The organism is Acinetobacter sp. C15, from assembly GCF_013420645.1.
In the GTDB taxonomy this organism is placed as follows: domain Bacteria; phylum Pseudomonadota; class Gammaproteobacteria; order Pseudomonadales; family Moraxellaceae; genus Acinetobacter; species Acinetobacter indicus.
The window spans coordinates 1-55,336 of sequence record NZ_VOXR01000016.1 but is presented as its reverse complement, the minus strand read 5'-3'; the positions used below and the strand labels follow the sequence as shown (position 1 = coordinate 55,336).

Below are 55,336 nucleotides of genomic sequence, written 5' to 3'. Positions count from 1 at the left end.
ACAGCTACCACAAATTTTCTTTACAGAAGCTTGTACTTTCATGATGAAACCTCTAAGTGCGCTTATCCCTTAGGATGAGCAGTCGTTTTTCTCATTAACGTTTGATTATCGTACTGGTGCGAGGTGAGATGTGCTTGAAGCTGAGCCATAAAGTCCATCACGACTACCACAACGATCAATAATGAGGTACCACCCAAATAGAATGGAATACCAAACGAGCTCTGCAATACCATCGGCATCAAGCAGACCACTGTGATATAAATCGAACCAATAAAGGTCAAACGATTGAGAATATGATCTAAGTAACGAGCAGTTTGCTCACCTGGGCGAATACCAGGCACATAAGCTCCGCTGCGTTTCAAGTTCTCTGACACTTCTTTCGGACTAAAAACTAGCGCGGTATAGAAATAACAGAAAAAGATAATTAACGCACCAAAGAGCACCAAATACAATGGCTGTCCAGGCGACAATACGAGTGCCAGATCTTGCAAGCTACGCTTGATAATCCCTGCATCAGGATCCGCACTTCCTACCCATTGACCCAGACTGGCCGGGAACAACAGCAGAGAGCTGGCAAAAATTGCCGGAATCACACCTGCCATATTAATTTTTAATGGCAAATGGGTTTGCTGTGCAGTAAATACACGACGACCTTGCTGTTTTTGAGCATAGTTTACCGGAATACGACGTTGCGCTTTCTCGATAAACACAATGGCTGCCAGTACCGCCAGTGACAACAGACCAAAAATCACCAGACCAATCAGGCTGGTTTGACCATTATCGACTGAAGATAGCGATTGCAAAATCAGATTTGGCAATCCGGCAACGATACCGGCGAAGATGATCATGGAAATACCATTGCCCACCCCACGTTCGGTAATCTGCTCACCCAACCACATCAGGAACATTGTACCCGCCACCAGCGAGGTGACTGCCGGAACGTAAAACGCAAGACCTGACGTTAAGGTAATCCCTTGACTGATCAGACCTGCACACATCCCGATTGCCTGTACTAAGGCAAGGAACAAGGTACCTTGGCGCGTATATTGATTAATCTTACGCTTGCCCTGCTCGCCTTCTTTCTTTAAAGCTTCCAGCGAAGGAACCACGGTTGACATCAGCTGCACGATAATCGACGCAGAGATGTAGGGCATGATCCCGAGAGCAAGAATCGACATTCGCTCTAATGCACCACCCGAAAACATGTTAAACAAACCCAGGATAGTACCTGAGTTTGCATTAAAAAGATTTTCAAGTGCGGCATTATTAATGCCTGGTACTGGAATATGCGCTCCTAGTCGAAATACCAATAACGCACCAATGAGAAACATCATTCGGCGAATAATTTCACGATATTTCACGTGAAATGGTTGGCCTTTCATCATATGTACATGACCTGAAGAACTAGGAGACATAGACACTGGAGATTACTCCTCGACTTTACCGCCAGCAGCTTCAACAGCAGCTTTAGCGCCTTTAGTCAATGCAACACCTTGAACAGTGAAAGCACGAGTAATTTCACCAGAAAGTACGATACGCGCACGGATCATGTCTTTACGCACAACGTTCGCCGCTTTTAAAGTTTCTAGGCTAACGATGTCGCCTTCAACTTTAGCAAGCTCAGATAAACGTACTTCAGCAGTTTTTAAAGCGATTTGGCTAGTGAAACCGAATTTAGGTAAACGACGATATAACGCAGTTTGACCACCTTCGAAACCTGGACGTACGCCACCGCTCTTACGTGATTTTTGACCTTTGACACCACGGCCACCAGTCTTACCTACGCCAGAACCGATACCACGGCCCAGACGACGGTTTTCACGTTTAGCACCTTCTGCAGGTGCAAGTTCATTTAAACGCAGAGTCATGGCTTATTCCTCTACACTAACCATATAGTAGACTTGGTTGATCATACCACGGTTAGAAGGCGTATCTTGCACTTCTACAGTATGACCAATACGACGCAGACCTAAACCTTTCAGGCAAAGCTTGTGATTTTTCAAGCGGTGCGATGCAGATTTAGTCTGGGTAACTTTAATCGTTTTCATGATTGATTACCCTTGAATTTGTTCTACAGTCAGACCACGTTTCGCAGCGACTTTCTCAGGAGAAGTCATATCACGCAGACCGTTGAAAGTCGCGTTTACTACGTTCGCAGCATTTGTAGAGCCATAACATTTTGTTAATACGTTACGCACGCCAACAGCCTCTAGAACTGCACGCATAGCGCCACCAGCAATTACACCAGTACCTTCAGAAGCAGGTTGCATGTAAACGCGGCTTGCACCGTGACGAGCATGAATAGGATGCTGAACAGTACCGTCAACAAGGTCAACAGTAATCATGTTGCGACGAGCAGCTTCAAGTGCTTTAGAAATAGCAGCTGGAACTTCACGCGCTTTACCACGACCAAAACCTACGCGACCATTACCGTCACCCACAACAGTTAATGCTGTGAAAGAGAAGATACGACCACCCTTAACAACTTTGGCAACACGATCAACGGCTACCAGCTTTTCAACAAGACCTTCGTTTTGTTCAACTTTAGCCATGATTAGAACTCCAAGCCGTTTTCACGAGCAGCATCAGCCAAGGCTTTGATACGACCATGATATTTAAAACCAGAACGGTCAAATGCAACTTTAGTTACACCAGCTGCTTTCGCACGTTCTGCGATTAAAGCACCAACTTTCTTGGCAGCTTCAACGTTACCAGTTGTACCAGCACGTAAAGTAGCATCTAAAGTAGAAGCTTGCGCTAAAACTTTGCCACCATCTGCTGAGATAACTTGAGCATAGATGTGACGCGGAGTGCGGTTTACACACAAACGAGTCGCACCCAATGCACGGATGTGCAAGCGTGTGCTTTTCGCACGACGCAAACGGGATTGTTTCTTTTCGTTCATAAGAACCTCGCGCCTTATTTCTTCTTAGCTTCTTTACGAAGTACAACTTCGTCAGAATAACGAACACCTTTACCTTTATATGGCTCTGGTGGACGGTAACCACGGATCTCAGCTGCTACCTGACCTAATAATTGCTTGTTAGCAGATTTCAGGATGATTTCAGTTGCAGTAGGAGTTTCTGCAGTTACACCTTCAGGAAGGCTGTAATCGATTGGATGAGAGAAACCAAGGTTAAGGTTAACAACAGTACCTTTAACCGCAGCTTTATAACCAACACCGATCAGTTGTAACTTACGTTCGAAACCTTCGTTCACACCTTTTACAAGGTTGTTTAATACAGCGCGAGCAGTACCAGCTTGCATCCAAGCGTCTTTCGACTCTTTTACTGGAGCAACTTGAAGAGTACCATCTTCCTGTTTTAGCTCGACCAGCGCATGCAGGTTGAAAGACAATGTACCTTTGCTGCCTTTCACTTCGACCTGCCGGCCGTTCTGAGTAACTGTTACACCGTTAGGTACAGTTACTGGGGCTTTAGCCACACGAGACATGAGGAATCACCTATTAAGAAACAAAAGCAATAACTTCACCACCAACGCCCGCAGCACGTGCAGCGCGATCAGTCATGATGCCTTTGCTTGTAGAAACAATTGCAATACCTAAACCTTGCTTAACGCTTGGAAGTGCATCTTTACCGCGATACTGACGTAGACCAGGACGGCTTACGCGTTTCACAGTTTCGATAACTGGTTTGCCTTCGAAATACTTTAATGTCAAAGTAAGAGTTGCTTTGCCTTCAACGTCAGCAACTTCTACATTGGCAATGTAACCTTCTTGTTGAAGTACGTTTGCAATCGCAACTTTCAACTTAGAGTTAGGCATAGAAACAGTTTGTTTCTTCGCCATTTGTGCGTTACGAACACGAGTTAACATGTCGGCAACGGTATCTTGCATACTCATTCTAGTCGCTCCTTACCAGCTTGCCTTAACAACGCCAGGTACATCACCTTGCATTACTGTGTCACGTAATTTGTTACGGCTTAAACCGAACTTACGGAAGTAACCATGAGGACGACCAGTTAAACCACAACGGTTACGAAGACGCACTGGAGACGCATTACGTGGTAATGCTTGTAACTTCATCATCGCTTCGAAACGCTCTTCGTCGCTTGCATTTACGTTTGCAATAACAGCTTTTAATTCAGCACGTTTTGCAGCGTATTTAGCAACAGTAGCTTCGCGTTTCAATTCGCGATTAATCATACTTTTCTTAGCCATATCGACCTCTTATTTGAACGGGAAGCCGAATGCACGCATAAGCGCACGGCCTTCGTCATCGGTGCGAGCAGTCGTAGTGATGGTAATATCCATACCACGAATACGATCAATCTTATCGAAATCGATTTCAGGGAAAACGATTTGTTCTTTAAGACCCATAGAGTAGTTACCACGACCATCAAATGATTTCGCAGAGAAACCACGGAAGTCACGGATACGAGGGATCGCGATAGAGATCAAACGGTCTAAGAATTCGTACATGCGTTCGCCGCGTAAAGTAACTTTACAACCAATCGGCCAACCATCACGGATTTTAAAACCTGCGATAGATTTACGAGCTAACGTAAGAACTGGTTTTTGACCAGCGATAGCTTGCATATCAGAAAGAGCACCATCAAGGAGTTTCTTGTCAGCAGCAGCTGCACCAACACCCATGTTGATAGTGATTTTAGTGATGCGAGGGATCTCCATCACATTCTTAATGCCCAATTGTTCTTGTAATTGAGCTTTAAGTTCGTCGTTGTAACGTGTTTTAAGTCTGGCCATTGCCTATTTCAACCTATTACTTCGCTACCGCCACTGATTCACCATTTGATTTGTAAACGCGAGTTTTCACGCCGTCAATCGTTTGGTAACCAACACGGTCAGCCTTTTGGGTTGTAGCATTAAAAATTGCCACGTTTGAAATATGAAGCGAAGCTTCCTGAGTTACGATGCCGCCTTCAGCGCCAGTAACACGGTTCGGCTTTTGATGCTTCTTAACCAGGTTAAGGCCTTCAACCTTAACGCGGTCATTAGAAACTGACAAAACAGTACCCTGTTTGCCTTTTTCTTTACCTGCGATCACGATTACTTGATCGCCTTTTTTAATCTTAGCCATGATTGCCTCTTATAGAACTTCAGGAGCCAATGAAATAATTTTCATGAACTGTTCAGTACGAAGTTCACGAGTCACTGGTCCGAAAATACGAGTAGCAATCGGCGCTTTGTTGTTGTTCAAAATAACGGCTGCGTTATCGTCGAAACGAATCACAGAACCATCTGGACGACGGATACCGAATTTTGTACGTACAACTACAGCATTCATCACGTCACCTTTTTTAACACGTGCGCGTGGAATTGCTTCTTTTACAGTAACTTTAATAATGTCGCCAACAGAAGCATAACGACGATGTGAACCACCAAGTACTTTAATACATTGTACGCGGCGAGCACCACTGTTGTCTGCTACGTCGAGCATCGTTTCGGTTTGAATCATTGCCCTACTCCAAAACCGAGCATCACCGGTCACAATTTCGAAAGGCTCAAAGAGTACTCGAAATTGACCGATGATGCAACAAGAACGTTAATTACTCAGCAGCTGCTTCAACAACTTCAACTAGAGTCCAAGACTTAGTTTTAGAAATTGGGCGGCTTTCTTTGATGGTTACAACATCACCGATTTTAGCGGTATTGTTCTCATCATGAGCATGTAATTTTGTTGAACGGCGGATTGATTTGCCATACAACGGGTGTTGAACACGACGTTCAATAAGCACAACAATAGACTTGTCCATTTTGTCGCTTACGACTTTGCCGGTTAACGTGCGGACTGTTTTATCACTCATTGTCCGTTCCCCTGTTTTTCGGTAAGGAGTGTCTTAATACGAGCAATAGTTTTACGAGCGACTTGCACTTCGTGCGATTTGCCCAATTGACCAGTTGCTTTCGCCATACGAAGACGGAATTGGTTAAGCTGTTGCTCATCAAGCAAAGCTTTCAACTCTTCTACCGACTTTTCACGTAGATCTTTAGTTTTCATTACATTACCGTCCGAGTCACGATAGTGGTTTTAAACGGAAGTTTAGCAGCAGCAAGCTTGAATGCTTCAGTTGCTAATTCATCGTTCACACCTTCCATTTCGTACAGGATCTTACCTGGTTTGATTTCGCAAACCCAGTATTCCACGTTACCTTTACCGTTACCCATACGAACTTCTAATGGTTTTTCAGTAATTGGTTTGTCCGGGAATACACGGATAAAGATCTTACCACCACGTTTAACACGACGGCTGATTGTACGACGCGCAGCTTCGATCTGACGCGCAGTCATACGACCACGTTCAGTCGCTTTAAGTGCGATAGAACCGAAAGATACAGTGCTACCACGGTGCGCTAGACCAGTGTTACGGCCTTTTTGAACCTTACGGAACTTAGTACGTTTAGGTTGCAACATGGATTATTCTCCTTTTTCAGCAGAACGATCATTGCGACGACCACGACGCTCTTGACCTTCACCACGACCGCGACCGCGTTTAGCTGGACGTTCTTCAGCTGGAGCTGGGTTCATGACTTGTTTCATGCCGCCCAAGATCTCACCACGGAAGATCCAAACTTTAACACCAATCGTACCGTAAGTCGTTTCAGCACGCATAGTCGCGTAGTCGATGTCCGCACGAAGTGTATGTAGAGGTACACGACCTTCACGATACCATTCTGTACGAGCGATCTCAGCACCGCCTAAACGGCCAGAAACTTCAACTTTGATACCTTTGGCACCAGCACGCATAGTGTTTTGAACCGCACGCTTCATAGCACGACGGAACATTACACGCTTTTCTAATTGAGAAGCGATTGCTTCAGCAACCAGACGTGCGTCTAAGTCTGGACGATCGATTTCGTTGATGCTTACTTGCGCTGGAACACCCATAATGTTGGTAAGTTCGCGCTGTAATTTCTCAATGTCTTCGCCTTTTTTACCGATAACGATACCAGGACGAGCAGTGCTAATAGTTACTTTAGCAGCGCCTGTCGGACGTTCGATAAGAATATTGCTTACCATTGCGTTCTTAAGTTTTTTAGTTAAAAACTCACGAACTTGAAGGTCTTTAAGCAAGTATTCAGCGTATTGTTTCGGATTCGCATACCAGTTAGCGTTATGACGTTTCACAACACCTAGGCGGATACCGATTGGATGAACCTTCTGACCCATATCAAACCCCTACCTTAACGGTGATGTGACAAGTACGCTTAGTAATACGATCTGCACGGCCTTTAGCACGTGGCATAATACGTTTCAGGCTCATGCCTTCATCAACGTAGATCGTAGAAACTTTAAGGTCGTCTACATCTAAACTGTTATTGTGTTCAGCATTTGCAATTGCAGATTCCAACGCTTTTTTAACCAGTACAGCAGCTTTTTTGTTGCTGAAGTTCAGGATGTTAAGCGCATGCGCAACAGATTTGCCGCGAATAAGGTCTGCAACCAAACGTGCCTTTTGTGCCGAGATAGCGGCACCGCGTAATTTAGCAGTTACTTCCATCATAGCACCTATTAACGTTTAGACTTCTTGTCAACACCGTGACCACGATAGGTACGAGTTGGCGCGAATTCACCTAGTTTATGGCCAACCATGTGTTCAGTAACGATTACTGGAACGTGGTTACGACCATTGTGTACAGAAATTGTTAGACCAACAAAATCCGGAAGAATCATCGAACGACGCGACCAAGTTTTGATCGGCTTACGAGAGTTGCTCGCAACAGCCGCTTCAACCTTAGCGAACAAGTGCGCATCGACGAATGGGCCTTTTTTCAATGAACGAGGCATTAGTCAGATTCCTTTACTTGTTACTTAACGCGACGGTCGCGAATAATCATCTTAGTCGTACGCTTGTTGGTACGTGTCTTGTACCCTTTAGCTTTTTGACCCCATGGGCTTACAGGTTGAATACCTTTGTTACGCCCTTCACCACCACCGTGTGGGTGGTCAACCGGGTTCATCGCCATACCACGTACGGTAGGACGAACGCCACGCCAACGTGAAGCACCTGCTTTACCAAGTGAACGCAAGTTGCTTTCTGAGTTAGAAACTTCACCCAATACAGCACGACATTCAACGTGTACTTTACGCATTTCACCAGAACGTAAACGAACGATAGCGTAAGAACCGTCACGACCCAACAACTGAACTGAAGTACCAGCTGAACGAGCTAACTGCGCGCCTTTACCGATTTTAAGTTCGATGTTATGAAGTGTAGAACCGATAGGCATGTTGCGAAGTGGCAAGCAGTTACCTGGACGAATTGGAGCATCGTTACCAGACTGTACTTTATCACCAGCACGTAAGCCTTTAGGCGCAATAATATAACGACGTTCACCGTCAGCATACTTCAGCAGTGCGATGTGTGCAGTACGGTTAGGATCGTATTCAATACGCTCAACTACAGCAGGAATGCCGTCTTTGTTACGTTTGAAGTCAACGATACGGTAGTGCTGTTTGTGGCCACCACCAACGTGACGAGTCGTAATGTGACCGTTGTTGTTACGACCACCAGTACGTTTTTTAGCTTCTACCAACGGAGCATATGGCGCGCCTTTGTGAAGGTGATCATGAACCACTTTCTCTACAAAGCGACGTCCTGGAGACGTTGGCTTACATTTTTGAATAGGCATAATTTTCGTCCTTATTCCGCTGCGGTTTCAGCGGTATCGCCCAAGTCAGCCATTTCAACATCTTGGCCAGCTTTCAGGGTGACGTATGCTTTTTTAACATCAGAACGACGTCCGATAGTTTTACCAAAGCGTTTAGTCTTACCTTTAGTGATAGTCGTGTTAACTTTAACAACTTCTACACCAAATAATTGTTCCACTGCTTTTTTGATTTCAAGCTTGTTTGCATTTAATGCAACCTTGAACACTTGAACACCAGCAGTTTCACCTAAAACTTGTGCTTTTTCTGAGAATACAGGTCCTTGTAGGACTTGATATAAACGTTCGTTGTTCATCCGAGTTCTACCTCAATTTTCTTAGCAGCAGCAACAGACATTACAACTTTATCGAACGCGATCAAGCTAACAGGATCGATTGCAGTAGCGTCAACCACATCAACGTGTGGAAGGTTGCGAGCTGCAAGGTATAGATTCTCATCTACAGCTTCAGTAACGATCAATGCGCGAGTTGCATTCAAGTCGTTCAGTTTTGCAAGCAATGCTTTAGTTTTAGGCGCTTCAACAGCAAACTCTTCAACTAATACAAGACGATCTTGGCGAACAAGTTCAGCTAAGATACATTGCATTGCACCGCGGTACATCTTACGGTTCACTTTTTGAGACCAGTCTTGTGGACGAGCAGCAAAAGTTTTACCACCGCCAACCCAGATTGGGCTACGAATAGAACCAGCACGAGCGCGGCCAGTACCTTTTTGACGGAATGGCTTTTTACCACCGCCAGAAACGTCTGCACGTGACTTCTGAGCTTTAGAACCTTGACGACCACCAGCTAAGTAAGCTGTAACAACTTGGTGTACAAGCGCTTCGTTAAATTCACGGCCGAAAGCTACTTCAGACAATTCAACAGCAGAGCCGGAAACAGTTTTTAAATTCACGTTATTTCCCCTCAGGCCTTGATAGTAGGACGAACAGTTACGTCGCCACCAGTAGCACCAGGAACCGCGCCTTTAACAACTAGAACTGAACGCTCTGTGTCGATTGCAACGATTTCAAGACCCTGTGTAGTTACGCGTTCAGCACCTAAATGGCCAGCCATTTTTTTGCCTTTGAATACGCGACCAGGAGTCTGGTTTTGACCTGTAGAACCTAGAACACGGTGAGAAACAGAGTTACCGTGAGTAGCGTCTTGAGTACGGAAGTTCCAACGCTTAACACCACCTTGGAAACCTTTACCTTTAGATGTGCCAGTTACGTCAACGATTTGACCAACTGTGAACAAATCTACAGTAAGCGTACCACCAACTTCACGACCTTCAAGCTCAGCTTCTGTAACGCGGAATTCTTGAACCAGACGACCAGCAGCAACACCCGCTTTCGCAAAGTGACCTTTCTGAGCGTTAGTTACGCGAGATTCGCGACGTTCACCAGTAGTGATTTGAATCGCTTGATAACCATCAGTTTCAAGCGTTTTGATTTGTGTGATGCGGTTAGGATCAACCTCAATCACTGTAACAGGTACAGAAACACCAGCATCTGTAAAGATACGGGTCATACCGCACTTGCGACCGACTAAACCAATAGCCATGTGCATAAACCTCTAAAAAAGCGGCTTAATTAACTTAGAGCGTTAATTAACCGAAAGCCTTAACCCAATGCGATCTGAACATCAACACCAGCTGCAAGATCTAATTTCATCAATGCATCTACAGTTTTGTCTGTAGGTTGAACGATATCGATCAAACGTTTGTAAGTGCGGATCTCATATTGGTCACGCGCATCTTTGTAAACGTGCGGTGATGTAAGAACGTTGAAGCGTTCGATGCGAGTAGGCATCGGGATTGGACCACACACTTGTGCGCCAGTACGCTTAGCGGTTTCTACGATCTCTTGAGCAGATTGATCAATTAAACGGTGATCAAAAGACTTAAGACGGATACGAATTCTCTGGTTAGACATACCAGTTAACTCCAAGCCAAAATATATAAAGAATCACTCTTGACGCATCTCACCCCACTAATAAAGGCAAGTGTCAAGAGCAGTGAAATATCACTAAGGTCGTGATCGATGCCACGACTGTAACGATAGTTAACCACTTTCTTCGCGGTTAACCCCCTTAATATCAAAGGGTCGCCCATTATAACGATTGTTTAATGCATAAGCAAATCCTTTTGTGGCTTTTTACATCATTTTTCAAATATTTCGACAAATCAATTGTTTAATAATTATACAGCCCGCCGCTGCGCTGCAGTTTGCTGTAACACATAATCTATCGCCTGATTTAATATCTGATTTCCTTGAATAAATTTATTTTTATTGGCGCGCTGCAGCTGCTCTACCGATTGCACATAAGGTCCCTGAAACAGGGCCAGCTCTTCTTCATCTTCCAGGAATAATTGCAGGCTTTCTGGCGTGGTTTCCGGGTGAAACTGAAAGCCCAGTACATTTTTGCCAATCTGATACATCTGATTGCGACAGGCATCATTTTCGGCCAGATGCACAGCCCCTTTGGGAATCTCGAAGCTTTCACTGTGCCACTGCATGACATTAAACTGCTCCGGCAACTGAAAATAGTCTGGTGGCACATGACTAACCTTGCGTACCTCGTGCCAGCCCAGCTCCTGTACAGGATTGCGACTGACGGCCGCGCCCAGCGCATTGGCGATCAGTTGCCCACCCAGACACAGACCAATGGCCGGTTTTCCCATGGCCAAATAACGCCTGAGCCAGCGTTTTTCCATTTTTAACCAGGGGAAATTGGCTTCATCATTAACGCTCATGGTGCCGCCCATGACAATTAACAAATCGACCTCCTCAATCTGCGGTAGCGCTTCAATATCCAGTGCTGAATCAACCGGCAAGGCAAAAAATTCTGTGGCACTGATCTCTGCATTTAACCGTTTTAAATGCGTATAACAACTTCCAAATCCTTCACCAGCAATATGCTGAAAATAATGTACTTTTAAATGCGACGCCATGCGCTGAAACCTGTTGTTGTAGCTCTGCTTTTAGGTTTTGCAAAAATGAAGCCAACTTTAGTGCTGCATGTTCAAAGTCAAATAAATACAGCCAGATATGGCACAACTGATCCTTTTCTCTTAAGCTAAATTCAATTAATTGTCCTGATTTGAGCGAAGTCGTGAAAAAAAATCCGCAAACCGAACTGATTCATGCACCACGAAAAGCCCCTCAACTGATTTCTACGGTTCAACCTCCCCTCTATCGTGCATCGACGATTATTTTTAACAACACCGATGCACTGTTTAATCGCCACTGGACCGATGTCTATGACTATAGTTATGGCACGCACGGCACGCCGACGACCTTTACTTTAGGTGATCACATCGCGCAGATCGAAGGCGGCCTCTATCACCTGCTGGCGCCGAGCGGCCTTTCTGCGATTAATCTGGTCAATTCCTGCTTGTTAAGCCAGGGTGATGAGGTCTGGGTTCCGGACAATATTTATGGCCCGAATATGGAGCATCTGCGTAATCTGCAGCAGCGTTATGGCATTGCCGTCAAGGTCTATAACCCGGTGGAGGTAGAAAGCTTTAACCCAAGTGATAAAGCCAAACTGTTATGGCTCGAAGCGGCTGGTTCGGTGACGCTGGAGTTTCCGGACTTAATTGGTCTGATAAAAAAAGCCCAAGCTCATAGCATTCTGACTGCGCTGGACAATACCTGGGGCGCAGGACTGGCCTTTAATGCCTTTGATTTTGGCGAGGACCACTTAAGCGTAGATCTGACCGTACATGCGCTGACCAAATATCCAAGCGGGGGTGGCGATATTTTAATGGGCTCGGTGGTGACGCGTGACCAGAAGCTCCATCATCAATTATTCCGGATGCATGCCATTCAGGGGATTTGTGTCAGCGGAGATGATACGGCGCAAATCCAGCGCAGTCTGGCCTCCATGCAGCTGCGTTACCAGCAACAGTCACAATCAGCACTGACCTTGCTGAACTGGCTAAAACAGCAAAAAGAGCTGGTTCAGGTCCTGCATCCGGCTGATCCGGACAGTGCCGGTCATGCATACTGGAAAGACATCTGCAAGGAGGGTCACAGCGCCGGACTGGTTAGTGTGATTTTTGATGCGCAATACAATTTAAACGATATTCGAGCATTCTGTGATGCATTAACCCTGTTCAAGCTGGGCTTTAGCTGGGGGGGACCGGTCAGCCTGGTAATGCTGTATAACCTTAAAGAGATGCGTGTGCTTGAGCATCAACACCTAAAACAAGGTTTGCTGGTGCGTTTCTGTATAGGACTGGAACATCCGGATGATTTAATTCAAGATATAGCGCAAGCACTACAACATTTAAAGCAGCATAAAAACGAATAACAACGAGGATCAGTACAGTATGGGTACACCAATTACCATTGCCAAAAAAAACCGTGATACCACACAAGCGATAGTCTTACATTCCCAGTTTGCCAACCGGCATGGCCTGATTGCCGGTGCAACCGGTACCGGTAAAACCGTGACCTTAAAAGTCCTGGCAGAAAGTTTTTCCCGCATTGGTGTCCCAGTCTTTCTGGCCGATGCCAAAGGCGATGTTTCCAGTCTGGCGCAGGCTGGTTCCAGCAATCCCAAATTTGATGAACGGATTAAAAGCCTGGGTATTGACAGTATTCCCTTTGCTGCCTCGCCGGTGGTGTTCTGGGATTTATTTGGTGAACAGGGCCATCCAATTCGCACCACCATCTCCGAAATCGGACCGCTACTGCTAGCCCGGATGCTGAATTTAAATGACACCCAGGAAGGTGTACTGTCGGCAGTGTTTCGGATTGCCGATGATCAGGGCCTCCTGCTGATTGACTTTAAAGACCTGAAAGCCATGCTCAGCTATGTCAGCGAACATGCGGCAGAGTTAAAGGCCGACTATGGCAATTTATCTCCAGCCAGTCTGGGCGCGATTCAGCGCAATTTACTGGCACTGGCCGATCAGGGCGGTGATCTGTTTTTTGGCGAGCCCAGCCTGAATATTCTGGATTTCATGCAGACCGATGCCCAGGGACACGGCAACATCAACCTGCTGGCTGCAGACAAGTTGATGCACACCCCGAAACTGTATGCGACCTTTTTATTGTGGATGCTATCAGAGCTGTTTGAACAGTTGCCGGAAGTTGGTGATATGGACAAACCCAAGCTGGTGTTCTTCTTTGATGAAGCGCATTTACTGTTTGACAATGCCAGCCCGGCCCTGCAGGAGAAAATTGAGCAGGTAGTCCGCCTGATTCGCTCCAAAGGCGTCGGAATTTATTTTGTCACCCAGAATCCGCTGGATTTGCCTGAAAGTGTACTGGGACAGCTCGGCAACCGGGTGCAACACGCCTTGCGCGCCTTTACCCCGAAAGATCAGAAAGCGGTCAAAACCGCTGCCGAGACCTTCCGTGCCAATCCGGAGTTTCAGGTAGAACAGGCCATTACCGAACTGGCCGTCGGTGAAGCCCTAATTAGCTGTCTGGATGAACAAGGCACGCCGCAGATTGTAGAGCGCGGCTGGGTGATGCCGCCCTACTCCTCGTTTAGCCCGATTAGCCCTGAACAGCGCAAGGCACTGATGAGCCAGAGTATTGTCGCCGATGTATATGAGCAGAGTCTGGACCGGGACAGTGCCTATGAAATGCTGCAACAGAAAGTAGCGGAACGCCAGCAACAGGCTGAACAGGCCGCGCTCGAACAGCAACGCGCCAAAGAACAGGAAGCTTTAGCCAAGCAGCAAGCCAAAGAACAGGCTGCTTTGGCCAAACAGCAGGCGCGGGAACAGGAACGTCTGGCCCGCGAACAGCAAAAAGAAGCTGAACGCACTGCACGACAGCGTGAAAAGCTGACTCAGGATATTGTCGGCACCTTTGCCAAGAGTGCAGCCCGAACCTTAGGCGGCAGCACCGGACAGAAAATTGTCCGCGGATTATTAGGCTCCCTGTTTGGCCGAAAATAATCAAAAAACCGATAGGAACCGCTTTCATTATGGGATATTTTTATATCCCATAATTTTTTTATGGTTTTTTAAAAACAGTGCTTGCACTGGCGTTTTTTAAAATGTATTTTAAATACATCTTATAAATAACCAGCCATGAGAGATCAGCCATGACTCCACAGCAAATTGACCTTGTAAAAGCAACTGTTCCTGTTCTACGTGAAAATGGTGTGGCCCTGACCAGCTATTTCTATAACCGCATGTTGGGGAATAATCCGGACCTTAAAGAAACCTTTAACCTGGGTCATCAACGCAGTGGTGCGCAGGCGCAGGCACTGGCAGGTGCGGTACTGGCCTATGCAGAAAATATTGAAGATCCATCAGTACTGGCGCCAGTAATTGAACTGGTCGCACACAAGCATGTCAGTCTGAATATTCAAGCTCCGGACTATAATATTGTCGGTGAAAACCTGCTGCACTCCATCAGCGAAGTGCTGAATATTTCCATGGATGATCCACTGATTGATGCCTGGGCCGCCGCGTATGGCCAGCTTGCAGAAGTGTTTATTAATACCGAACGTGCCATTTACGAGCAGCATCAGCAAACTCAAGGCAGCTGGTTAGGCTGGCGTAATTTCAAAATCGCCAAGAAAGTGGTAGAAAGCGACGAAATTACCTCGTTCTACTTTGAACCGGTCGATGGTGGTGCCTTACCAAAATATGAAGCCGGCCAATACATTTCAGTACGTGTTTTTGTCCCTGAACTGGACCTGAAACAACCACGTCAATACACGCTGTCAACCAGCCCGCAGCAAGACTACTTACGTATTTCAGTGAAACGCGAACCGGGTAATGGCGCCGACAAGATTGCAGGCTGGGTATCTAATGCGCTGCATCAGCTGCCAGAAGGTGCAGAACTTGAAATTTCAGCGCCAACCGGAAACTTCTACCTGATCGACAGCAACAAACGTAATGTGTTCATCAGTGGTGGTGTTGGCTTAACCCCAATGATTGCGATGCTGAACCAGCTGGTCACTTTAGATGTGCCACAACCGGTGACCTTCATTCATGCCTGCCGCAGCAAACAGGTACATGCCATGAAACAGCATATTCAGGACATCAAGGCGAAGTATCCACGTATTCATACCTTTACAGCCTATGAATTCCCGAATACCGAAGATGTGTTAGGTCAGGATTATGATGTGGCCGGTCGTCTGGACCTGAGCACCATGGATGCTGCCTTATTACCGGAAAATGCTGATTACTACCTGTGTGGCCCAATGCCATTCATGGCCGAGCAGCAAAAAGCCTTACTGGCACGTGGTATTAAAGCCGAACAGATTCACAGTGAAGCGTTTGGTACGGGTGGTGTACGTCACTAAAACCCCACACGTGTAAAACATAGGAGGGCTAGTCTGCTTATGGTAGACTAGCCTTCTTGTATTTCAACTTTGAAAAATATTTGTGCGATCATGCAATTAAATAAATTCACCGACTATGCATTACGTATTCTGCTGTATATCTCCCCACCGCGAGATCTGCCGTATACGATTGCGGAAATTGCGCAGGATTTGCATGTTTCCCACAACCATCTGGTTAAAATTGTGCATTTCATGGGTAAACAGGAATGGCTGATTACCACCCGCGGTAAAGGGGGCGGCCTGCGTTTAAATCCGGATGCACGGGCACTGAAGCTGGGCCAGATCGTGCGTATTTTGCAACGTGAAACCCAGATTGTGGAATGTAATACCCCGCCGTGCATGCTGCGCAGCCGCTGTGGCTTAAAAGGCATTTTAGATCAGGCGCTGGAACAGTTTTATCAGAGTCTGGACCAGTACACCCTGTCCGACGTGTTAGATACTCCTGCACCGGCACAGTGGAGCACACAATCGCCAATTCAGCTGATCAATCTCTGAGTTAGATAACTTTTGCACACAGCTACAGCAAAGTTCGCGTGTCTGCGCGAGTTGATCTATAATACCGCTTTGTAAAAGCAGTGATGAAGTTAAGTTATGCACCATAGCAGAGGAAAATCGAAAAACACTAAGGCCGCTAATGCGCCGAAGCAAAAGATTAGCTATGAGAAAAAAGCTGATCCTGCGATTACCGAATATGCCGTTCGTGCCCTGAACTGGCTACGTAAAGCCGAATTCCTGATGAGTGCACCAAAGCTGAATCTCTGTGTAGAAGATAGCGGCTATGAGGTGGCCTTTGCCGGACGTTCCAATGCTGGCAAATCCAGTGCGATTAATGCCCTCACCAACCAGAAACAGCTGGCACGTGCCTCGAAAAAACCGGGCCGTACCCAGATGATCAACTTCTTTAGTCTGGGCAATCCAGAGCAGCGTCTGGTCGATTTACCGGGTTATGGCTATGCCGCAGTACCTGAATCAATGAAAATTGTCTGGCAAAAAGAGCTGGAAAACTACCTGATTCATCGCAAGAGCTTACAGGGTCTGGTGTTGCTGATGGATATTCGCCATCCGCTGCAGCATTTTGATGTGATGATGCTGGAATGGGCTTATTCCCGTCATCTGTTTGTGCATGTTTTGCTGACCAAATCCGACAAGCTGAATCGTGGCCCGGCCAATAAAGTCCTGCTGGAAGTGAAACAGCAACTGAAAAAGATGAAGCTGGATTTCTCGATTCAACTGTTCTCCTCGCTCAATCGTCAGGGTCTGGAAGAACTGGCCAGTGTAATGGCCGGTCGTCTGAACTTTACCCTGGAACAATCACAGCAGTTTGATCTGGCCAGCATTCCGGAAGCTACGGCAGATGAACTGGAAGCAGAAGAGCTACCAGATCCTGAAGCTGTTGAACAGCTGACTGAAACGGCCGCCAAAGAGCCATAAGCTTTACATCTGCTTAATCCTGTCCGACAATAATTTACATCTATTGATATTGGAATGTCCCCTATTGCTAGTTTCAATGGGGGATATTTTTTTCATACTCATGCTGAGCATAATTTGAACCGCATCACATTTTAGAGGTGCAATACAGCATGAAAGAACTCCTCTCACGTTTTCGCCGCGCCGCCCGTGGCTCACCCATTGGCTACTTTATTCAACCGCGTAAAGTCCGCTTTGAATGGCAGGACACCCCCATCGACTGGATTCCGCAGCAGCCTTTCGCCAGTTATTTTATTAATGAAATTAACATGATTCTGCCGGCCGGCGAGTTCTGGTTTTGCCGGCTGTACAATAAGGTCTTGCCGCAGATTCAGGATGAAAAACTGAAACAGGATGTGCAGGCCTTTATCCGCCAGGAAGCTATGCACGCCCAGGCGCATAACTCGGCCAACCAGGATTATTTAACTGAACGCCAGATTGATATTCAGCGCAACATCAGCCTGATGAACGGGCTGTTTAACCAGTTACTGGCCGATCGGCCTTTAGGTCTGCAATTGCCACAATGGAGCGAACGGCACTGGGATCTGTTCCGTTTGGGTATTGTCGCTACGGTAGAACACATGACCTGCGTGCTGGGTAAATATGCGCTGTATAACCGCGAATGGCAGCGTCAGGGCGCCGACCCGGCCATGCTGGATCTGGTGAAATGGCACGGCGCAGAAGAAATCGAGCATCGCACCGTGGCCTTTGACCTGTACCGGCATTTGGGTGGCAGTTATCTGGCCCGTTATTATCTGAGCCTACTGGTGATTGCCGGGGTAATTGGCCTCTGGATTGATGGCGCGGCGCATATTATGCGGCAGGACCCGCGTTATGCATCAATCCGGCCGGCTCTGTATAAACCGTGGATCTGGCGGGAATGGTACCGCACTGCACAGGCCAATAACGGCTTATTGCCCTCACCGTTCTGGCTGGTATCGCAGCAGTTGGGCTATTTAATGCCGTGGTATGACCCGCTGCATGAAGCCAAAACCGAAGATGCGCTGGCCTATCTGCAAGCCTCCCCGGCAGCACAGCGCGCCCAGCTTAAAGTCGCGTAAAGCATCCACCTGGTGCAGAATTGCAGAGATACAATTGCCCGACACAGGCAGCACTGTGTCGAGCCAGATTTCCGCTAAGATAAAAATCAGACTTGAATGAAAAGGCAGGAACAATGCGCGCATCTTTGAGTGTGATCACGCTGGCTGTGCAGGATTTAGACGCAGCTTTGCGCTTTTATCAGCAAGGTTTGGGCTGGCAGAGTGAAGGTATCGTCGGGCAGGAATTTGAACAGGGCGCAGTGGCGTTTATCACGCTGGATTCAGGCCTGACACTGGCACTGTGGCCGCAGGCTGCCTTGGCGCAAGATTCAGGCCTGCCCCTGAGCCGTTTTTGCCCGACCCAAATCAGTCTGGGGCATAATGTGCATAGTCCGCTGGACGTAGATCAGGTGATGCAGCAGGCCGAGCGTGCCGGTGCCACCATTGTCAAACCGGCACAAGCCACCTTTTATGGCGGTTATGCCGGTTATTTTCAGGACCCCGATGGCCATCTTTGGGAAGTGGTCTGGAATCCGTGCTGGGAAGATACTCAGGATTGAGTTGCGATCTCATCGTCGCGGGTATAACGGTCAACCACCACACTAATCATCATATCACCCTGGACATTGACTACGGTACGTACGGTATCCAGCAAACGGTCAATCGGCAGTAAAATGGCAATTGCTTCTGCCGGCAGACCGACCGATTGCAGCACCATAATCATGGTGACCATGCCGGCACTTGGAATTCCCGGCGCGCCCAAGGAGGCAATCATGGCGGTGGCACAGACCACCAACTGCTGGCCCAAGGTCAAATCCAGTCCCATTAAATTGGCAATAAACAGCGCCGCAGCGGCTTCATATAAGGCCGTGCCATCCATATTCAGCTGTGTACCGAGCGGAATTACAAAGCCAGCTGTTTGCGGACGCACCTTCAGATTTTCCTGGGCGCATTTCATCGAAAGTGGCATGGTGGCCGAACTGGAACTGGTAGCAAATGCAGTAATTAAAGCAGCGCGGGTTCCTTTAAAGAAGGTCACCGGATTCATTTTGCCAAATAGCCATAGCAGTAGCGGCAGTACCACCAGACCATGAAAAATCGTGGTGCCGGTTACCACTACGGCAAACTCAGCCAGACGGCTGAGCACGGTCACATCTTCGGTGGCAATCAGCTTGGCCAATAGCGCAAAAATCCCCAGCGGTGCCAGTTTCATCACCCAGCCGATCATCAGCATCATGATGTCAAAAAACTGATGACTAAGCCGGCGCACAGTCCGGAACTGCTCACCACCTTTGACCAGCGCCACCCCGACAAATAAGGCAAACACCACCACCGCCAGCACATTGCCCTCGGCAAAGGCCTTAAACGGATTAATCAGGGTGTTTTGAATAAAATTGGTGAAGAAAGACGACGGCGTTAAGGTATCTGGCGTCTGATGCTGGCTCATCGCGTCCTGGAATAAACGCACATCTACACCTTTGCCGACTTCAAACAGATGCGCACAGGCCAGACCTAAAATGAGTGCCAATGTGGTGGTGGTCACACAGCACAGCAAGGTAATTTTCCAGACCCGGCTCAGCTGGCCAGAAGCCTGCAGGTTGGATACCCCGACCACAATCGAACTGAAAATCAGGGGAATCAGCAGCATTTTCAGCAGGCCGATAAAAATACTGCTGGCAATACTCAGGCCATATAAACTGCCGTCATAAAATGCGCTGCCCGGCAACAGGTTCAACAAAAACCCGAATAGAACCCCTAAAATTGCGGCCACCAGAATTTGTGTATTTAAGCTCATGGGTGCATATATTGTGATGTCATCTTGCTTGGCACTATGCCATGCGAGCTGCGCTGAATCGAGCATTATTTTGTCAAAAGCAAATCCAGCTCAGAAAAAAAGCCCGGTGCCAGAAAAACTGGCATAAGATGTGCTTTATCAGTGCATTACCTTGTTTTTAAGACTAAAAGAGTAACCTCATGAAAAAACTCGCCCTTATTCTTGCACTAATTTGTAGCACCTCTCAGGTTTTTGCCCATTCTTCGGGCAACAGCAAGGCACAAGGCTGCCATAAACATGCACCAAGTGATCTGCCGCATTGCCATTGAAGGTGGGATAAAAAAAGCCGAATCAGTTGATTCGGCTTTTTTATTGAGGTGAGCTTACTGGGTTTCAATTTCGCGTAAGCGAATTAAACCTTCCTGCGTGGTGCTACAGACCAGCTCGCCGTTTTGCCACATACGGCCAAAGTTCAGGCCACGCGAACTGTTACTGATGGTGGCTTCCATGTCATACAGCATCCAGTCATCGACCCGGAATGGCTTATGGAAATACATGGCATGGTCGATACTGGCACATTGCAAACTTGGCGACAGATAACTCAAGCCATGCGGACGCAGCGCGGTGGTCATCAGGGTAAAGTCTGAATAAAAGGCAGCAATGGCCTGATGCAGGGCAATTTCATCCTGCTCCGCTGCAATCGGACTATGCGTACGGATATAGTGCGCATAAGACGGTGCTTCCGGCTGCGGCTGAAACGGATTACTTAGATTCACCGGACGGATTTCCACATGCCGGTCACGGGTAAAGCTGGCACGAACGTTTTTCGGAATAAACTCGACAATGCTCTGTACCAGTTCTGCTTCATTTTTTAACTGTTCCGGTGCCGGATATTCAGGCTCGGAAATCTGGTAATTCAGCCCTTCTTCTGGCGCAGCAAAAGATACCATACACATAAAGATGGTCCGGCCATGCTGGATGGCTCGCACCTGACGGCTAACAAAGCTCTTGCCTTCACGAATCCGGTCCACTTCATAAATAATCGGTGCGTTGACATCGCCACCAAACAGGAAGTAGGCATGTAAGGAATGCGCCGGACGGTCGGTGGTATACGAGGCTGCACGCAGTGCCTGGCCCAGCACCTGTCCACCGAACACGCGCTTACCGACCAGATTGCGGCTGATGCCTCGGTAGATATTTTCTTCAAGTTTTTCCAGGCTAAGCAGTTCAACCAGTTCCTGAGTCAGTGCATTCATGCGGGGAAACCTATGTCGGGATATTTAAAAATCAAAACAAGCAAAATAGAAACAGCTCAATCTTGCCTATTTTGCCATATTTGTCGACTAAAACACTAAAGTTTAACTGACTGCCCTGTCACGGCTCCCGTATAATGCGCCGCACTAAAAATACGATTTTTAACGATAAAATTGAGCACTAAAGATAGAATTTGTCAGAAAATGTCAGGCTATTTTTCGCTACAATTAGATTCATTATTTTTTTCCTCAGATAATCTGCGGTACTGGTCATTGATTTAGGAGTTGGTATGTCCAAGAGTGGTTTTGGTCAAATTTATCGTCAGCTTTCAAGCAAACTGCTTGATCTGGTGGTAACCCCGCATGTACTGGGCGAGGTTCCTGCCGAAGCAGCAGCGACAGACCATTCAGAACAGCCGACCCAAAAAATTGTCTGCTATGTGCTACAGAACCATTCCCGCAGCAATGCCCTGGTCCTTGATGGTGAAACACGCCGCTTAAAGCTGCCGCCCGCATTAGACCCGATGCAGATTGGCCAGTACAAGGAAAAAGCTTCGATTCTGTTTTTACAACACTATGATGAAAACAATCTGCTAAATCCGCCGCCGCACGCCTTTCCGCCGCGTTTGCTGCGCCTGATTGAACTGCTGGAGCAGCACCCGGAACTGGATATTGAGCTGATTCCGGTCACGGTCCTCTGGGGCCGCGCGCCAGATAAAGAAGATTCATGGCTCAAACTGCTCCTGACCGATACCTGGGCCACGCCGGGTACCGTCAAGCAGCTGGTCAATATTGGCCTGCATGGTCGCCAGTCCTATCTGGAGTTTCATGAGGCACAGTCTTTAAGAGCCATGGTTCAGACCGCCAAGATGCAGGCACCAAACCTGTCGCCAGCGACCTGTATTATTAATACCTTAAATAATTATTTAGACAGCCAGCGCGAAGTGGTATTAGGTCCGGATTTATCGGATCGCCGTAATGTGATGCACAGCCTGATTAAAGCGCCGGATGTACAAGAAGCCATTCGCCGCGAAAGCATCCGCAGTAAAATCAGCATGATTGAAGCCGAGCGCCGTGCTATTGGCTATTTAAATGAAATCGTGTCGGACTATTCCTATGCCGCCATCCGCTTTGCTGAAACGGCGCTAACCCGTTTATGGACCCAACTCTATGATGGCGTCGAGGTGCATAATTTCAGTACCGTGCGTGAGCTGGCCAAAGACTACGAAATTATTTATACCCCGTGCCATCGCAGTCATATCGACTATTTATTGCTGTCTTATGTGATTTATAAACGCGGCATGATGGTGCCGTACATTGCCGCTGGCGATAATCTGAACATGCCCTTTGTCGGTCAGTTATTACGTGGTGGCGGGGCTTTCTTTATTCGCCGGACTTTCCGTGGCAATGGCCTGTACACCACCGTATTTAAGGAATATCTGTACAGCATTCTGTCACGCAACACGCCGCTGGAATACTTTATTGAAGGCGGCCGTTCACGTACCGGCCGCTTGTTGCCACCAAAAACCGGCATGCTGGCCATGACCGTACATGGACATTTACGTGGCCGCGCCAAACCGATTGCCTTTGTGCCAACCTATATTGGCTATGAACGCCTGATGGAAGGTTCGACCTATGTCGGTGAAATGCAGGGTAAACCGAAAGAGGCCGAATCCATTGTCGGTATTCTGAAAACCTTGAGAAAAATCGAGCGTATTTTTGGCAAGGTGCATGTGAATTTTGGCGAGCCAGTCTTTTTAGATGACATGCTAAAACAGCATGACGCCGAACAGATCAGTATCGAAAAAAATGACGACCCGATTCCGCAGGAAGTCTCCGATGCGGTAAACAGCTCGGCCTATGCGATTCTGGAAAACATTAACCGCGCTGTGGTGATTAATCCGGTATCACTGTTATCGCTGATTTTGCTGGCCACGCCAAAACACACCCTGGATGAAGCGATCTGTATCAAGCAGCTGGATACCTATCGTGACCTGCTTACTGCCCTGCCTTACGATGAGCGCACCCACATCACCCCACTTTCAGGCAAGGAAATTATTGCCTACGGTCTGAAGCTGAAACTGATTAAACGTGTGCAGCACGTTCTGGGCGATATTATTGCCATTGAAGACAATCAGGCGGTGTTGCTGACCTACTTCCGCAACAATATTCTGCATGCCTTTGTCCTGCCATCTCTGGTAGCGGCACTGGTTGAGCACAATGGTTCAATCAAGCGTGGCGATTTAATTAATGTAATTCGCACGCTGTATCCGTTCCTGAAAGCCGAGCTGTTCCTGAAATGGAATGAAGCAGAACTGAAACAGCAAATCTGTGCCTATGCTGATGGGCTAATTCAGGCCAAGCTGATTAGTGAAGATGCTGAAGGGAATCTGCTTTCTCCGGCACCGAACAGTGAAGATCATAACCAGTTGGTAGTATTGGCTGCGCCGGTAATGCAAAGTCTGGAACGCTACTACATGACCCTGGCGCTGATTACCCAGCGTGGTTCGGGCAATATTTCCGCCCGTCAGGTTGAAGAACTGAGCCATCTGGTGGGTCAGCGTTTATCGGTGCTGTATGAGTTCAACTCACCGGAATTCTTCGATAAGGCCCTGTTCCAGAGCTTTATTAAAGTGCTGACCCAGCAAGGCTATATCAGCACCAACAGCGACAATGCCATTGTCTTTGATGAGAACTTTAGCAATGTGGCGCAGTATACCAATCTGGTGCTGGATGATGTAACCCTGCAAATGCTGCAACACATCACCACCTTTAGCGATGAAGAACTGAAAGATGCACTAGATGCACTAGCCGCACAGCAAGCCAAACGTCGCTTAAAACGTAAAAAGAAATAAAAAAACCGTCCATAACCCGTATCTTTGCCTTCGTGCAAAGGTGCGGGAAATATCAGCCATCCTCAATAAAATTAAAAATTCTTAGTTCACATCCGCTTGCTGTAACAGGGCCAGATAATCCTGAAAACAGTCATCATGCTGTAACTTAAAACCACTGTCCTGCATCCGTTTCGGTCGAATCCGCTTGCCGGTTTCGTGCGGACTGGTCAGGGTTAATAACGGCCGATGTAGCTGCTGCTGAAACCATTGCACCACTTCATGCAGCAGTTGCGGCTGACCATTACTGACAATATAACTCTCCTGCAGATGTTCCACGTGAATCATCTGTGCCAGAAAACGCGCCAGATCATCAATATGAATCCGGTTAGACCAGTGCCGGTTTGGATATTCAGTGAGCGTGTGCGCCAGCTTGACCATCCTTGCGATTGAGCTGCCATAAATACCGCTGGGCCGGATAATGGTGCAACGCTCCGGATAAGCGCTTAAATAGGCCTGCTCCATCTTGAGCAGAATGTCTGCCTGCGTATCTGGCGGCTGAAGCGGTGTGGTATCCTCAATCCATTCCCCGGCATTTTGTCCATACACCCGGGTCGATGACACCACCACCATGCGCCGCACCGGATGCGCTGCCAGCGCCGTTACAATTGGTTGCACCGAATCCAGATAGGTCTGCTGATAGGCCTCCGGCGTACTCTGCCCCGGACTGAGCAGCACATAGACCCAGTCAATGGGCGCCAGCTGGCTTAAATCCAGCTGCTGCACATCCTGAATCAGATGCGTTGCATGCACATCACTTTTCCGGCTGCGGCTAATTGTGGTAATTTGGTGGCCGGCTTGAAATAGTTGTTTAGCCACACGTGCAGATGTTTTACCATAACCGATAAATAAAATATGCATAACCCACTTTCTCATTACCATTGTTGAGGGGACATGGCCGCAGTCCATCAATTACAAGGCGTTGGCGCTGCTGCTGCCGCGTTACTGGAAAAACTGAATATTTTCACCACAGATGACCTACTGTTTCATCTGCCGCGTGATTATGAAGATCGTAGCACGATCATTCCGATGAACCAATTGAACGTCGGCCGCAGCTATTTACTGGAAGGCATTGTCAAAGGGGTCGATTTCCCACCCGGCAAACGCAAGTCGATGGCAATTCTGCTGGATGATGACAGCGCCAAAGTCACCTTACGTTTTTATCATATTTATAAAGGCCTAACCGACCGTGCCAAAGTCGGCAACCGCCTGCGCGTGTTTGGTGAAGTCCGGGTCGGCGCACGTGGTCTGGAAATGTATCATCCGGAAATCCAGCTGATCAGCGAGCATACTCCGCTGCCGAAAACCCAACTCACGGCGATTTACCCAAGCACCGAAGGGCTGACCCAGCCCAAACTGCGCGACTATGTCAAACAGGCGCTGAAACAGCACAGTGATGATCTGCCGGAACTGTTGCCGGAAAAATTTACCAACGGCTATGCACTGAAACAGGCGCTGGAATATATCCATGAGCCGCCAACCAGTGCCAATATGCTGCAGCTTGGTCAGGGTTCGCATCCGGCCCAGCAGCGGCTGATTTTTGAGGAACTGGTGGCACATCAGGTCAGTTTATTGACCCGCCGCGCTTATATCCAGCAGATTGAAGCGCCAGCTTTTGCGCCCAGCCAACGTCTGGCCAAGCAGTTACTGGCCGGTTTACCGTTTAGCATGACCGGCGCACAAAAACGGGTGTCCAAGGAAATTATCCAGGACCTGAAACAAAACAAGCCGATGCTGCGACTGGTACAAGGCGATGTCGGCGCCGGCAAAACGCTGGTGGCGGCGGTGGCGGCCTGTCATGCACTGGAAGAAGGCTGGCAGGTGGCGCTGATGGCACCGACTGAGATTCTGGCTGAACAACATTATTTAAACTTTAAACGCTGGTTTGAACCTTTGGGACTGACCGTATCCTGGCTCTCTGGCAAACAGAAAGGCAAGGCCCGCGCCAGCGCCGAACAGATTATTCAGGATGGCAGCGCCCAGCTGGTGGTCGGCACCCATGCGCTGTTTCAGGACAATGTCGAATTTGCCAAGCTGGGACTGGTGATTATTGATGAACAGCACCGCTTTGGGGTCGATCAGCGGCTGGCCTTAAGAAACAAGGGCCTGAATCACATGACTCCGCATCAGCTGGTGATGACCGCCACCCCAATTCCACGTACGCTGGCGATGTCCGCCTATGGCGATCTGGACACTTCCATTATTGATGAGCTGCCGCCGGGCCGTACCCCGATTCAGACCGTGACCATTCCACTGGACCGGCGCGAACAGGTACTACAGCGTATTGCCAGCAACTGTGCCGAAGGCAAACAGGCCTATTGGGTCTGCACCCTGGTCGAACAGTCAGAAACGTTGGATGCGCAAGCTGCCGAAGCGACTTTTGCTGAAATCAAGGAACGCTTTCCGGAACTGAATATTGGTCTGGTGCATGGCAAAATGAAGGCTGATGACAAACAGGCGGTGATGCAGCAGTTTAAAGACAACCAGCTACAATTGCTGATTGCCACCACCGTGATTGAAGTCGGCGTCGATGTCCCGAATGCTTCAATTATGGTGATTGAAAATGCCGAGCGTTTAGGGCTGTCGCAATTGCATCAGCTGCGTGGCCGGGTCGGTCGGGGCGCCAAAGCCAGTTTCTGTGCCCTGCTGTATAAGCATCCGCTGTCGCAAAACGGCCAGGAACGGCTGCGGATTTTAAGAGAAAGCAATGATGGCTTTGTGATTGCCGAAAAAGATCTGGAACTGCGCGGCCCCGGGGAGTTGCTGGGCACCAAACAAACCGGCGATATGGGCTTTCGGGTGGCCAAGCTGGAACGCGATGATCATCTGCTGAATCAGGCACATTATGTGGCCCAGCAGATGCTGAAAGATTATCCCGAGCAGGCCGAGGCCCTGCTCAAACGCTGGCTGCCGGAAGCACCACGTTATGCCTATGTTTAAGCTGCTGGCGCATAGCCGTACGCTATTACAAAAATTACTGCCCTGCCAGCTCTGTGGCAGTGCGGCCCAGCAGCAGTACCGGGTCTGTGCAGATTGCTTGCAGCAACTGCCATGGTTAAAAGCAAACGTCTACCGGCAGGAAACCGAGATTCAGGTGGCCTGTCATTATCGTTATCCAGTCGACCGGATGATTCAGCAATTCAAATATGAGCAGCAACTGCATTATCAGTCTTTACTGGCGGGCAGCCTGTGTGAATTGACCTATCCACGGGTACAGGCCATTGTCCCGATGCCGGTGGCAACCGAACGACTGGCAGAGCGTGGCTATCATCATACCCTGCTGCTGGCTCAGGTGCTGGCACGCCATTTACAGCTACCAATCTGGCAACCGGTTGTACGGCGCCATCAACACAGTCAAAAAGGCTTAAGCCGCTTGGAACGACTGGAAAATCTGGACCAGCAATTCCAGCTACGACCCGATGCCGGCCGGCCTTATCGCCGGGTATTAATTGTTGATGATGTGGTCACCACCGGCAGCTCAATTCGTGCACTGAAACAGCAGCTGGAGCAACTTGGCTGTCACAAGGTCTATGCGGTGTGTATTGCCAGTGCCGATGGTTAAATCATCTGAAAAACAGCCAGCCTTAAGCCGACTGTAACAGATGCTGTTTCACCCAGGGAATCACCACTTCTGTGGTTAACGGTACCAGACGTGTCGTCTTATCCTCCAGTTCAATCCATTTCATTTCCGCAATTTCCGCCTGAACCTGCGGGTCCTGATCGAGCTGCACATAATAAACATAACTGACCAGACGATGATCCGGCTCATTGGCTGTAGCGGTTTCAAAACGGCCAACAAACTGTTTAATCTGGGCCTGACAGCCAATTTCCTCCGCAATTTCCCGGCAGATGGTCTGCTCCGGTGGCTCAGCGCTTTCCAGCTTGCCGCCAACCTGCATAAAACATTGGGTGTGCTGTTTGCGTACCAGCAGCAATTGCTGCTGCTCGTTCAGAATAATGGCCGCAGCTACGGTAATGGTGTTCATATTTATTTCACCAAGGCCTGACGGTCGGCCATACCCCATTTCGGTTCAGGTGCCTGAAAGCGTTCAAACTGGCTTAAAATCTCATCCATAGAATCAGACACAATTAACGCCTCGGTAAAACGTGCATGGGTAAAGCCCTTGTCAGTGGTCATGCGAATAAAGCGCAGCAGATCATCATAAAAACCTTCAACATTTAAAAAGGCATTCGGTTTTAAATGAATTCCCAGCTGGGCCCAGGTCCACTGCTCAAAAATTTCTTCCAGCGTACCGGCACCGCCCGGCATGGCAATAAAGGCATCGGACAGTTCTGACATTTTGGTTTTACGCTCATGCATATTCTTCACCACATGCAGCTCGGTTAAACCGGGATGGGCCAGCTCGCGATCAACCAGTGGCTCCGGAATCACGCCAATTACGGCACCACCGGCCTGCAAGGCACTGTCTGCGACCACGCCCATTAACCCGGAGCGACCACCACCATAGACCAGGGTTTTGCCCTGTTTTGCAATCGTTTGCCCGACCAGCTGCGCCGTGTCCACAAAAACCGCATCGGAACCTAAAGCCGAGCCACAGAAGACTGCAATTGAATTTGTCATTTTTTCACCATGTTCAGCGGCTATGATGCCGCAAATATACCCTTGAGCTGGTTTTTTAAATAAATTAGCACTTCAAACAGTGTTTTTAATCAAATCCTTGTCTAAAATACACCCATCAATAAAACCCATACTGCGCAAGGGAGAAAAGACTAATGCTTGAAGCCTTTTACGCCACAGAGCGCGGTAGTCTGGAAGATGCCACCATCAACGGCGGCTTCGACCTGCATCCAGAACTGGTCTGGATTGACCTGATCGCCCCTTCACAAGAAGAACAACAGTGGGTCATGGACGCCTACCGGCAGGATTTACCCACCTTAAAGTCCCTGGAAGACATTTCCTCATCTGCCCGATTTTACCGTGATGATGATGGGGTTTTACACATCAGCACCTATTTTTTAACGAAAAATAAAAACTATCAGGTCGATGATGAATCGGAAGAAAATTCCAGTATTCTCGCCACGGTACAAACCGTTGCCTTTATTTTAAACCGGGACCGCCTGCTAACCCTGCGCGGTGAAAAACTGGTGGCCTTTCGTGCCTTTCGTGCCCGTGCACGGCGCAATGATTATGAAATTGATTATAAAGACCCGACCTGGGTGCTGCTCGGTCTGTTAGAAGCCAAGCTGGATGAGCTTGCGGATATCTTGGAAGATATCCACAAGGACCTGGAAAAATACTCCACCGAAGTGCTGAATAACCGCCACCGGGAAATGATTTTAGACCTTGATGACATGATTACCCGGCTGGCTCAACTGGAAGATATGCTTGGAAAAGCCCAGCTCTGTCTGATTGATTTACGCCGTGTGCTGACCTTTTTAGCGCGTCCACGTGCCTTGGGCAGTCATATTTATGATGCCGATATCCGTGAACTGAGTGAAGATGTACGCTCGCTGGTCGAACACGACGCCTTCCTGTTCCAGAAAGTACGCTTCCTGCTCGATACTACTTCGGGTTTCATTAACACCGAACAGAATGACACCATCCGTCGCTTCTCGATTTTACCAAGTATGCTGGCACCGCCAATGCTGGTGGCCAGTGTTTATGGCATGAACACCGACGTACTGCCTTTTGCCAAAGGCACCACCAGTTTTATTATTGTCAGTATTATCCTGATTGGCTTCTTTATCGGGCCGCTGATTTACTTCAGATGGAAGAAATGGATTTAATGCGACATGTCTCTCCCTAAGGGAGAGAGTTAGAGAGAGGGCTGGTTTCGCTAATCTTCCATCCCTCCTCACCTCCCTTGAGTCAAGCGAGAAACTTAATGCCATAAAAAAAGCACCTCGGTTGAGGTGCTTTTTGTTTAAGCGCTGAGCTGTAAATCATCCTGCAAATGACACGATTGAATAATCTTCATCATTTTTTCCGGGACGGCTTTAAAGACCAGCCCTTGCGCATCCGGGGTCTGTCTTAACCAGCGCACCAGCACAGCCAAAGCCAGGGTACTGCCCTGCTCAAGTTCGGCCAGATTCACCACCACCGGGGCGGGCTGCTGTTGAATCAGCTGCAAGCCCTGCTGGTAATACTGCTCGGCATTGTTAAAGTCAATTTTCCCGGAAACTCGCAGTTCCTGATTTACATATTCAATCACAGCACGTCCTATTATTTTTTATCAACCGCAGCTTCTGCATCTGGTTTAAAGGTCGCAATCGCCTTATCAATATTGCCGCCATTACGTTTGACGTTGGCTGCAAACTGGTTACGGAACTGCAGGCCTAAATCAATCCCGGATACGTTGATGTTACGGATTTTCCACTGATTGCCTTTATCGACCAGCTGGAACGATACCGGAATTTTCTCGCCTTTGTTATTAAAGTCGATGGTCACTACCGGGTTCTTGCTGTTGCTGGCTTTATACGGACGTAAGGTATAAGTCTGGTTGCTGAATTTCGCAAAGGCTGAACCATAGTTTTCAATCAGGGTTTCACGGAAATTCTTTTCAAACTGGGCACGCTGTGCAGCTGAACTGTACTGATTGGTCGCATAGGTTCCCATCACAATACGGGTAAAGGCTTGCGAATCGATATACGGATCAAGGTTCTGACGCACAATGGTTTTCACCAAGGCCGGATTATTTTGCAGTTTGGCATGATCGGCTTTTAAACGCGAAATCAGGCCATCCGCCACTTTCTTGATAAATGCGGGAGGAGTTTCGGTTGGTGCAGCAAATGCACTACCTGCCACCAGCGTGGCCAAAACACTTGCGGTCAAGGTTTGTTTGAACAATGTCTTCACTAAAATTTCTCCTCTCAATTACTCAACAAATGACACTTCTGCATCTGTTGTTTCAGCGGATGTCTCATCTGCCGGGTTATCGGATGATGACTTGTTGCCTGCGCCACCAGTCACAAACTTGGTCACAAGGTCTTCGATTTCCATGGTGCTTTGGGTATTGCTGATTTGATCACCACGTTTTAAATAATTCAGACCACCACCCGGTACAATCTTCAGGTACTTCTCACCCAAAAGACCATTGGTTGCTACCATTATGTAAGCATCTTCATCGATATTGGTGATGGAGGTCATGTTATCCAATAGTTGCTTTTCCATTGCTTTTTGTTGCGCAGGATCGGCTTCCGTGTATTCGCTGCTGTAACGCAACTCTTCCAGGGCATATTGTTGCACCTGTTGTAACTGTTCCTGATTAAAGGTGGTCAGCTCACCATCCAGAATCATGGTCACAGTGGCCAGACGCGTCACCGGATCTAAAGTAATAGATTCGACCTGCCCGACTTTAACCCCGCTTAAGGCCACTTTGGCACGTGGTTTGATCCCGTTAATATTGTCAAACGTTGCAGTCATGGAATAACTGTCCTGAATGGTGGTGCCTACCAGACCACTGACCCGCATCGCCAGGAAGAATAAAGCAATACCAAACAGAATGACAAAAACACCGACGGCCAGCTCACTAGTACGTGATTTCATTAAACACCTCCGAACATGACCGCAGTCAATACGAAATCAAAACCTAAAACACAAAGCGATGAATACACCACGGTACGCGTGGTAGATGTCGCGATACCTTCAGACGTAGGCTCGCAGGCATAGCCTTGGTAGACCGCAATCCAGGTACAAATTAATGCAAAAACAAAACTTTTAATAATGGTGCCGTTAAAGATATCTTTATAGAACTGTACGGTGCTTTCCATACCGCTCCAGTAAGAGCCTTCATCGGCGCCTAAAAAATCTACCCCAACGAATTTACCACCCATAATGCCGACTGCCGCAAAAATCACAGATAGCATTGGCAAGCTGAAAATCCCGGCCCATAAACGCGGCGAGATGACCCGCTTTAAAGGATCGACCCCGATCATTTCCATACTGGACAACTGTTCGGTGGCTTTCATCAGGCCAATTTCAGCAGTTAAGGCAGAACCGGCACGGCCAGCAAATAACAGGGCCGCAACCACCGGGGCCAGTTCACGCAGCAAGGTTAGGGCCACAGCGGTGCCCAGCATGGCTTCACTGCCAAAGGTCACCAAAATGCTGTACATTTGTAGGCCCAGCACCGCACCAATAAATAAGCCCGACACCACAATAATCAGCAGTGACATCACCCCGACGCGGTACATCTGGTAAATAAACAGTTTCACGCCAATCCAGGTTGGCATGGAAAATAAAATCTGGAGCAGCATTAATGTGGCAACGCCTATACCACGTACCCGCTCAATCACACGGCGTCCTAATGCAGCAATCGCATTCATGCTGAATGCACCTCATGACTCAAATAGGGTTGATGGCTAAACTGATAGTCGACCGGGCCTTCAACTGAACCGGTTAAGAACTGACGCACAAAAGGTGAGGCATGCTGTTTTAATTGTTCTGGGGTGCCTTCACCCTGCACTTTCCCTTCCGCCACCACATAAATATAATCGGCAATGGAGAGGGTTTCGGCCACATCATGCGACACAATAATGGTGGTTAAATCCAGCGCTTCACGCAATGAACGGATTAAACGGGTCAATACACCCATTACAATCGGGTCCTGACCAGCAAAAGGTTCATCGTACATAATCAGTTCCGGGTCCAGCGCAATGGCACGCGCTAAAGCGACACGACGGTTCATCCCGCCAGACAGTTCAGACGGCATGAGCTGCTCGGCACCACGCAAACCCACCGATTCCAGCTTTAAAGCCACCAGTTCGGCAATAAGATGTTCAGGTAAACGGGTATGCGCACGAATCGGGAAGGCCACGTTTTCATAAACCGTCATATCGGTAAACAAGGCACCGCTTTGAAACAGCATGCCCATTCGCGCCCGTGCTGCAAACAGCTCCTGACGTGACATTTTCCCGATATTCTTGCCATCGAGCAGCACTTCACCCTGATCCGGAGTGAGCTGCCCGCCAATTAAACGCAGCAAGGTGGTTTTACCCGTGCCTGACGGTCCCATAATTGCAGTAATCTGCCCACGTCGAATTTTTAAGCTGACATTGTCGTAAATGACCCGCTCCCCTCGTTTAAAGCTCAGGTGATTGACTTCAATCAGTGCTGGCGCCTGTAGAGGTGTCTGATTATTCATAGCTGAGGATTTTCCTGCATTTTTTCAGCATGCATACTATAAAGGATTGGAGAACAAATTGTTATCTATGAAATTCTTTTAAACTGTGTACAAGTTGTACAATTTTATTATGGTCTAATTTGAGTGTAGAAACAAAGAGATGCAGCTTAGGCAAAAGTTCTGTAAATAAAAAAGATGAGGTTACAGAGCAGCAAAACCAAAAAAATATATGGCATAAGCACCTCTTTCATAGATGACACACCGGGCAGTTTGTGCGAATGATAATGAGACATCGCTTAATATATTCTTAAATAAACTTGAACCAGTATACATTTTCCTCATCAAAATTCAAATTTTCTCGCATAAAAAACCGGTGCAAGCACCGGTTTTCTGAATTCGCTCAGTTCAACTTAGTCGTTGAATTTACGACGACGGTCACCACCTTCACGGCGTGGACGGTCGCTGTTGAACTCGCGACGTGGACGATCTTCACCGAATGAACGCGCTGGACGGTCGCCAAAATCACGCTTAGGACGGTCACCGAAAGCACCTTCACGACGTGGTTTGTAGTCTACGCGGTTGCCACGGTTGTCATCATTGCTGTCAAAACGTGGACGCTCGTTGAAACCACCTTCGCGACGCGGACGGTCACTGTTGAATTCACGGCGTGGACGATCATCGAAAGAACGTTGTGGACGGTCACCAAAGCCACCTTCACGACGTGGACGGTCGCTGTTGAATTCGCGACGTGGACGGTCATCGAAAGAACGCTGTGGACGGTCGCCAAAACCACCTTCACGACGCGGACGATCGCTGTTGAATTCACGACGTGGACGGTCTTCACCAAATGGACGCTCGCCACGTGGTTTGTCGTCGAAGCTGCGACGTGGACGGTCATCACCGCCTTCACGACGTTTGAAGTTGCTTTCGCCTTCAAAACGACGGCCACCGCCGAAACCACCACGGCCACCGCGACCACCGTCACGTTTACCACCACGACCGCCGTCACGACGTGGACGTGCTGGAGGTGGAGATGGCTCTAAACCTTCAATTTCAGATACTTCTAAACGTGCATCTAAGTAATCTTCAAGCGCACGAATTTTACCGCGTTCACGGTAAGTCGCCAAAGTAATCGCTTTACCAGTACGACCGGCACGACCAGTACGGCCAATACGGTGTACATAGTCTTCGTTCTTCATTGGCAGACCGAAGTTAATCACGTGAGAAATAGTCGGTACGTCCAGACCACGCGCTGCAACGTCAGTTGCAACTAAAATCTTGGCACGACCTTCACGAATGCTGCGTAAACGGCGGTTACGAACGGTTTGTGGCATTGCACCATGCAGCGCAACAACTGAGTGACCTGCTTCAGCCAGTTCTTCAGCCAGCATATCGGTATCTTCTTGGGTAGAAGCGAATACAACGGCCTGATCAAGATCCTGTTCGCTCAACCAGTGCGTCAACAGTTTTTTCTTGTGCTCGAAGCCATCAGTCCAGTGTAAAGTCTGAGTAATGTCCGTATTGGTAGAGTGACCGGTTTCGATCGCAATACGTTCTGGCTCATTCATCATACGTTCAGCAAGCGTGATGATACGTGGTGCAAATGTCGCAGAGAACATTAAAGTCTGTTCGCGGTTTGCAGCCAAATCACTGATTGCTTCCAGATCTTCAGAGAAACCCAGGTCCAGCATACGGTCAGCTTCGTCAACGATTAACGCATTAACTTTGTCGAGTTTGATTTGACGACGGTTCACAAGGTCAAGTAGACGACCTGGCGTCGCTACAACCACTTGTGCACCTTTTAACTGTTGAATTTGTTTACCAAAAGGCATACCACCCATGATCGCAGCAATACGAACACCTTTCATGTGACGTACAAATGCAATCGCGTCCTGGCTCACCTGTTGAGCAAGTTCACGTGTTGGGCAAAGTACCAGAATAGATGGCTGAGTAATGGCTTTCATACGTTCTTTAAACGGAACGAATGTGTCCTGGTTTGCAAGTGCGTTCAGCGTTGGGAGAAGGAACGCTGCAGTTTTACCCGAACCGGTTTGGCTTGATACAAGAAGATCTTTACCTTCTAATGCCGCAGGAATTGACTGTTCCTGTACAGGCGTAGGCGCAGTAAAGCCAAGAGCGTCTAACGCTTGTTGTAAAGTTTCGTGTAGAGGAAAATCAGCAAAAGTTTTGCTCATAGAGTATTTCACCCGAGAATTGGGTGCTCCATAATAATAAAGTCAAATGGACATCGGCAAAAAGCGGCACAGCATTGAACGCTGAAAATTTAAGAATTCAGCGGCGATCCGAGTAACGACGATGTTGATATAACGCACGCATGATTACGGCTTAACCTGAAGGAATCGCTTTAGCGATTGGGGCGCGAGATATCGTCCTCTCTTTGGACCGCACGCGCATACACAATGATTAGAAGAGAAATGTTCAGGTAATGAACGGAAATTAAGTGCGTGGGCGGATTATAGCAGGATTATTTTAAAAGTCATCTAATTTAATCAACTTTTGCGTTAATTTCTGTACCAGTCGTTAAACTTGAATTAAATCAAGCACAAATAACAGGCAAAAAAACAGCCCGACTGGGCGGGCTGTTTTTTAGGGCTTGGGAGCAAGCCTTGTCATTTCACTCAATGCGTCTATTATTTTGCCGCGTCGCCCCAGGCAGGTACTACTGCCTTCATTAAAGGCTTCAGCATTTTCATAGAACACGCAAGTACCTGACCATTGTCCATAGAATCGCTGCCACCACGTGCATCCACTACAGTACCACCAGCTTCTTTGACGATTAACTCGCCCGCTGCGATATCCCACGGTTTTAGGCCCAGCTCGAAATAGCCATCTAAACGGCCAGCTGCCACATAAGCCAGATCCAGCGCAGCAGAACCTGCACGGCGATATTGCGCACCAGCTTCAGTCACGTTCAATAATGATTCGAAATGGTTTTTGGCATACGACACCACTTCACCATTACGTTTGGCGCGGTAAGCATGACCCACAGCCAGGAACGTATTCTCCAGGCTGTCTTTAACATTCACGCGGATACGGCGCTGATTAAGCATGGCACCACGACCACGGCTGGCAGAGAACAATTCGTCTTTGACTGGATCATAGATCACGCCGTGCTGAGTCACGCCTTTGTGCTGAACAGCAATAGAGATACAGAAATGCGGAAAACCGTTGATGAAGTTAAGCGTACCGTCTAAAGGATCGATCACCCAGCACCAATCGGCGTCATGACCTTTACCTTCTTGCAGACCGAACTCTTCACCCAAGAAACTGTGATTTTTATAGCTTTTACGTAGGGTATCGATGGTCAACTGTTCCAGGTAACGGTCAACACGCGTTACTGGACCATCAATTCCTTTTTCTTCGACTTGTAGATCGAGTTTATGACGATTCTGATGCGCTTTTAAAAGCTCTTGACCAACTGTTTGAGCCGCACGCGCAGCCATCACCACCATAGGTTCCATTGAACACCCACTACAAATTTGAAGATACTGATAAAGAATAATGCATAAAAGCCCCAACATTTTAGCAAATATTGGGGCTTTTGGGGAATAAATGTTTCTAAAATTTATTGCTTCAGGATGAAACGCTCTCGGTCAGCTTGTTCCAGGCCTGGGTCATGGCCTGCTCGATACCGGCGGCATCAAGACCGGCCTGCTGCAACATCTGGCTATGTGTGGCCTGTTGCATAAAGCTGTCATCCAGGCCTAAGTGAATAATAGGCTTGACCAGCTGAGCCTTGGCCAGATATTCACTGACGGCACTGCCCGCGCCGCCCATCACTGCATGTTCTTCTACGGTTACAAACAGCTGGGTGTTTTCAGCCAGGCGTTCAATCATGGCTTCATCCAGCGGTTTCACAAAACGCATGTTCACCACTTGCACGGCAATGTCATGCCGGGCTGCAAATGCCTGTGCTGCTTCAATGGCCGGATAGACTCGGCTACCAAAGGCCAAAATGGCAATCTGCTCATCCGACTGTTCATTAAAACGCGCCACAATTTCTGCCTGACCGATCTCCATCAGGTTCAATTGCTGCTGAATTTCGACTCCAACGCCATTACCACGTGGATAACGCACCGCTGCCGGCCCCGGATAATGATAAGCCGTGTGTAGCATCTGGCGGCATTCATTTTCATCTTTCGGCGCCATGATCACCATATTCGGTACGGTGCGCATGTAGGCATAGTCATAGGCTCCGGCATGGGTTGGACCATCTTCACCGACCAGACCGGCCCGGTCGATACCGAAGGTGACATCCAGATTTTGCAGCGCCACATCATGAATCAGCTGATCATAACCACGTTGCAGGAAAGTCGAATAAATCGCGACCACCGGTTTTAAACCTTCACAGGCCATTCCGGCCGCCAAGGTCACGGCATGCTGTTCAGCAATGGCTACGTCAAAGAAACGCTCCGGATATTGCTTGGCAAACTGCACCATGCCCGAACCTTCGCACATGGCCGGAGTAATCGCCAGCAGGCGTGAATCTTGTGCAGCTTCATCAGATAGCCATTGGCCAAAAACATCGGAATATTTAGGTGCCGCTGCTGCAGACGCGCTGCTGTTGATTTTACTAATTGCGTGATATTTAATCTGGTCCGCTTCTGCCGGGGCAAAGCCTTTGCCCTTTTTGGTATAAACGTGGATTAAACGCGGGCCTTTACGCTTTTTCAGCGCCTGGAATACATTGACCAGCTGATCAACATCATGGCCATCAAAAGGACCAAAATAATCAAAACCAATCGCTTTAAATAAATTATCAGCCGCATCGGTTGCAGCACAATGCAAACGTGAGGTGTAGTTCCACTCGGGATGTGGCTGGATATAGGCCTCGCCAGCAGCATCAATATGCACGCTTTCGCCGCGCTGCCACAGCGCCGCCAGATGTTTGGCAAAACCACCGGTGCTGCAGGAAATTGACATATCATTGTCGTTTAAAATGACCATTAAATCGGCCTGATGCGCCACCGCATCATTCATGGCTTCAAAGGCCATGCCGGCGGTCATGGCGCCGTCACCAATAATTGCCACCACTTCACGCTGCTGCTGCTGATAACGGCTAGCCAGCGCCATGCCCAAACCGGCAGAAATCGCGGTGGAGGAATGTCCGACGCCAAAGGTATCAAATTCAGATTCTTCACGGGCCGGAAACGCGGCCAGACCATCTTTGGCACGAATAGTGGTCAGCTGTTCACGGCGTCCAGTTAAGGCTTTATGCGGATAAGCCTGATGACCGACATCCCAGATCAGACGGTCATGTGGCGTATTAAACGCATAATGCAAGGCCACAGTCAGTTCGATGACCCCTAAATTGGCACCGAAATGCCCGCCACTTTGCCCTGCTGCATACAAAATGAATTGACGTAACTCATCTGCCACTTGTGCTAACTGGCTTTGCGCGAGTAAACGTAATTGTTGTGGATGATCTATGCTATCCAGCAACGGTGTTACAGGGCGTTGAGTCGGTATTTCTGTATACAACATATGTGGCAAAGCCTTCTAAAGCCTGGCAAAACCTAAGCTAGGTCAAGGGGGAGTTACTCGATCATATAGTCGAATTGTACCATCTTCAATCAGCCACATTTCTAGCGATGTAGTTTTGAGCAATGATTTCAGTCGGGCAGTGTTTAGGTGGCGTAGATTATCCTGAATAACCTTGCTATTTATCAACTATTATCGTTCGCTTTCTACAAAAAAGAAAATCTTCTGCAGAAATTCAGCAATCCTATTCTACTAATGTCTGAGCATTAGGCTATACTTTAACGCATTCATGAACAATTTAACGGGTAAAACTGTGCCTATAGAATTTGTCGCAACGTCAAGACTACCAACCGCTTTTGGTGAATTTAAAATTACTGTATTTCAAGATCCGAAAACTGGCGAAGAGCATGTTGCACTGTCTAAAGGTCTGGAACAGGCCCCGACCGAACCGGTACTGGTTCGTGTCCATTCCGAGTGCTTAACCGGGGATGCCTTTGCTTCATTAAAATGTGATTGCGGCCCGCAATTACAGGCCACCCAGCGCCTGATTAATGAAGCCGGACAAGGGGTGATTTTATATTTGCGTCAGGAAGGACGCGGCATTGGCCTGACCAACAAGATTCGCGCCTATGCCCTGCAAGATCAGGGACATGACACGGTAGATGCCAATTTAATGCTGAATCTGCCAGCCGATGCCCGTCAATATGATATGTGCAGCATTATGCTGGATCATCTGCAAGTCAAAGCGGTGCGGTTAATTACCAATAACCCGCTAAAGATTGAAGCGCTCCGTGAGCAAGGGATTAATGTGGTGGATCGCGTGCCGTTAACGGTGGGTTTAAACCCGTTTAATGAGCAGTATTTAAAGACCAAACATGAGCGTATGGCGCATATGTACCAAAAAGATGACTTCTAAGTCATTTTAAGGTTTCCAAAAACAGCTTTCCCTCTTTTAAAGTCAAAACACCTTTTAATCAAATGACCGGCGACAGGAATGTCGCCTTTCCGCTTATCTCGATTAAATGGCTTCTTTTTAAACTATTTCAAATTGGCAGACTACCTGTATCAATAACATTTCACTCTGCATAAAGGCTTTTTCTTTGTTACTTTGACGGGGCAAAGTAACCAAACCCCTTTATTTCACTGATATGGCATCCCTGCCACACAGTGAAATGGCGACCTCCCTGTCGCCGGGTCATGTGATTGAATGCTGAATTGGATAAGATAAAAATTAAATCGTCATTGAGAAAATACGGGTACTCGGTACTTTACGTTTTAAACGCAAATCAAACGCCATACAGATATTACGTACAAACGGTTTGCCCTGCTCCGTAACCTGTAAATGATCCTCAAACAGCGTTAACAAGCCATCTTCCTGCATTTCTTCCAGCTGCTTGAGCACCTCAGGCAATTCCGGGAACTGCATCTCTGGTTCGGCCCAAGAGGTCTGGAAACTGCACATCAAATTCAGAATATGCCGGCGAATCATCAGGTCCTCAGCGGTCAATACATGCCCGCGAAATACCGGAATTTCATTCTGTTCCAGTCGCGCATAATAATCTTCCAGGGTCTTTTCATTTTGCGCAAAGCTGTACCAGCTATCACTGATGGAAGATAACCCAAGCCCAATCATCAGCTGGGTTTTGGAAGCGGTATAGCCCATAAAGTTACGGTGCAGACTGCCCTGCTGAAAAGCCTGATACATGGCATCGCTTTTCAGGGCAAAATGATCCATGCCAATTTCATGATAACCATGCGCCAGCAGTTTTTTCTTGCCCTCTTCATACAGGGTACGTTTCAGTTCATCTTTTGGCACATCATCATCTTTAAAACCGCGCTGGCCATTGCCTTTAATCCACGGCACATGCGCATAACTATAAAAGGCCAGACGGTCCGGATTTAACTGGGTGGTCTGCTGAATGGTATTTAGAACATCGTCCAGATTCTGAAAAGGCAGACCAAAAACCAGATCATGCGAAATTGACGTATAGCCAATGTCACGCGCCCATTCGGTCACACGCTGCACATGTTCATAAGGCTGAATCCGGTGGATGGCTTTCTGGACCTTTTCATTATAGTCCTGCACGCCATAGCTGACCCGGCGAAAGCCCAGATCATACAGCGCCTGCAAATGTTCGCGGGTGGTATTGTTCGGATGGCCTTCAAAACTGAATTCATGCTCGGGCGCGACTGTGGCTTTGGCCAGAATGCCCTGAATCAGCTGCTGTAAATGGGCTACAGAAAAGAAAGTCGGCGTGCCGCCACCCAAATGGATTTCTTTAATCATCGGCCGGTCTGGCAGTAACTGGCAATATAAATCCCACTCTTTCAGCACCGCCTGAATATACGGTTGCTCCACTTCATGGCGTTTGGTCACGCGCTTATGGCAACCGCAAAAGGTACATAAACTTTCGCAGAAGGGCAGATGGATATACAGGCTGATGCCTTCTCTGGCATTGGATTCAGCAAACGCGCGTTGCAGACTTTGCTGCCAGGCCTCGCGAGAAAAACTGGCCTCTTCCCAATACGGTACGGTCGGATAACTGGTATAGCGGGGTCCCGGAACATTGTATTTTTGTACGAGAGAACTGGCCGGTTTCAACATCTACATTGCTCCACTGCAATTGACCCTATGAGGTGGGCACAAGGCCCGTATTCACTATTGTGCGGAGCTTAAAACAGGAATTCAACCTAGCCTTTTGGTCGGGAATCGGGAAGCTCATGCTGTTGCCTCTTCACTTAGATCAGCCATGCGCAGCGCACAGCAGCCCTTCCCCTCTTAATTTTTTTACCAATCTGTGCTTTGATGTGCTTATTGTTTTTTATTCATGAGTGTCATCATGCAGCATCCTACCTCCGCTGATATTCAACGCGTACGTGAATTTCTTCTCGATTTACAGGCGCGCATCTGTGCCGCGTTAGAACAACAGGAACAGGCCGGCGGCGGTACGGCTGAATTTGTGATTGATGACTGGCAGCGCCCTGAAGGGGGCGGTGGCCGTTCCCGGGTCTTACAAAATGGCAGCGTGATTGAAAAAGGCGGGGTGATGTTCTCGCATATCAATATTTCCAAACTACCTGCCTCAGCAACCGAACGCCATCCTGGCATTGCCGGTGCCAAAGCGCAGGCGATGGGCGTATCTCTGGTGATTCACCCGAAAAATCCAAATGTTCCAACCTCACATGCCAATGTGCGTTTATTTGTGGCCGAACCGGAAGGTCAGGACCCGATCTGGTGGTTTGGCGGCGGTTTTGACCTGACCCCGTTTTATCCGAATGATGAAGATGTCCTGTCCTGGCACCAGATTGCACATGACTTATGTGCGCCCTTTGGCGAGCAGGTCTATGCCGAACACAAACAGTGGTGTGATGACTATTTCTATCTGAAACATCGCGATGAACAGCGTGGAGTGGGCGGCCTGTTTTTTGATGATTTAAACCAGTGGGATTTTGACACCTGTTTTGAATATATTCAGGCGGTGGGCAATGGCTATCTGGAAGCGATTTTGCCGATTTTTAAACGCAATCAGGATAAACCTTATACCGAAGCGCAGCGTGAATTCCAGCTCTATCGTCGTGGTCGCTATGTGGAATATAACCTGGTCTATGACCGTGGTACGCTGTTCGGCCTGCAAACTGGCGGCCGGATTGAATCCATTTTGGTCAGCTTGCCCAATCTGGCCGGCTGGAGTTATCGCCCGGAATGGGATGCCGATTCCGCAGAGAAAAAACTCACCGACTATTATTTAAAGCCGCATGACTGGCTACGCGAACTACAATAAATGTCTAAAAAGCTACCGCAAATAGTGGTAGCTTTTTTCTTGCAACACACGCTTGCAAGGTGCATACATTTAAATATATTTGCATACACTTTTTCGCCAACTCTTCATAAGACTTTCATTTAAAGCGAGTAGACTCTATAGTCTTGGTTTAATGCGTCTGGCGAAAGATGGAATTAAGCCAGTATCGATTTAAGGAACGCTCCCATGCTGCAAAATTTCATTGCTCAACACAAAGGCCTGCTGTTCTGGCTGATTCTCAGTCTTCTAGTCTGCTCTCTCAGCATTACCTTTATTTTCGAACATCCTTTAAGTGACAGTCTGTCGATTGTGGCCAGTGTTTTTGCCCTGATTGCTCTGGTTTTTACTTCGGTCTTGCTGGTTTTAGATACCATCTTGGATATCTGTAATCCTTAAGCCGTCACAGGTTTACAGATCAGACTGTTTTTCATCTTTTTATTTTTCTCTATTCGATTTTCTCTCCTTTTACCTTATCCCTCTCTTCCCTGCCCGACACCCGATTGTGTCGTTTTGCTTATTGGATTTATTCCAATTGTTCATCATTTGTAGGCTTTAGCCCCTGCCCGATTTGGCGTATATTGATGGGCATTTCAGCACATGGATCATGTGAAAATGCGCAAACAATTTGCCGTTGTGGGCAACCCGATTGAACAGTCCCGCTCTCCAGAACTGCATCATGCCTTTGCCGAAAAAACCGGGGTTGATCTGGTCTATCGCAAACGCCTGGCACCATTGGATGGTTTTGAAGCCAATATTCGTGAATTCTTTGCCGAAGGTGGGGTAGGCATGAATGTCACCGTGCCGTTTAAAGAACAGGCCTTTGCCTTGTGTGATGTACTCAGCGAACGGGCCAAAACCGCCAAAGCTGTAAATACCTTGTGGATGCAAGATGGTCAGCTGTATGGTGACAATACCGATGGTCAAGGACTGGTCGATGCCATTCGGGCACTGAACTGGAATTTGGACAATACCAAGATTCTGATTATTGGTGCCGGCGGCGCCACCCGTGGCGTGATTTATCCACTGGTTCAGGCCGGCGTGAAAAAAGTGGTGATTGCCAACCGTACTCTGGCGCGTGCCGAGCAGCTGGTGGCTGATTTGCAGCAGGCTGTACCACAGGCTGAATTGTCTGCCATTGGTCTGGATGCTCTGGCTGGCGAGTTTGACATTGTCATTAACGCGACATCGGCCAGCTTGAGTGGTGATGCCTTAATCCTGCCGGACGCGCTGCAATTTCAACATGCCTATGAAATGGCTTATGGCAAGCCCTCCAGTTTTCTGGAACAGGCCAAGGCCCGTCAGATTCCAACCTCGGAAGGCTTTGGCATGCTGGTTGGACAGGCAATTGAATCATTTTCAATCTGGAATGGGGTCAAACCCGATTTAAAAGATTTTCTTTAAAATCTGCGATTTTTCCCGGAAAAAGAACCGATCTTGCACGGTTCTTTTTTATGGCTGAGATTTAGGCTGCACAATTAACCCGCATTATGATTGGATTTAATGACACAAATATGGCAACCGTTTTGCCCAGATTTAAACACCTTGCCGGCCATTAGGCTTTGGTCCTAGATCATGCTCACTTATGTTTTATTTTGTTATAATTTAAATAAATAACCCGGATCCTGCTTAAGCCGATGATTCCTTAATTTGAATTGTTGGCTTATTTTGATGGGTTAATTGATATGCACATAGTGAGGCGTAAATTCCACTCAGAAATCCATGAAGACTACGTGCTTTACTCGTCACTAAATTGCATTGCCCCTTCAATAAACTGAATAATGTTTCTATCTTATTGCGTTGTCTTAGGTGATATTCATCTGATGCACAGAGTTGAATAGCCTGCATATTCTTTCGATGATAAGTAATTAAATCAATACTTTGATCTTTCAATCTGATTTTTAATTCTTGGCTGATGTAACCTCGATCCCCGTAAAGTTTTGCTTCTATACCAGCAACCAATTGCTCAACCATTTTTATGTCAGCAACATGTCCATTTGATAAAGCAGAACAGGCAATTTCACCAAATTGATTCATCGCAATATGTAATTTACAGCCATAAAACCAGCCCATTGAGCTTCTACCACGTGATGCAATTTGGACTAATGATTTATGACGCTGAATACGTTGATTTTTACAAACTGGCAGAGTTGTTGAATCAATCCATAAATATTGTGTAGCTTGGTCTTTCATCAGCGCCACATGTAAAGCGTGTAGGGCCAATTGGTGCATATTGATCAGATGAATCATCCTTTGATAGCAAGGCAAGTACTTAAATAAATGGCTTTTATCTTCTTTTAACCAGGTGAAAAAGGCTTTGAAATTATTGAAATGAGAGCATTTGTACCAAATGGCAATAAAGCAGATTTCTGAAATTGTGAGTTTAGCAGTTCTGATTCTTAAGGAACCACGGTTTTGTTTGAGAAACTCCCAATAAGTTGATTCAAATTTAAGAAAAAAATCATCAATTACGCAGAATAATTCGGTACTATTGAACATCAGGACTAGAGTTGTGAGTTTGGTGTGGTAACTCAACTGATGGCTCTAGTCCTCTTATTTTTCAAGTCAATTTCTTATCCGCGATTCAGGTTAAATAGAATACAAAAAACAGTGGTGACAAGGGCAGGATTTTCTCCTAAATTAGAACTGATCCCACGTCTATAAGATTCTATTGATTCGCTTTTCTGACATTTTTAACTGAATTCAACATCAATGTATTTTGATGCGCAGTGTGAATAATCAAACTATCCGATCAGATAATCCAAAACTATTTTTAAATCAGGATTAATGTTATGCCAGCATATAAAGCGCCTTTACACGACATTCGTTTCTTAATGAATGAAGTGTTTGACTATCCAGCACATTATCAAACTTTGTCTAACGGTGAAGCAGCAGATCCAGAAACAGTCGACATGATTCTCGAAGGGGCGGCTGATTTTTGTGAAAATGTCCTCTCTCCTTTGAACCAGACCGGCGACCAGGAAGGCTGTCATTTTGAAAATGGCGAAGTGAAAACGCCAAAAGGCTTTAAAGAAGCCTATGACCAGTTTGTGCAAAGCGGCTGGCAAGGTCTGTCTTATCCAGAACAGTACGGCGGTCAAAACCTGCCAATGTCGTTAAACCTGATCAAATCTGAAATGATGGGCACCGCCAACTGGTCATTTCAGATGTATCCGGGTTTAAGTGTGGGCTGTATCAACACCATTATCCAGTACGGTACAGACGAACAAAAAGATACCTATCTGCCGCATCTGGTGGCAGGCACCTGGTCAGGAACCATGTGTTTGACCGAGCCACAATGTGGTACTGACTTAGGTCAGGTGAAAACCAAAGCAGAACCGCAAGCCGATGGTACTTATGCCATTTCAGGCACCAAAATCTTTATTTCTGCCGGCGAACATGACCTGACCGAAAATATTGTCCATATTGTCTTGGCGCGTTTACCGGATGCTCCGGCCGGTACCAAAGGTATTTCCCTGTTTATCGTACCGAAATTCCTGCCATCTGCAGACGGTGGCGTGGGTGAGCGTAACCCAGTGACCTGTGGTTCAATTGAACACAAAATGGGGATTCGCGCGTCGGCAACCGCAGTGCTGAACTTTGACAATGCGGTGGGTTATTTAATTGGCGAGCCGAACAAAGGCCTGCATGCCATGTTCACCTTTATGAATACTGCCCGTATTGGTACCGCGATTCAAGGGATCTGTCATGCGGAACTGGCCTTCCAGGGTGCTTTACCGTATGCTAAAGAACGGATGTCAATGCGTGCCCTGTCCGGTAAAAAAGATCCGGAAAAAGTGGCCGATGCCATTATTCACCATGCCGATGTGCGCCGTATGCTGCTGACGCAAAAAGCTATTGCTGAAGGTGGTCGTGCCATGATTTATCATGCCGCACAAATTGCCGACAAAATGACCGATGCACTGGAGCGTGGCGATACCGCTGCCTTTGAACAGCATGATGATCACCTCGGTTTCTATACTCCAATTCTAAAAGGCTTCCTGACTGAAATGGGCTATGAAGCCGCCAACCATGGCATGCAGGTTTATGGCGGTCATGGCTATATCAAAGAATGGGGCATGGAACAGATTGTACGTGACTCGCGTATCTCGACCCTGTATGAAGGCACCACCGGTGTACAGGCGCTTGACCTGATTGGCCGTAAAGTACTGCTGACCTCAAAAGGTAAAGTGATTCGTGACTATACCGCAGAAATTCTGAAATTCTGTGGTCAGCATGCCCGCAATAAATACATGCGCCGTTTTGCCTGGGACTTAACCAAGCTATGCGCGCAGTGGAATGCCCTGACTGTACGGATCATGCTGGCAGCACGTAAAGACCGCGACATCGTCTCAAGTGCCTCTGTCGACTTCCTGATGTTCTCGGGTTATGTGATGATGGCTTACTTCTGGGCACAGCAGGCGGCCGTTGCATCGGCCAAACTGGCATCGAATGATGGCGCAGAAACCCCAGAGTTCTACAAAGCGAAAATCAAAGTGGCAGATTTCTACTTTGAACGCTTATTGCCACGTACCCAAGGTCATGCCGAAGCGATGGTCAATCCATCTAAAACCATGACAGCATTAGCACCAGAACATTTTAGCTTCGACTACTAAGTCAAAGCCAAAAAAGAAAAGACCGCGCAAGCGGTCTTTTTTATGGATGCTGTAAAAACAGTGAATATCCTAAGCGAAGGTTTTGGATTGTTATAAAAACTCTTCCAGCACCGAATTTAAAAACACATGCCCCTGTTCAGTACAGGCCAGCCGGCTGGCATCTTCCACCAGCAACTTGCGCTGACGTAGTGAGGTTAATACCGGTGCCAAATCATCCAGACTTAAACCGGTACGTTCTGCATAAAGTTTCGCATCGACGCCGGCATTCAGGCGCAGTGCATTCATCATAAACTCAAACGGCATCTCCTCAGCGGTAATCCGTTTGAACTGTCCATGCTCGGCCGGCACCTTGGCCAGATAATCTTTTGGCAGGCGGGTTTTCTGGAAACGGTATACCCCATCTGGTCGGGTGACTTTGCCATGCGCACCAGCGCCAATCGCCAGATAATCGCCAAATTGCCAGTAATTCAAATTATGTGCCGAAGGTCGCTCCTTCCGCCATGCCGACACTTCATAATTGATAAAACCATTGGCCTTTAAATAAGCCTCACCCTGTTCCTGAATCGCTTCCAGCACCTCATCGACCGGTAAAACCGGCTGGGTGCGGAAAAATACGGTATTCGGTTCAATGGTCAGCTGATACCAGGAAATATGGGTCGCGCCCTGCCCAACCGCCAGCTTTAAATCATTTAAAGCCTGTTCCAAAGTCTGCTCCGGCAAACCATGCATCAAATCAACGTTAATGCGCTGAAAGCCGGCCTCACGCGCCAAGTGAATCGCTGAAAGCGCATCGCTCTGGCTATGAATCCGGCCCAGTTTTTTTAGATGATCGCTATTAAAACTTTGCACCCCAATTGACAGGCGGTTAATTCCCGCCGCCAGATAACCGGCAAAAGGATCATGTTCAATGGTGCCCGGATTGGCCTCTAAGGTAATTTCGCAATCGTCTTGAAACGGCAACAGCGCTTTAAGCTGTGCAAACAGCCATTGATAGCCAGCTGCTGAAATCAGCGATGGCGTCCCCCCGCCAATAAACACACTGTGAATTGCACGGCCCTGGGCAAATTCCAGCTGCGTATTAAAATCGGCGACCAAAGCCTGTAAATATTGCTGCTCCAAATCTAGTGACAGTTTGCCATCCGGGACGGCATGCGAGTTAAAGTCGCAATACGGACACTTGCGCACACACCACGGCATGTGAATATAGAGGGACAAGGGAACAGACGCAGGATTCAATTCAGCCAAGGAACAAGCTCAAAAACAGCAAAGGAAGATGCATATTTTAACATGACTGCATCAGGACACCGATAAAATCTCACAGCGAATACCGCTACACTAGAAAAAATTACAGAAGAATTAGCGTGTTAGAATGATGAAAATATCTTCGCAATTACTGCTTTTAATGCCGCTGGCCATGGGGATCGGGATTGCCATGACCCTGCAAACCGCCATCAATACCCAGCTACGCGAATATTTATATTCTCCTTTGCAGGCTGCCCTTTTCTCGTTTTTGGTTGGTACAATAGTGCTGGCTATTTTGGTGTTTTTTCAACAGGTTCCCAAACCCAATCTGCACGAGATCATCCATTTGCCCTGGTATATGTGGCTGGGCGGTGTGTTAGGGGTCTATGCCATCAGTTTAAGTATTTATGCAGCACCGAAACTCGGCTATCTCACCCTGACCGGTTTAATCCTGTTTGGCCAGATTGCCATGTCGATGCTGGTCGACCATTTTGGTGTCCTGGGCACAGAAAAAGCACCCATCAACTGGCAACGTCTTCTGGGTGGCGTGGTGATTTTTATAGGTGTGCTTCTCACTTTACAACGCTAATCGCTCTGTTCTAAGCACATGATGAATATGGGTAATAACTGTGGCTACGCTTGGCAGCACACGTTTTGAATTAAAACAACTGTTCCGTTTAATGATTCCGATTCTGGTGACGCAATTTGCCCAGGCCGGTCTGGGGCTAATTGATACCATTATGGCCGGTCAGTTTTCACCGACCGATCTAGCCGCAATTGCAGTTGGTGTGGGGCTGTGGCTTCCGGTGATGCTGCTGTTTAGTGGCATCATGATTGCCACTACACCGCTGGTGGCTGAGGCCAATGGTGCGCGTACACCGGAAAAAATTGCCACCATTGCCCGGCAATCGTTATGGGTGGCGTTTATTTTGGGCTGGATTGCCTGCCTGATTTTACAGCTGGCACCGCTGTTATTGCCGCTGCTTGGAGTACCAGAAAGCCTGCAACCCAAAGCCGGACTGTTTCTGCATGCCATTGGGTTTGGTATGCCGGCGGTGACCATGTATGCTGCGCTACGTGGCTATTCTGAAGCGCTGGGTTATCCGCGTCCGGTGACGGTTATCAGTCTGCTAGCGCTGGTGGTACTGGTGCCACTGAACCTGATCTTTATGTATGGTTTAGGGCCGCTGCCTGAACTGGGCAGTGCCGGCTGCGGCTTTGCCACGGCCATTTTACAGTGGCTGATGTTTATTACCCTGGCGCTGTACATTTCCAAAAGCAGCGCCTACCAAAGCACCCAGATTTTCACCCGCTGGGAACCCATCGACCGTTACTGGATGAAACGGATTTTAATGCTCGGCCTGCCGATTGGTTTGGCAATTTTCTTTGAAGTCAGTATTTTCAGTACCGCGGCCATTGTGATTAGCCCCTTAGGGGAAACACTGGTGGCGGCGCATCAGATTGCCATGTCGGTGACCTCACAGCTGTTTATGATTCCGATGTCTCTAGCCATTGCACTGACCATCCGCATTGGCACCTATTATGGTGAAAAAAACTGGGCTGCCATGCGCCGCGTGCAGTATTTGGGGCTGATTACCGCAACCCTGCTGGCCTTTATGACCATGAGTTTTATGTGGCTGTTCCGTCCGGAAATTATTTCAATTTATACCTCGGATGTCGATGTGGCACAGGTGGCGATGTATCTGCTGCTGTTTGCAATTGCCTATCAGTTGATGGATGCCTGGCAAATTAGTGCAGCCGGCTGTTTGCGCGGTATGCAGGACACCAAAGGCCCGATGTGGATTACCATGCTGGCCTACTGGGTCATTGCCTTTCCGGTCGGGGTGTATTTTTCCCGCTTTGGCAGCATGGGCGCGGCCGGGGTCTGGGTCGGCCTGATTGTCGGCTTGAGCGTGGCCTGTGTACTGTTGCTGATCCGGTTGTATATGAACAACCAGCGCCTGAGTCAAAGCAGCTAAGCGATTCGCCTCTCATCATCTTTAGCCGGCCATTACCGCCGGCTTTTTGATGTGCAACATGTAGTGAATTTGCTTATTAACAATTTAAAGTAGGCTTTTCACCCAACTGCCGGTATGCTCAAGGCAGATAGTCAAGATGATCTTAAGGAACCTCGCATGGTAAAAACGGCTAGTACACCGGGTCGTCGCTTTATGAAACTGGCCAGTATGACCGCCAGTATCGCCACCAAAACCGTTTCCAATTCAATTAAAAACTTTTCTGCCGATGACGAGCAGAAGAATGCCGCACGCAGCAAACTGTTTCAGGATATTGGTATCCAGATTGCCGATACCTTGGGAGAAATGAAAGGTGCGGTCATGAAAGTGGGGCAAATCGCCTCGCAATATAAAGATATTTTCCCACCAGAAGTGGCGCGGGCCATCAGCAAATTACAACGTCAGGCACCGCCCATGCCTTTTGCCGAAATTCAGGCACAAATCGAAAAAGAACTGGGCAAGCCCCTCGCGCAGATTTTCCAGCATTTTGATGAAACCCCATTTGCCGCCGCGTCCATTGGCCAGGTACATAAGGCAATTTTGCCGACGGGTGAACAGGTGGTAGTGAAAATCCAGTATCCGGGTGTCGATGAAGCCTGTGAAAGTGACCTGAAACAGGTGCGTCTGGCCTTGCGTTTAATGGGTGTGTTAAAAATTGACCGCAAATTGCAGGACAAACTGTTCCAGGAAATTCAGGACAGTCTGGACAATGAGCTGAACTACCAGATTGAAGCACAAAACCTGGAAGTGGCGCGTACCTTCCATCAGGCGCTGGACAGTAAAATTATTATTCCGCAGGTCTTTAAGGACTATTCGACCCGGCATATTTTAACGTTAAGTCTGGAACAGGGTGACAGTATTGAAACCGCCAGCCAGTGGCCACTGGCGACCCGGAATGAACTGGGACGCCGGCTGTTTCGCGCTATTGGTCAGGAAATTTTCTATCTCAAGCGTTTCCACTGTGACCCGCATCCGGGTAACTTTGCCTTCCGTGAAGATGGCAGCGTGATTATTTATGATTACGGCGGTGTGAAGACCTTGTCCAATGACATTGTGCAGCATTTTAAAGCGCTGATTCAGGCCGGCCGTGCCCAGAATATTGCCTTAATGGAACAGGAACTGACTGCCCTGCACTCCCTGTCCGAGCAAGGCAAATTCCCGCCAGAACTGTATCAGGCCTGGCTGGAAGTGCTGATGCGCCCTTTGACCACCGATTATGATTTTGCCGAAAACTCGGCCCATCATGATGGTATGGAACTGATGAAACCCTCGTTAAAATATTGGGATGTATTCAAGCCATCACCCGATACCTTAATGGTCAACCGCACGGTGTCGGGTCATTACTGGAACCTGATTCATTTAAAAGTGCATGACAATTTAAATGATCTGTTTGAAGAACTGGTTCCACCACACGCTTAAACCATATATTAAAAACCACACTGAGCCCGAATGACCCATTCGGGCTGACTTTACTTTTTATTTGTTACGTTATAACATTACATTATTCAGCAAACATGAGGAATTGTTATGCGTCCAGAGATCCATCCCGAATATCAGGAAGTGCTGTTTCACGACACCAATGCCGATGCCTATTTTATTATTGGCAGCACCCTGAAGCCGCAGCAGACCAAGGAATATCAGGGCAAAATCTATCCCTATATGACTTTAGATATTTCCAGTGCTTCGCATCCGTTTTATACCGGTGAGCAGCGTCAGGCCAGCAATGAAGGCCGTGTCGCCAGCTTCAATAAACGCTTTGCCCGTTTTAAACGCAGCAAGGACTAAGCCGCGCAGTAGAAAAAAATTGGCATACACATCCTTTATGAAGTCTAGACCTTTATCTCCAGCTAGGCTTCATTTTTTTATTTTATGCAGTTGATTTTCCTGTTTTTTATTTCGTATTTAATAGCACCTGAAACAGATAAAAACCCACCGCCAGACAGAGCACACCCAAAATCACACTTGAGATCACATACATTAACGCCACGCTGGTGTGTCCCTGTTTCAGCAATTGAAAGGTTTCCAGCCCAAAACTGGAAAAGGTGGTAAAGCCGCCTAAAATACCCACCATTAGAAACAGTCGAAGCTCCTGTTGTAGTACCGGGAACTTTTGGCTGAAGGCAAAGAATATTCCGGCAGCAAAACAGCCGAGCAGATTCACCGACCAGGTCGGCCAGGGAAATAACACACCGGGCTTAAATAGCCACAGACTCAGGCCATAGCGTAGACTTGCCCCGATTGCTCCACCCAATGCCACCCAAAGCCAATTCATGTCGTGTTGATTCCCATGTGTATAACTGCCATTTTATCCACAAGTTGGGCCAAAGAGCAGATTTTTTCATCTGCTGGGTGCAAAAATTGAGGCCGAAATAAGCTAAACCCCTGCGAAAAAACATGCTATTGTCGCAGGGCTTTTACCAATTTTTTCTATGGACTGAGAACATGATGGCTCAAGATTTATTGGCCCAGCTGCATGCAGGCAAAGCGAACTTTGCCGATGTGATTGCCTATATTGATGCACGTTATACCCACACGCCAACTGCGTTTAGCAATGGCCAGCAACACAATGCGGCCACTGAAAACCAGGGCAGCGCCAAAGTGCTGAGTTTTGCCAAATTAAATGGCTTAGACCACGCGCAAACCTTAAGCCTGTTTGCTGAACACTATGCGGCGGTACTGGCCACGCCTGAAGCCACCGATCATCAGAATATCCGCCAGTTTATGCAGCAAGGTTGGGCTGGTGTACAGTTTGCAGGCGAAGCGCTGACGGCCAAATAAGCCTTTAAAACGAAAAACCTCTAAAACAGAGGTTTTTTTATGTCTGATGTTCAGGTCTTAAGCCACGCGCACCCGGCATTTCCATTCTGCCAAGGGAAGCGGTTCTCCCGCCCTGGCCTGTTTTAAATGAATCAGTCCTTCACCGACCTGAACCGCACGAAAACGGAAAGTTTTTTCTCCAGCCGCATTTAACTGCGCGGAGTCATGCTGAGTATTTTCTGCATCCGCCTGTAGATACAAGGTTTCCAGCTTAAAGATGGACGGATGTTGCATCACCGACCAGAGATAGCCGGTGGCTGGATTTTCTGCCAGACGCAATTCCAGAGTTTCCCCGATCTTTAAATTTAACAGTGCCGGACATTGCTGATCGGCATGATAAACATGAGTACCATCGACCGGGGTACTGACACTGCCACAACCGCTGAGGGTCAACAGCCCCAGCCAGCTACAGAGAATGAGCGTCTTGCTATGATTCATCCACCTATGATTCATCGACATTCCCCTGGCGCTACATTTTACCAGTCAGGCCACATTAACTGCGTTTTACTTTTTCAATCCACTGGATTGAACTGACCCGGAACACTTCACAGGCACCATCGCCGGTATCGGTCGGAGTGAGTGACGACGTCCAAACCATATCTTTGTCTTTAACTTCCACCAGTTCCCCGCTTAAACGCACCAGATCACCACGTTTGACCTGTTTAATCTGTTTGGCAATGTTTGGATTGGCCGGAATGATGTGCATATTGGAGACCATCTGCATGGCCTGCTCTGCCGGCACCGGTAAACGATCCATTTTCCAGTTTAAATAGCGGTCGTACTGATTTACCGTAATATGCCGGGCAATTTCCGGCTCTGCAAACAGGCCCCAGCTCACGGCATAATCAATCGGAGAAAACTTGGCCTGCTCATCATCGGTATAGGTTTTTGAACCTAAAATCCGGAAATCGCCACGAAAGGACTGCAAGACCGAAATCGACTGATCGGCAGATGCCGGCGCTAACCCTTTGGCAATATTATAGTCGACCGATGCCATGGCACTGGTCTGTAATAGGGCGGCCGTCATAAGCGAAATAAGTCCAAAGCGCAGCTTCATGAGATTCTCAGATCCTTCAGTCAGAACAGATATATCTCTGATGTTAATCGATGTTGATCAGCAGAAAATAAAGAAATGGTAAGAAAATAGTTACCTTTGGTCTCATTTTTGTCTTTGCCTGCGCGGCTCAGTTAAAATAAACATAGATTAAATAAAAATATGTGATTTCAATGCTTTATAAATTCTATCAACAGCATATTTTCCCACACCTGCTGAATCAGGTGATGCAGACGCCGAGCCTGATGGATTTACGCCGTGAATTGCTGCTGCCAATTGAGGGTGAGGTACTGGAGATTGGCTTTGGCACCGGGCTGAATTTACCCTTTTACCAAAATGTCGATGTAGTCTATGCGCTGGAGCCAAACCTGGAGATTTTCCAGCTGGCCGAAACACGGATTCGTGACAGTGCCATTCTGGTGGAGCATCTGGCTGGCAAAGCTGAGCAGCTGGATTTTGCCGATAATCGTCTGGAGCATGTAGTATCAACCTGGACCTTATGCAGCGTGCAACAGATTGAACAGTGTCTGGCCGAAATTTATCGGGTACTGAAACCGGGTGGTTGCCTGCATCTGGTCGAGCATGTGCTGCATCCTGAAAATTTATATATTCAACGCTTGCAGCATCTACTCACGCCGCTACAAAAACGGCTGGCGGATGGCTGTCATCTCAACCGCGATCTGGCGCTGCTGTTACAGCAGGCCGGTTTTGAACAAAACTAAGAGCGCATTCTCGCTCTTTTAAGGGCGAGTTAGCTCTTTTTTAATGACATGGACTTTTTAGCATTTTTTTCTGACGTTGGTATTCTTTGTTCTTCAATGTATTTTTTCACTA

Annotated in this window: 66 protein-coding genes (1 of these 66 cut by a window edge); 23 read left to right on the top strand and 43 right to left on the bottom strand. The window is 47.8% G+C overall.

All coding sequences use genetic code 11. The annotated features are described in order from the left end of the window. From rpmJ to FTT63_RS08185, 24 genes are all read right to left on the bottom strand, one after another. Positions 1-42: the start of a 50S ribosomal protein L36 gene (gene rpmJ / locus FTT63_RS08300; protein ID WP_000867907.1), read on the bottom strand. 75 nt of this gene lie to the left of the window's left edge; the window shows 42 of its 117 coding nt (coding positions 1-42); the start codon lies at positions 40-42; its stop codon lies beyond the left edge, outside the window. 20 nt (positions 43-62) lie between these two features. Then, positions 63-1,382 carry a preprotein translocase subunit SecY gene (gene secY, locus FTT63_RS08295; protein WP_171065119.1) on the bottom strand — a complete coding sequence of 440 codons (1,320 nt, stop codon included), beginning with the start codon at positions 1,380-1,382 and terminating at the stop codon, positions 63-65. Between the two features lie 45 nt (positions 1,383-1,427). Next, positions 1,428-1,868 (bottom strand): 50S ribosomal protein L15, encoded by a 441-nt coding sequence (rplO, locus tag FTT63_RS08290; protein WP_005180254.1) that lies wholly within the window; start codon positions 1,866-1,868, stop codon positions 1,428-1,430. A gap of 3 nt (positions 1,869-1,871) precedes the next feature. Further along, complete coding sequence (gene rpmD, locus FTT63_RS08285) at positions 1,872-2,048, bottom strand: 50S ribosomal protein L30 (RefSeq protein WP_005180256.1); 177 nt, start codon at positions 2,046-2,048, stop codon at positions 1,872-1,874. 6 nt (positions 2,049-2,054) lie between these two features. Next, complete coding sequence (rpsE, locus tag FTT63_RS08280; RefSeq protein ID WP_005180258.1) at positions 2,055-2,552, bottom strand: 30S ribosomal protein S5; 498 nt, start codon at positions 2,550-2,552, stop codon at positions 2,055-2,057. A 2-nt stretch (positions 2,553-2,554) separates the two neighbouring features. Beyond that, the gene (rplR, locus tag FTT63_RS08275) at positions 2,555-2,905 is read right to left on the bottom strand and encodes a 50S ribosomal protein L18 (protein WP_005180260.1); all 351 of its coding nucleotides are present in this window, start codon (positions 2,903-2,905) and stop codon (positions 2,555-2,557) included. 14 nt (positions 2,906-2,919) lie between these two features. Then, positions 2,920-3,453 (bottom strand): 50S ribosomal protein L6, encoded by a 534-nt coding sequence (rplF, locus tag FTT63_RS08270; protein ID WP_005180261.1) that lies wholly within the window; start codon positions 3,451-3,453, stop codon positions 2,920-2,922. Positions 3,454-3,466: 13 nt separating this feature from the next. Then, on the bottom strand, positions 3,467-3,862 hold the full coding sequence (gene rpsH / locus FTT63_RS08265) for a 30S ribosomal protein S8 (protein WP_005180264.1): 396 nt from the start codon (positions 3,860-3,862) through the stop codon (positions 3,467-3,469). 12 nt (positions 3,863-3,874) lie between these two features. Then, the gene (gene rpsN, locus FTT63_RS08260) at positions 3,875-4,180 is read right to left on the bottom strand and encodes a 30S ribosomal protein S14 (RefSeq protein ID WP_005180266.1); all 306 of its coding nucleotides are present in this window, start codon (positions 4,178-4,180) and stop codon (positions 3,875-3,877) included. A gap of 9 nt (positions 4,181-4,189) precedes the next feature. Then, positions 4,190-4,726 (bottom strand): 50S ribosomal protein L5, encoded by a 537-nt coding sequence (rplE, locus tag FTT63_RS08255; RefSeq protein WP_005180272.1) that lies wholly within the window; start codon positions 4,724-4,726, stop codon positions 4,190-4,192. A 16-nt stretch (positions 4,727-4,742) separates the two neighbouring features. After that, positions 4,743-5,060, bottom strand: coding sequence for a 50S ribosomal protein L24 (rplX, locus tag FTT63_RS08250; protein ID WP_005180274.1), 318 nt, complete (start codon positions 5,058-5,060; stop codon positions 4,743-4,745). A gap of 9 nt (positions 5,061-5,069) precedes the next feature. After that, positions 5,070-5,438 (bottom strand): 50S ribosomal protein L14, encoded by a 369-nt coding sequence (gene rplN, locus FTT63_RS08245; protein WP_001982634.1) that lies wholly within the window; start codon positions 5,436-5,438, stop codon positions 5,070-5,072. A 91-nt stretch (positions 5,439-5,529) separates the two neighbouring features. Further along, a complete protein-coding gene (gene rpsQ, locus FTT63_RS08240; RefSeq protein ID WP_005180277.1) occupies positions 5,530-5,787 on the bottom strand; it encodes a 30S ribosomal protein S17 in 258 nt (85 codons plus the stop codon). Further along, positions 5,784-5,981: a 50S ribosomal protein L29 gene (gene rpmC, locus FTT63_RS08235; protein ID WP_000849928.1), complete on the bottom strand. Its 198-nt coding sequence runs from the start codon at positions 5,979-5,981 to the stop codon at positions 5,784-5,786. The genes rpsQ and rpmC overlap by 4 nt, the downstream gene beginning before the upstream one ends. Beyond that, positions 5,981-6,394, bottom strand: coding sequence for a 50S ribosomal protein L16 (gene rplP / locus FTT63_RS08230; protein WP_005180280.1), 414 nt, complete (start codon positions 6,392-6,394; stop codon positions 5,981-5,983). The genes rpmC and rplP overlap by 1 nt, the downstream gene beginning before the upstream one ends. A 3-nt stretch (positions 6,395-6,397) precedes the next feature. Continuing rightward, entirely contained in the window at positions 6,398-7,150 is a 753-nt protein-coding gene (gene rpsC / locus FTT63_RS08225) for a 30S ribosomal protein S3 (protein ID WP_005180281.1), read from the bottom strand. A 1-nt stretch (position 7,151) separates the two neighbouring features. Next, on the bottom strand, positions 7,152-7,481 hold the full coding sequence (gene rplV, locus FTT63_RS08220; RefSeq protein ID WP_001982638.1) for a 50S ribosomal protein L22: 330 nt from the start codon (positions 7,479-7,481) through the stop codon (positions 7,152-7,154). Positions 7,482-7,492: 11 nt separating this feature from the next. Then, on the bottom strand, positions 7,493-7,768 hold the full coding sequence (gene rpsS / locus FTT63_RS08215; protein ID WP_001138119.1) for a 30S ribosomal protein S19: 276 nt from the start codon (positions 7,766-7,768) through the stop codon (positions 7,493-7,495). A gap of 20 nt (positions 7,769-7,788) precedes the next feature. Then, positions 7,789-8,613: a 50S ribosomal protein L2 gene (gene rplB / locus FTT63_RS08210; RefSeq protein ID WP_005180283.1), complete on the bottom strand. Its 825-nt coding sequence runs from the start codon at positions 8,611-8,613 to the stop codon at positions 7,789-7,791. Between the two features lie 11 nt (positions 8,614-8,624). Next, positions 8,625-8,945 carry a 50S ribosomal protein L23 gene (gene rplW, locus FTT63_RS08205; protein WP_005180285.1) on the bottom strand — a complete coding sequence of 107 codons (321 nt, stop codon included), beginning with the start codon at positions 8,943-8,945 and terminating at the stop codon, positions 8,625-8,627. After that, positions 8,942-9,544 (bottom strand): 50S ribosomal protein L4, encoded by a 603-nt coding sequence (gene rplD, locus FTT63_RS08200; protein ID WP_005180287.1) that lies wholly within the window; start codon positions 9,542-9,544, stop codon positions 8,942-8,944. The genes rplW and rplD overlap by 4 nt, the downstream gene beginning before the upstream one ends. Before the next feature lie 11 nt (positions 9,545-9,555). Continuing rightward, a complete protein-coding gene (gene rplC, locus FTT63_RS08195) occupies positions 9,556-10,194 on the bottom strand; it encodes a 50S ribosomal protein L3 (RefSeq protein WP_005180289.1) in 639 nt (212 codons plus the stop codon). Between the two features lie 59 nt (positions 10,195-10,253). Then, positions 10,254-10,565 (bottom strand): 30S ribosomal protein S10, encoded by a 312-nt coding sequence (rpsJ, locus tag FTT63_RS08190; protein ID WP_005180291.1) that lies wholly within the window; start codon positions 10,563-10,565, stop codon positions 10,254-10,256. Positions 10,566-10,831: 266 nt separating this feature from the next. Further along, positions 10,832-11,584 (bottom strand): type 1 glutamine amidotransferase, encoded by a 753-nt coding sequence (locus tag FTT63_RS08185; protein WP_127799329.1) that lies wholly within the window; start codon positions 11,582-11,584, stop codon positions 10,832-10,834. 161 nt (positions 11,585-11,745) lie between these two features. On the opposite strand from FTT63_RS08185, the gene FTT63_RS08180 reads away from it, so the two are divergent. The 7 genes from FTT63_RS08180 (at position 11,746) to FTT63_RS08150 (ending at position 19,018) form a co-directional block, all read left to right on the top strand. Continuing rightward, complete coding sequence (locus tag FTT63_RS08180) at positions 11,746-12,948, top strand: PLP-dependent transferase (protein WP_127799327.1); 1,203 nt, start codon at positions 11,746-11,748, stop codon at positions 12,946-12,948. A gap of 19 nt (positions 12,949-12,967) precedes the next feature. Then, positions 12,968-14,551, top strand: coding sequence for a helicase HerA-like domain-containing protein (locus tag FTT63_RS08175; protein WP_180192166.1), 1,584 nt, complete (start codon positions 12,968-12,970; stop codon positions 14,549-14,551). 149 nt (positions 14,552-14,700) lie between these two features. Further along, on the top strand, positions 14,701-15,912 hold the full coding sequence (gene hmpA, locus FTT63_RS08170) for an NO-inducible flavohemoprotein (RefSeq protein ID WP_005180299.1): 1,212 nt from the start codon (positions 14,701-14,703) through the stop codon (positions 15,910-15,912). A 90-nt stretch (positions 15,913-16,002) separates the two neighbouring features. Then, the gene (locus FTT63_RS08165) at positions 16,003-16,446 is read left to right on the top strand and encodes an Rrf2 family transcriptional regulator (protein WP_180192165.1); all 444 of its coding nucleotides are present in this window, start codon (positions 16,003-16,005) and stop codon (positions 16,444-16,446) included. Positions 16,447-16,542: 96 nt separating this feature from the next. Continuing rightward, on the top strand, positions 16,543-17,382 hold the full coding sequence (gene yihA / locus FTT63_RS08160; RefSeq protein WP_075167396.1) for a ribosome biogenesis GTP-binding protein YihA/YsxC: 840 nt from the start codon (positions 16,543-16,545) through the stop codon (positions 17,380-17,382). 149 nt (positions 17,383-17,531) lie between these two features. After that, positions 17,532-18,479, top strand: coding sequence for a metal-dependent hydrolase (locus tag FTT63_RS08155; protein ID WP_127799323.1), 948 nt, complete (start codon positions 17,532-17,534; stop codon positions 18,477-18,479). Positions 18,480-18,592: 113 nt separating this feature from the next. Then, the gene (locus FTT63_RS08150; RefSeq protein ID WP_127799321.1) at positions 18,593-19,018 is read left to right on the top strand and encodes a VOC family protein; all 426 of its coding nucleotides are present in this window, start codon (positions 18,593-18,595) and stop codon (positions 19,016-19,018) included. Here FTT63_RS08150 and FTT63_RS08145 read toward each other — a convergent pair. After that, on the bottom strand, positions 19,009-20,253 hold the full coding sequence (locus FTT63_RS08145; protein ID WP_034597932.1) for a dicarboxylate/amino acid:cation symporter: 1,245 nt from the start codon (positions 20,251-20,253) through the stop codon (positions 19,009-19,011). The genes FTT63_RS08150 and FTT63_RS08145 overlap by 10 nt on opposite strands. A gap of 179 nt (positions 20,254-20,432) precedes the next feature. Between FTT63_RS08145 and FTT63_RS15750 the strand changes: the two genes are divergently transcribed. Then, positions 20,433-20,561, top strand: a complete 129-nt coding sequence (locus FTT63_RS15750; protein ID WP_194088134.1) for a YHYH domain-containing protein — start codon at positions 20,433-20,435, stop codon at positions 20,559-20,561. 54 nt (positions 20,562-20,615) lie between these two features. Here the strand turns inward: FTT63_RS15750 and FTT63_RS08140 are convergent, their stop codons facing one another. Continuing rightward, positions 20,616-21,488: an acyl-CoA thioesterase II gene (locus FTT63_RS08140; RefSeq protein WP_127799319.1), complete on the bottom strand. Its 873-nt coding sequence runs from the start codon at positions 21,486-21,488 to the stop codon at positions 20,616-20,618. Positions 21,489-21,775: 287 nt separating this feature from the next. Here FTT63_RS08140 and plsB point away from each other — a divergent pair, with 287 nt between their 5' ends. Next, positions 21,776-24,340 (top strand): glycerol-3-phosphate 1-O-acyltransferase PlsB, encoded by a 2,565-nt coding sequence (gene plsB, locus FTT63_RS08135; RefSeq protein WP_160232302.1) that lies wholly within the window; start codon positions 21,776-21,778, stop codon positions 24,338-24,340. A gap of 81 nt (positions 24,341-24,421) precedes the next feature. Here plsB and FTT63_RS08130 read toward each other — a convergent pair whose 3' ends face one another. Beyond that, complete coding sequence (locus FTT63_RS08130) at positions 24,422-25,237, bottom strand: NAD(P)H-binding protein (RefSeq protein WP_160232301.1); 816 nt, start codon at positions 25,235-25,237, stop codon at positions 24,422-24,424. Between the two features lie 33 nt (positions 25,238-25,270). On the opposite strand from FTT63_RS08130, the gene recG reads away from it, so the two are divergent. Next, complete coding sequence (gene recG, locus FTT63_RS08125; protein WP_016658521.1) at positions 25,271-27,316, top strand: ATP-dependent DNA helicase RecG; 2,046 nt, start codon at positions 25,271-25,273, stop codon at positions 27,314-27,316. Further along, positions 27,303-27,938 carry a ComF family protein gene (locus tag FTT63_RS08120; protein WP_160232300.1) on the top strand — a complete coding sequence of 212 codons (636 nt, stop codon included), beginning with the start codon at positions 27,303-27,305 and terminating at the stop codon, positions 27,936-27,938. Before recG ends, FTT63_RS08120 begins: the two co-directional genes overlap by 14 nt. A gap of 22 nt (positions 27,939-27,960) precedes the next feature. Here the strand turns inward: FTT63_RS08120 and FTT63_RS08115 are convergent, their stop codons facing one another. Together FTT63_RS08115 and FTT63_RS08110 are read right to left on the bottom strand one after the other, a co-directional pair. Continuing rightward, a complete protein-coding gene (locus FTT63_RS08115) occupies positions 27,961-28,362 on the bottom strand; it encodes an NUDIX domain-containing protein (protein WP_180192164.1) in 402 nt (133 codons plus the stop codon). A 2-nt stretch (positions 28,363-28,364) separates the two neighbouring features. After that, positions 28,365-28,958 carry a TIGR00730 family Rossman fold protein gene (locus tag FTT63_RS08110; RefSeq protein WP_005180318.1) on the bottom strand — a complete coding sequence of 198 codons (594 nt, stop codon included), beginning with the start codon at positions 28,956-28,958 and terminating at the stop codon, positions 28,365-28,367. A gap of 152 nt (positions 28,959-29,110) precedes the next feature. Here FTT63_RS08110 and FTT63_RS08105 point away from each other — a divergent pair, with 152 nt between their 5' ends. After that, positions 29,111-30,124 carry a CorA family divalent cation transporter gene (locus FTT63_RS08105; protein WP_005180320.1) on the top strand — a complete coding sequence of 338 codons (1,014 nt, stop codon included), beginning with the start codon at positions 29,111-29,113 and terminating at the stop codon, positions 30,122-30,124. 137 nt (positions 30,125-30,261) lie between these two features. Here the strand turns inward: FTT63_RS08105 and FTT63_RS08100 are convergent, their stop codons facing one another. From FTT63_RS08100 to dxs, 8 genes are all read right to left on the bottom strand, one after another. Further along, positions 30,262-30,549: an STAS domain-containing protein gene (locus FTT63_RS08100; protein ID WP_045795311.1), complete on the bottom strand. Its 288-nt coding sequence runs from the start codon at positions 30,547-30,549 to the stop codon at positions 30,262-30,264. An 11-nt stretch (positions 30,550-30,560) separates the two neighbouring features. Continuing rightward, a complete protein-coding gene (locus FTT63_RS08095; protein ID WP_005180322.1) occupies positions 30,561-31,193 on the bottom strand; it encodes a phospholipid-binding protein MlaC in 633 nt (210 codons plus the stop codon). Positions 31,194-31,211: 18 nt separating this feature from the next. After that, positions 31,212-31,883: an outer membrane lipid asymmetry maintenance protein MlaD gene (locus FTT63_RS08090; RefSeq protein ID WP_005180325.1), complete on the bottom strand. Its 672-nt coding sequence runs from the start codon at positions 31,881-31,883 to the stop codon at positions 31,212-31,214. Then, the gene (mlaE, locus tag FTT63_RS08085) at positions 31,883-32,662 is read right to left on the bottom strand and encodes a lipid asymmetry maintenance ABC transporter permease subunit MlaE (RefSeq protein ID WP_005180328.1); all 780 of its coding nucleotides are present in this window, start codon (positions 32,660-32,662) and stop codon (positions 31,883-31,885) included. Before mlaE ends, FTT63_RS08090 begins: the two co-directional genes overlap by 1 nt. Beyond that, a complete protein-coding gene (locus FTT63_RS08080; RefSeq protein WP_005180329.1) occupies positions 32,659-33,480 on the bottom strand; it encodes an ABC transporter ATP-binding protein in 822 nt (273 codons plus the stop codon). The genes mlaE and FTT63_RS08080 overlap by 4 nt, the downstream gene beginning before the upstream one ends. 389 nt (positions 33,481-33,869) lie before the next feature. After that, the gene (locus FTT63_RS08075; protein WP_005180331.1) at positions 33,870-35,654 is read right to left on the bottom strand and encodes a DEAD/DEAH box helicase; all 1,785 of its coding nucleotides are present in this window, start codon (positions 35,652-35,654) and stop codon (positions 33,870-33,872) included. Between the two features lie 456 nt (positions 35,655-36,110). Continuing rightward, positions 36,111-36,941: an inositol monophosphatase family protein gene (locus FTT63_RS08070; protein WP_034597976.1), complete on the bottom strand. Its 831-nt coding sequence runs from the start codon at positions 36,939-36,941 to the stop codon at positions 36,111-36,113. A gap of 112 nt (positions 36,942-37,053) precedes the next feature. Next, the gene (dxs, locus tag FTT63_RS08065; RefSeq protein WP_005180334.1) at positions 37,054-38,964 is read right to left on the bottom strand and encodes a 1-deoxy-D-xylulose-5-phosphate synthase; all 1,911 of its coding nucleotides are present in this window, start codon (positions 38,962-38,964) and stop codon (positions 37,054-37,056) included. 310 nt (positions 38,965-39,274) lie between these two features. On the opposite strand from dxs, the gene ribA reads away from it, so the two are divergent. Continuing rightward, positions 39,275-39,877 carry a GTP cyclohydrolase II gene (gene ribA / locus FTT63_RS08060; RefSeq protein ID WP_034598236.1) on the top strand — a complete coding sequence of 201 codons (603 nt, stop codon included), beginning with the start codon at positions 39,275-39,277 and terminating at the stop codon, positions 39,875-39,877. A 315-nt stretch (positions 39,878-40,192) separates the two neighbouring features. Here ribA and hemN read toward each other — a convergent pair whose 3' ends face one another. Continuing rightward, the gene (gene hemN / locus FTT63_RS08055; protein WP_180192163.1) at positions 40,193-41,566 is read right to left on the bottom strand and encodes an oxygen-independent coproporphyrinogen III oxidase; all 1,374 of its coding nucleotides are present in this window, start codon (positions 41,564-41,566) and stop codon (positions 40,193-40,195) included. Positions 41,567-41,801: 235 nt separating this feature from the next. Between hemN and hemF the strand changes: the two genes are divergently transcribed. The 3 genes from hemF (at position 41,802) to aroE (ending at position 44,162) form a co-directional block, all read left to right on the top strand. Continuing rightward, the gene (gene hemF, locus FTT63_RS08050; protein WP_180182055.1) at positions 41,802-42,743 is read left to right on the top strand and encodes an oxygen-dependent coproporphyrinogen oxidase; all 942 of its coding nucleotides are present in this window, start codon (positions 41,802-41,804) and stop codon (positions 42,741-42,743) included. 204 nt (positions 42,744-42,947) lie between these two features. After that, positions 42,948-43,157 (top strand): hypothetical protein, encoded by a 210-nt coding sequence (locus FTT63_RS08045; RefSeq protein WP_016658513.1) that lies wholly within the window; start codon positions 42,948-42,950, stop codon positions 43,155-43,157. Between the two features lie 216 nt (positions 43,158-43,373). Next, positions 43,374-44,162, top strand: a complete 789-nt coding sequence (gene aroE, locus FTT63_RS08040) for a shikimate dehydrogenase (protein ID WP_168414316.1) — start codon at positions 43,374-43,376, stop codon at positions 44,160-44,162. A gap of 225 nt (positions 44,163-44,387) precedes the next feature. Here the strand turns inward: aroE and FTT63_RS08035 are convergent, their stop codons facing one another. Beyond that, positions 44,388-45,257 carry an IS982 family transposase gene (locus tag FTT63_RS08035; RefSeq protein WP_180192168.1) on the bottom strand — a complete coding sequence of 290 codons (870 nt, stop codon included), beginning with the start codon at positions 45,255-45,257 and terminating at the stop codon, positions 44,388-44,390. Between the two features lie 293 nt (positions 45,258-45,550). Between FTT63_RS08035 and FTT63_RS08030 the strand changes: the two genes are divergently transcribed. Next, positions 45,551-47,374 (top strand): acyl-CoA dehydrogenase C-terminal domain-containing protein, encoded by a 1,824-nt coding sequence (locus FTT63_RS08030; RefSeq protein WP_016658512.1) that lies wholly within the window; start codon positions 45,551-45,553, stop codon positions 47,372-47,374. A gap of 90 nt (positions 47,375-47,464) precedes the next feature. On the opposite strand, the gene hemW is transcribed toward FTT63_RS08030, so the two are convergent. Beyond that, complete coding sequence (hemW, locus tag FTT63_RS08025; protein ID WP_180192162.1) at positions 47,465-48,619, bottom strand: radical SAM family heme chaperone HemW; 1,155 nt, start codon at positions 48,617-48,619, stop codon at positions 47,465-47,467. Between the two features lie 127 nt (positions 48,620-48,746). Between hemW and FTT63_RS08020 the strand changes: the two genes are divergently transcribed. The 4 genes from FTT63_RS08020 (at position 48,747) to FTT63_RS08005 (ending at position 52,416) form a co-directional block, all read left to right on the top strand. Then, positions 48,747-49,205: a DMT family transporter gene (locus tag FTT63_RS08020; protein ID WP_168370227.1), complete on the top strand. Its 459-nt coding sequence runs from the start codon at positions 48,747-48,749 to the stop codon at positions 49,203-49,205. 91 nt (positions 49,206-49,296) lie between these two features. After that, a complete protein-coding gene (locus FTT63_RS08015) occupies positions 49,297-50,595 on the top strand; it encodes an MATE family efflux transporter (protein WP_075168245.1) in 1,299 nt (432 codons plus the stop codon). Positions 50,596-50,751: 156 nt separating this feature from the next. Next, positions 50,752-52,050 carry an AarF/ABC1/UbiB kinase family protein gene (locus tag FTT63_RS08010; protein WP_168390948.1) on the top strand — a complete coding sequence of 433 codons (1,299 nt, stop codon included), beginning with the start codon at positions 50,752-50,754 and terminating at the stop codon, positions 52,048-52,050. Positions 52,051-52,158: 108 nt separating this feature from the next. Then, positions 52,159-52,416: a type B 50S ribosomal protein L31 gene (locus FTT63_RS08005; protein ID WP_016658507.1), complete on the top strand. Its 258-nt coding sequence runs from the start codon at positions 52,159-52,161 to the stop codon at positions 52,414-52,416. Positions 52,417-52,522: 106 nt separating this feature from the next. Here the strand turns inward: FTT63_RS08005 and crcB are convergent, their stop codons facing one another. Next, entirely contained in the window at positions 52,523-52,903 is a 381-nt protein-coding gene (gene crcB, locus FTT63_RS08000; RefSeq protein WP_104491954.1) for a fluoride efflux transporter CrcB, read from the bottom strand. Between the two features lie 173 nt (positions 52,904-53,076). Between crcB and FTT63_RS07995 the strand changes: the two genes are divergently transcribed. Beyond that, positions 53,077-53,409, top strand: coding sequence for a HopJ type III effector protein (locus FTT63_RS07995; RefSeq protein ID WP_168390960.1), 333 nt, complete (start codon positions 53,077-53,079; stop codon positions 53,407-53,409). Positions 53,410-53,466: 57 nt separating this feature from the next. Here FTT63_RS07995 and FTT63_RS07990 read toward each other — a convergent pair whose 3' ends face one another. Both FTT63_RS07990 and FTT63_RS07985 read right to left on the bottom strand, forming a co-directional pair. Then, positions 53,467-53,886 (bottom strand): protease inhibitor I42 family protein, encoded by a 420-nt coding sequence (locus FTT63_RS07990; RefSeq protein WP_227554639.1) that lies wholly within the window; start codon positions 53,884-53,886, stop codon positions 53,467-53,469. A 55-nt stretch (positions 53,887-53,941) separates the two neighbouring features. Beyond that, the gene (locus tag FTT63_RS07985; protein WP_370459245.1) at positions 53,942-54,475 is read right to left on the bottom strand and encodes a hypothetical protein; all 534 of its coding nucleotides are present in this window, start codon (positions 54,473-54,475) and stop codon (positions 53,942-53,944) included. A gap of 200 nt (positions 54,476-54,675) precedes the next feature. On the opposite strand from FTT63_RS07985, the gene FTT63_RS07980 reads away from it, so the two are divergent. Next, on the top strand, positions 54,676-55,224 hold the full coding sequence (locus FTT63_RS07980; protein WP_104488148.1) for a class I SAM-dependent methyltransferase: 549 nt from the start codon (positions 54,676-54,678) through the stop codon (positions 55,222-55,224). Positions 55,225-55,336: the final 112 nt, after the last annotated feature.

Excerpts from the sequence above, each read along its gene's own strand:
- FTT63_RS08010 (WP_168390948.1), top strand. The coding sequence starts at position 50,752 with ATGGTAAAAACGGCTAGTACACCGGGTCGTCGCTTTATGAAACTGGCC.
- rplO (WP_005180254.1), bottom strand. The coding sequence starts at position 1,868 with ATGACTCTGCGTTTAAATGAACTTGCACCTGCAGAAGGTGCTAAACGT.
- FTT63_RS07985 (WP_370459245.1), bottom strand. The coding sequence starts at position 54,475 with ATGACGGCCGCCCTATTACAGACCAGTGCCATGGCATCGGTCGACTAT.
- FTT63_RS08150 (WP_127799321.1), top strand. The coding sequence starts at position 18,593 with ATGCGCGCATCTTTGAGTGTGATCACGCTGGCTGTGCAGGATTTAGAC.
- FTT63_RS08005 (WP_016658507.1), top strand. The coding sequence starts at position 52,159 with ATGCGTCCAGAGATCCATCCCGAATATCAGGAAGTGCTGTTTCACGAC.
- crcB (WP_104491954.1), bottom strand. The coding sequence starts at position 52,903 with ATGAATTGGCTTTGGGTGGCATTGGGTGGAGCAATCGGGGCAAGTCTA.
- FTT63_RS08030 (WP_016658512.1), top strand. The coding sequence starts at position 45,551 with ATGCCAGCATATAAAGCGCCTTTACACGACATTCGTTTCTTAATGAAT.
- rplC (WP_005180289.1), bottom strand. The coding sequence starts at position 10,194 with ATGGCTATTGGTTTAGTCGGTCGCAAGTGCGGTATGACCCGTATCTTT.
- rpsS (WP_001138119.1), bottom strand. The coding sequence starts at position 7,768 with ATGCCTCGTTCATTGAAAAAAGGCCCATTCGTCGATGCGCACTTGTTC.
- FTT63_RS15750 (WP_194088134.1), top strand. The coding sequence starts at position 20,433 with ATGAAAAAACTCGCCCTTATTCTTGCACTAATTTGTAGCACCTCTCAG.
- rplR (WP_005180260.1), bottom strand. The coding sequence starts at position 2,905 with ATGAACGAAAAGAAACAATCCCGTTTGCGTCGTGCGAAAAGCACACGC.
- rplP (WP_005180280.1), bottom strand. The coding sequence starts at position 6,394 with ATGTTGCAACCTAAACGTACTAAGTTCCGTAAGGTTCAAAAAGGCCGT.
- yihA (WP_075167396.1), top strand. The coding sequence starts at position 16,543 with ATGCACCATAGCAGAGGAAAATCGAAAAACACTAAGGCCGCTAATGCG.
- rpmC (WP_000849928.1), bottom strand. The coding sequence starts at position 5,981 with ATGAAAACTAAAGATCTACGTGAAAAGTCGGTAGAAGAGTTGAAAGCT.
- FTT63_RS08020 (WP_168370227.1), top strand. The coding sequence starts at position 48,747 with ATGAAAATATCTTCGCAATTACTGCTTTTAATGCCGCTGGCCATGGGG.
- rplV (WP_001982638.1), bottom strand. The coding sequence starts at position 7,481 with ATGGAAGTAACTGCTAAATTACGCGGTGCCGCTATCTCGGCACAAAAG.
- FTT63_RS08185 (WP_127799329.1), bottom strand. The coding sequence starts at position 11,584 with ATGGCGTCGCATTTAAAAGTACATTATTTTCAGCATATTGCTGGTGAA.
- aroE (WP_168414316.1), top strand. The coding sequence starts at position 43,374 with ATGCGCAAACAATTTGCCGTTGTGGGCAACCCGATTGAACAGTCCCGC.
- FTT63_RS08105 (WP_005180320.1), top strand. The coding sequence starts at position 29,111 with ATGCTTGAAGCCTTTTACGCCACAGAGCGCGGTAGTCTGGAAGATGCC.
- FTT63_RS08120 (WP_160232300.1), top strand. The coding sequence starts at position 27,303 with ATGCCTATGTTTAAGCTGCTGGCGCATAGCCGTACGCTATTACAAAAA.
- FTT63_RS08115 (WP_180192164.1), bottom strand. The coding sequence starts at position 28,362 with ATGAACACCATTACCGTAGCTGCGGCCATTATTCTGAACGAGCAGCAG.
- rpsQ (WP_005180277.1), bottom strand. The coding sequence starts at position 5,787 with ATGAGTGATAAAACAGTCCGCACGTTAACCGGCAAAGTCGTAAGCGAC.
- rplN (WP_001982634.1), bottom strand. The coding sequence starts at position 5,438 with ATGATTCAAACCGAAACGATGCTCGACGTAGCAGACAACAGTGGTGCT.
- recG (WP_016658521.1), top strand. The coding sequence starts at position 25,271 with ATGGCCGCAGTCCATCAATTACAAGGCGTTGGCGCTGCTGCTGCCGCG.
- rplF (WP_005180261.1), bottom strand. The coding sequence starts at position 3,453 with ATGTCTCGTGTGGCTAAAGCCCCAGTAACTGTACCTAACGGTGTAACA.
- rplB (WP_005180283.1), bottom strand. The coding sequence starts at position 8,613 with ATGCCTATTCAAAAATGTAAGCCAACGTCTCCAGGACGTCGCTTTGTA.
- FTT63_RS08110 (WP_005180318.1), bottom strand. The coding sequence starts at position 28,958 with ATGACAAATTCAATTGCAGTCTTCTGTGGCTCGGCTTTAGGTTCCGAT.
- rpsH (WP_005180264.1), bottom strand. The coding sequence starts at position 3,862 with ATGAGTATGCAAGATACCGTTGCCGACATGTTAACTCGTGTTCGTAAC.
- FTT63_RS07980 (WP_104488148.1), top strand. The coding sequence starts at position 54,676 with ATGCTTTATAAATTCTATCAACAGCATATTTTCCCACACCTGCTGAAT.
- rpsN (WP_005180266.1), bottom strand. The coding sequence starts at position 4,180 with ATGGCTAAGAAAAGTATGATTAATCGCGAATTGAAACGCGAAGCTACT.
- FTT63_RS08070 (WP_034597976.1), bottom strand. The coding sequence starts at position 36,941 with ATGGAACCTATGGTGGTGATGGCTGCGCGTGCGGCTCAAACAGTTGGT.
- FTT63_RS08145 (WP_034597932.1), bottom strand. The coding sequence starts at position 20,253 with ATGAGCTTAAATACACAAATTCTGGTGGCCGCAATTTTAGGGGTTCTA.
- rpmD (WP_005180256.1), bottom strand. The coding sequence starts at position 2,048 with ATGAAAACGATTAAAGTTACCCAGACTAAATCTGCATCGCACCGCTTG.
- FTT63_RS08075 (WP_005180331.1), bottom strand. The coding sequence starts at position 35,654 with ATGAGCAAAACTTTTGCTGATTTTCCTCTACACGAAACTTTACAACAA.
- FTT63_RS08175 (WP_180192166.1), top strand. The coding sequence starts at position 12,968 with ATGGGTACACCAATTACCATTGCCAAAAAAAACCGTGATACCACACAA.
- FTT63_RS08015 (WP_075168245.1), top strand. The coding sequence starts at position 49,297 with ATGATTCCGATTCTGGTGACGCAATTTGCCCAGGCCGGTCTGGGGCTA.
- hmpA (WP_005180299.1), top strand. The coding sequence starts at position 14,701 with ATGACTCCACAGCAAATTGACCTTGTAAAAGCAACTGTTCCTGTTCTA.
- rpsC (WP_005180281.1), bottom strand. The coding sequence starts at position 7,150 with ATGGGTCAGAAGGTTCATCCAATCGGTATCCGCCTAGGTGTTGTGAAA.
- rplW (WP_005180285.1), bottom strand. The coding sequence starts at position 8,945 with ATGAACAACGAACGTTTATATCAAGTCCTACAAGGACCTGTATTCTCA.
- FTT63_RS07990 (WP_227554639.1), bottom strand. The coding sequence starts at position 53,886 with ATGAATCATAGCAAGACGCTCATTCTCTGTAGCTGGCTGGGGCTGTTG.
- plsB (WP_160232302.1), top strand. The coding sequence starts at position 21,776 with ATGTCCAAGAGTGGTTTTGGTCAAATTTATCGTCAGCTTTCAAGCAAA.
- FTT63_RS08140 (WP_127799319.1), bottom strand. The coding sequence starts at position 21,488 with ATGAATGCACTGACTCAGGAACTGGTTGAACTGCTTAGCCTGGAAAAA.
- hemN (WP_180192163.1), bottom strand. The coding sequence starts at position 41,566 with ATGTTGAAACCGGCCAGTTCTCTCGTACAAAAATACAATGTTCCGGGA.
- FTT63_RS08130 (WP_160232301.1), bottom strand. The coding sequence starts at position 25,237 with ATGCATATTTTATTTATCGGTTATGGTAAAACATCTGCACGTGTGGCT.
- FTT63_RS08165 (WP_180192165.1), top strand. The coding sequence starts at position 16,003 with ATGCAATTAAATAAATTCACCGACTATGCATTACGTATTCTGCTGTAT.
- mlaE (WP_005180328.1), bottom strand. The coding sequence starts at position 32,662 with ATGAATGCGATTGCTGCATTAGGACGCCGTGTGATTGAGCGGGTACGT.
- rplE (WP_005180272.1), bottom strand. The coding sequence starts at position 4,726 with ATGGCCAGACTTAAAACACGTTACAACGACGAACTTAAAGCTCAATTA.
- FTT63_RS08045 (WP_016658513.1), top strand. The coding sequence starts at position 42,948 with ATGCTGCAAAATTTCATTGCTCAACACAAAGGCCTGCTGTTCTGGCTG.
- FTT63_RS08035 (WP_180192168.1), bottom strand. The coding sequence starts at position 45,257 with ATGTTCAATAGTACCGAATTATTCTGCGTAATTGATGATTTTTTTCTT.
- FTT63_RS08080 (WP_005180329.1), bottom strand. The coding sequence starts at position 33,480 with ATGAATAATCAGACACCTCTACAGGCGCCAGCACTGATTGAAGTCAAT.
- secY (WP_171065119.1), bottom strand. The coding sequence starts at position 1,382 with ATGAAAGGCCAACCATTTCACGTGAAATATCGTGAAATTATTCGCCGA.
- rpsJ (WP_005180291.1), bottom strand. The coding sequence starts at position 10,565 with ATGTCTAACCAGAGAATTCGTATCCGTCTTAAGTCTTTTGATCACCGT.
- FTT63_RS08155 (WP_127799323.1), top strand. The coding sequence starts at position 17,532 with ATGAAAGAACTCCTCTCACGTTTTCGCCGCGCCGCCCGTGGCTCACCC.
- rpsE (WP_005180258.1), bottom strand. The coding sequence starts at position 2,552 with ATGGCTAAAGTTGAACAAAACGAAGGTCTTGTTGAAAAGCTGGTAGCC.
- dxs (WP_005180334.1), bottom strand. The coding sequence starts at position 38,964 with ATGTTGTATACAGAAATACCGACTCAACGCCCTGTAACACCGTTGCTG.
- FTT63_RS08090 (WP_005180325.1), bottom strand. The coding sequence starts at position 31,883 with ATGAAATCACGTACTAGTGAGCTGGCCGTCGGTGTTTTTGTCATTCTG.
- hemF (WP_180182055.1), top strand. The coding sequence starts at position 41,802 with ATGCAGCATCCTACCTCCGCTGATATTCAACGCGTACGTGAATTTCTT.
- rplX (WP_005180274.1), bottom strand. The coding sequence starts at position 5,060 with ATGGCTAAGATTAAAAAAGGCGATCAAGTAATCGTGATCGCAGGTAAA.
- FTT63_RS07995 (WP_168390960.1), top strand. The coding sequence starts at position 53,077 with ATGGCTCAAGATTTATTGGCCCAGCTGCATGCAGGCAAAGCGAACTTT.